The organism is Nocardia sp. NPDC059228 (assembly GCF_042754245.1).
In the GTDB taxonomy this organism is placed as follows: Bacteria; Actinomycetota; Actinomycetes; order Mycobacteriales; family Mycobacteriaceae; genus Nocardia.
On sequence record NZ_JBHZAL010000004.1, the window covers coordinates 216304 to 272783 of the forward strand.

Below are 56480 nucleotides of genomic sequence, written 5' to 3' on the forward strand. Positions count from 1 at the left end.
GCACCTGGGCAAGAACCTGCTGGCGACCTTGCGTGGCGGACGATCCGAACCCTACCGGCATCCGGATCTCGGCATGGTGGTCGACCTCGGCGGCCGCGACGCGCTGGCCCGCCCGCTCGGCATCGGATTGCGTGGTGTCCCAGCCCAATTCGTGGCACGCAGCTACCACCTGATGGCGCTGCGCACCGTCGTCGCCCGCGCCCGCGTGGCGTTCGACTGGACCGTGCACGGCCTCAGCGGCGACGACTTCCTGCGTATCGGCTACGGCGACTACCAGACCCACACCATCGGCGGATTCGAGCAGTCCGGCTGCTACCTGCGGACCGACGAGGTGCCGCGGGTGCTGAAGGGGCTCGGCGATCCCGGGTGACTCCGCAACCCGCATGAAAACTATTGTGGCGCAGTAAATCCACATCCCGGCCGACCGTGTGGTTTCGGGCGAAAGCCTGGCGCTCGGACGGTTTCGATGACAAGAATGGGTGCTGTGACCGCCAGGGGGACGGTCACGCGTGTGCAAATGCCAGGTTGCCCCTATCCGACGACCCACGAGGACACCCCTTGAGCGACAGCACCTTCGCCTTCGACGAGCAGCTGCCCCGCGTCCCGCTGCCCACCCTGGAGGAGAGCTGCACCCGCTTTCTGCACTGGTGCGCGCCCCTGCTGACCTCCGACGAGTACGCCGCCACCGCGGCCGCCGTCGAGGATCTGCTGCGCCCCGACAGTCCCGCCCGCATCCTGCACGCCGATCTGCAGCGGTTCGACGAGACCCCGGGCGTGGGCAGCTGGCTCGACGAGTTCTGGCCCTCCCGCTACCTGGGCCGCCGCGACCGGATCGCGTTGAATGCGAACTTCTTCTTCCTGTTCCGCGACGACACCGCCCTCGCCTCCTCGACCAGCGCCGACCAGAGCGAGCGCGCCGCCGCCCTCATCGCCGCGACCGTCGGCTACAAGCTGCGCCTGGACAAGGAGGAGATCCCGCCCGCCACCCAGCGCGGCACGCGACTCAATATGGCGCAGAACAAGTTCCTGTTCTCCGAGACGCGCATACCGGACGCGCCGCAGGACACCGTGCGGGCGCCCTACAGCGATGCCTGGCCCGGACCCTCGGACGCCCGCCACATCGTGGTCTTCTACCGCGGCACCATGTTCCGCATGGAGGTCATCGGCCCCGGCGGCGTCCCCTACACCCCCGAGGACCTCGCCGACGGCCTGCGCGCCGTCATGAAGGCCGGTGCGCGCCGCGCCGCCACCAACACCTCGCCCGGGCACCTCACCACGCTCGCCCGCGCCGACTGGGCGCCGGTCTACGCCGCCCTGCGGCCCGCCAATGCCGCCGCCTTCGACACCATCGAGACTGCGCTGTTCTGCGTCTGCCTCGAGGACTTCGCGCCGCGCGACACCCTGCACGCCTGCGACCAGCTGCTGCACGGCGACAGCGGCAACCGCTGGTTCGACAAGTCGGTGTCGTTCATCGTCTTCGCCGACGGCGAAGCGGGCATCAATGTCGAGCACTGCGGCCTGGACGGCACCACCATCCTGTCCTTCGTCGACACCCTGCTCGAGGCGCCGGTGAGCGACCACGCCGAACAGTCGGGCGCGCAGGCGCAGGGCCTGCCCGCCATCGAACCCGTCGAGTTCGTCCTCGGCCCGGAATCCAAGACCGAGATCGCCTCCGCCGCCGCGTCTTTCGCGCAGTACGCCGCCGACAACGCCACCACCACGGTGTCGTTCGACTTCGGCACCAACCGCGCCAAGCGGCTGGGCATCTCCCCGGACGCCTTCGCGCAGCTGAGCTATCAGCTCGCGCACCGCCGCAGCAAGGGGCTCAACGGCGCCACCTACGAATCCATCGCCACCCGCCAGTTCCGCAACGGCCGCACCGAGGCCATGCGCGTGATCACCCAGAAAATGCTCGATTTCGTTGCCGCCATGGAGGATCCGGCCGTGGACCGGGACCGCAAACTGGTGGCCCTGCGCACCGCTGCCGAGGCACACGTGCGCCGCGCCCAGGAATGCCAGCGCGGCGAGGCCCCCGAACAGCACCTGTGGGAACTGCAGTGGATCCAGCGCCGCCGCGGCGAACAGCTCGGCGCCACGGCCCCGATGGCCTTCTACGACAGCCCCGGCTGGACCATCACCCGCGACGACTACCTGAGCACCAGCTCCGCGCCGTCGGTGAACATCCAGTACTTCGGGTTCGGCTCCACCAGCCCCAAGTGCATCGGCATCGCCTACGTGCTGCTGCCCGACCGCTGGAACCTCTACCTGGCCACGCCCAAGCACGTCGCCCAGCAGATGCACGACTTCGCCGAGCAGCTGCGCGGGGCGGTCGCCGAACTCGCCGAACTGCTCACCGTATAACCGATTGCGGGGAGTGTGCGCCCGTCTGAAAGAATCACTCCCCGTGAAATCTTTCGAAGCCCTGTTCGCCGAGCTGCAGGATCGTGCCGCCAACCGCCCCGAGGGGTCGGGCACCGTCGCCGCCCTGGACGCCGGCGTGCATGCGCAGGGCAAGAAGGTGCTCGAGGAAGCCGGCGAGGTCTGGATCGCGGCCGAGTACCAGAGCGATGAGGAACTCTCCGAGGAGATCTCGCAGCTGCTCTACTGGGTGCAGGTGCTGATGGTGGGCCGCGGGCTGCGGCTCGAGGACGTGTACCGACATCTGTGATGCGCCGGTGCGCCGCACGAACGTGCGGCGCACCGTTCGCTCAGCCCCCTGTCGACACGTCTTCCCTCCCCGTTCCGAAAGGACCTCCCATGCTTCGCGTCGCAGTCCCCAACAAGGGCGCACTCTCCGAATCCGCCCTCGCCATCCTGTCCGAGGCGGGCTACCGCAAGCGCACCGACTCCCGTGAGCTGAGCGTGCTGGACCCGGTCAACCAGGTCGAGTTCTACTTCCTGCGGCCCAAGGACATCGCCATCTACGTCGGTTCCGGCGAGCTCGACCTGGGCATCACCGGCCGCGACCTGGCCCTGGATTCCGGTGCGCCCGTGCAGGAACGGCTCGCCCTCGGCTTCGGCCGCTCCACCTTCCGCTACGCCGCCCCGGCCGGGCGCGAATGGAAGGTCGAGGACCTCTACGACAAGCGCATCGCCACCTCCTACCCGAACCTGGTGCTGACGGACCTGGCGAAGCACGGCATCGAGGCCGAGGTCATCCGCCTCGACGGCGCGGTCGAGATCTCCATCCAGCTCGGCGTCGCCGACGCCATCGCCGACGTGGTCGGCTCCGGCCGCACCCTGCGCCAGCACAACCTGGTCGCCTTCGGCGAGTCGCTGTGCTCCTCGGAGGGCGTGCTCATCGAGGCCGAAGGCGCCGACCAGCACGACAAGGCCCGCAACCAGCTCGTCGCCCGCATCCAGGGCGTGGTCTTCGCCCAGCAGTACCTGATGCTGGACTACGACTGCCCCAAGGCGCTGCTCGAGGAGGCGGTCAAGATCACCCCCGGGCTGGAGTCGCCGACCGTGTCGCCGCTCACCGATCCCGAGTGGGTCGCGGTGCGCGCGCTGGTGCCGCGCAAGAACGGCAACGAGCTCATGGACCAGCTCGCGGACCTGGGCGCCAAGGCGATCCTGGCCACCGACATCCGGTCCTGCCGCGCCTTCTGATTCCGGCCGGGTCAGGACGGGCCGGATTCCGGCTCGTCCTCGCCGGACGGGAAAGGCGGTGGGGTGCCGCCGAATTCGGGGCATAGTCGCTTGAAATCGCAGTACTCGCAGAGCCAACTCGGGCTGGGCGGGAACTCCCCGGTCTCGGCGGCGGTCACGATGGCGGCCCACAGCGCCGACAGGATCCGCTCGAAGCGCAGCAGTTCCTCCGGGTCCGGCGCGTAGGTGAGGGTGACGCCGTCGGCGAGGTACATCAGCCGCAGTTCCGCCGGCGCCCGGCCCTGGGTGCGCAGCAGGACCAGGGCATAGAACTTCAGCTGGAACAGGGCCCGGGTCTCGTAGGTGAGGCCCGGGGCGCGGCCGGTCTTGTAGTCGATGACGTGCAGTTCCCCGTCGGCCGAGCGGTCGATGCGGTCCACGATGCCGCGCAATGGCGTGCCGTCGGGGAGGTCGGCCTCGATGAAGGTCTCGCACGACTCCGGATCGAAGCCCGATGGATCCTCCAGCCGGAAGTACACGCCCACCAGCTTGCGCACCTCGGCCAGGAACCCGGGCAGCTCCTCGGCCGGGATCAGCGACTCCACCTCGGGCTGCGACTCGCGCACCCCCGTCCACGCGGGTTCGACGAGAGCGGCCGCGGCCTCGGCATCCCGCTCGGTGGCGGGCAGCCCGAACAGTGCCTCCAGCACGGCGTGCACCACCGTGCCGCGCACCGCCGCTCGCGAGGGCGGTTCCGGAATCCGGTCGATGACCCGCAGCCGGTATTTCAACGGGCACTGCTTGAAATCGATTGCGCGCGAGGGGGATAGGGCGGGGCCACGCGGAGCGAACCGCGCTGTCTCCGGGGTACTGATCACGTCAACCGACATACCTGGCAGGCTAAACGCAGGCACCGACAAGGTGCGGACGAATCCGGCGCAGCACATTCGCGGCGACGCACGACTTCACCACAACCACGCAGAACGGAGATTCATGACGGCCAGACGGACCGGCCCATTCCAGATCGGTGACCGGGTACAGCTGACCGACGCCAAGGGGCGCAAGTTCACGGTGATCCTGGAGGCGGGCAAGGAATTCCACACCCACGCCGGCCACATCAACCACGACGACCTCATCGGCGCCGACGAGGGCTGCGTGGTGAACTCCGCCAAGGGCACCCCCTACCTGGCCCTGCGCCCGCTGCTGACCGACTACGTGCTGTCCATGCCGCGCGGCGCGGCGGTCATCTACCCCAAGGACTCCGCCCAGATCGTCCACGAGGGCGACATGTTCCCCGGCGCGAAGGTCCTGGAGGCCGGCGCCGGCTCGGGCGCGCTGACCTGCTCGCTGCTGCGCGCGGTCGGCCCCGAGGGCAAGGTCATCTCCTGGGAGATCCGCGACGACCACGCCGAGCACGCGGTCAAGAATGTCGAGCGCTTCTTCGGCGAACGCCCCGCCAACTGGGAACTCACCCTCGGCGACGTGGCGGACTACGCCGGCGAACAGGTCGACCGCGTCGTCCTCGACATGCTCAAGCCGTGGGACGCGCTCGAGGCCGTCTCCAAGGCACTGATCCCCGGCGGCGTCTTCCTCGCCTACGTGGCCACCACCACCCAGCTCTCCGAGGTGGTCGAGGCGCTGCGCCGCCAGGGCTGCTGGACCGAGCCCACCGCCTGGGAATCCATGGTGCGCCCCTGGCACGTGGTCGGCCTCGCGGTGCGCCCCGAACACCGCATGCAGGGCCACACCGCCTTTCTGGTCAAGGCCCGCCGCCTCGCCGACGGCGTCACCGCCCCCAAGCCGCAGCGCCGCCCGTCCAAGGGCTAGCGCGCCGGGAAGATATTTCTCGACGCCGGATCCGGCCTCGAAACGAACGCGCCCCCGCCACGGAACGGCGGGGGCGCGTCGTCGTGTTCAGCCGATCGCGAGGCGGTTTCGCGGCGTCAGCAGGGCGCCTTGCCCATGGCCAGGATGGTGCAGCCGGTGTTCTCCGACAACTGCCAGCCCGCGTCGGTGTGCTGCCAGCTCATGGGCACGCCGGGCATGGTGCCGTGCGGGGAGACGATGGCGACCGAGACATTGGCGGTGTCGCCGTTGGCCTGCACACCCGAGACCGTCCAGCCGATGCTGCCGTAGTTGGCCAGGCCCCGGTTCATCGTCTCGAGGTTCGAGGTGCGCGCACCGCCGTTGACCATCAGGTTCGCCTTGTCGGCGGCGGGCACGGCCGGGTCGGTGAAGCGGGTCAGCGTCGACTGCAACTCGTCGGCGGAGGGCGCGGGGGTGTCGGCGCCGGCGAGGCCCGCACCGGAGGTGAGGGCGACGGCGGCCGCGGCGACGGCCAGGGACAGGCGAACGGAACGAGCGAGCATGAACGAACGGGCCTTTCAGGACTCGAGGAGGTGGTTACTGGCAGGCCGCGCGGGCCATGCCGAGGATCGTGCAGGCGCCGGCGTCGGAGAGCTTCCACGCGCCGTCGCTGTACTGGAAGGTCATCGGGACGTCGGGCATGGTGCCGTGCGGGGAGGTCACCGACACCTTCGCGTCGGCCTTGGTCCCGTCCTGCTTGATCTCACCGACGGTGAACCCGACCTGGTAATGGGCCAGTCCCTGGTTCATGGTGTCGATATTTCCGAGACGTTTGTCGCCGTCGACGACTAGTTTGGCCTTGTCGGCAGCCGGCTTCGCCGGGTCGGCGAAGGCCGTGAGCACGCCCTGCAGGGCGTCCGCGGTCGGCGCGGGCGCGGCGGCGGTGGCCGATACGGTGGTGGTCGAGGACGAAGAACCCTTGTCGTCGGAGCCGCAGCCGGTCACAGTTGCCGTAACGGCCGCGAAGGCCGCGACGGTAGCCACGGAAACACGAAGCGTCCGCGTGACGTTGCGCATACCAGGAGTACGACTGGTGGGAAGGAGCATCAACGGCGCCTTTCGGCTCGGTCCGGCGATTAACTCACCGGAAACAGGTTAGGGCAGGCTAACATGCTCGTCCGGCCTGCAGGCCGCAGCCTAGATGTGATCACGACGAAACCATGTCGGAAAGCGGGAACGGTTAGAGCCCGGTAGCGTTGATAGACCGGGACTGGGAGGAGCAGCATCATGAGCCCCATCGAACATTCGGATTCGGCCGCCTGGAGGGAACTCGAGGCAGTACGTGCCGAGGCCGCTGCACTCCGGAGGCAACTCGCCGACACGCCGGATCGCACACGGGAATTGGAAGCGCGCGTCGATTCGCTGACGATTCGCAATACCAAACTGATGGACACCTTGAAGGAAGCGCGCCAGCAACTGGTCGCTCTCCGTGAGGAAGTGGACCGCCTCGGCCAGCCACCCTCGGGCTACGGCGTCCTCATCGGCGTGTACGACGATCAGACGGTCGATGTGTTCACTTCCGGGCGCAAGATGCGGCTGACGTGTTCGCCGAATATCGACACCACCACCCTCCACTACGGGCAGACCGTGCGTCTCAACGAGGCGCTGACCGTGGTCGAGGCGGGCGGTTTCGACACCATCGGTGAGATCGGCACGCTGCGAGAGGTTCTCGACGACGGGCGCCGCGCGCTGGTCGTCGGGCATGCCGACGAGGAGCGGGTGGTCTGGTTGTCCGGGCCGCTGACCGCCCTGGTCGACGTGGACGACCTCGAGGATCCGGATCGTCCGATTCGCAAACTGCGGCCGGGTGATTCGCTGCTGGTCGACACCAAGGCCGGATTCGCCTTCGAGCGCATCCCCAAGGCCGAGGTCGAGGACCTGGTGCTCGAAGAGGTGCCGGATGTCGGCTACGAGGACATCGGCGGTCTCTCGCGCCAGATCGAGCAGATCCGCGACGCGGTCGAATTGCCGTTCCTGCACAAGGATCTGTTCCGCGAGTACGCGCTGCGCCCGCCCAAGGGCGTGCTGCTCTACGGTCCGCCCGGTTGCGGTAAGACGTTGATCGCCAAGGCCGTTGCCAACTCGCTCGCCAAGAAGATCGCCGAGGCGCGCGGTGAGGATGCCAAGGAAGCCAAGTCGTTCTTCCTGAACATCAAGGGCCCCGAGCTGCTCAACAAGTTCGTGGGTGAGACCGAGCGCCACATCCGGATCATCTTCCAGCGGGCCCGCGAGAAGGCGTCCGAGGGCACCCCGGTGATCGTGTTCTTCGACGAGATGGATTCGATCTTCCGCACCCGCGGTTCCGGCGTCTCCTCCGATGTGGAAACCACCGTTGTGCCGCAGCTGCTCTCGGAGATCGACGGTGTCGAGGGCCTGGAGAACGTGATCGTGATCGGCGCCTCCAACCGTGAGGACATGATCGATCCCGCGATCCTGCGGCCCGGCCGCCTGGACGTGAAGATCAAGATCGAGCGCCCGGATGCCGAAGCCGCGCAGGACATCTTCTCCAAGTACCTGACGGAGACGCTGCCGCTGCACAGCGAGGATCTGCAGGAGTTCGACGGTGATCGCGGCAAGTGCGTGCAGGCCACCATCGAACGCGTGGTGGACCGCATGTACGCCGAGTCCGAGGACAACCGCTTCCTGGAGGTCACCTATGCCAACGGTGACAAGGAGGTGCTGTACTTCAAGGACTTCAACTCCGGCGCCATGATCCAGAACATCGTGGACCGGGCCAAGAAGTACGCCATCAAGTCCGTCCTGGAAACCGGCAATCCGGGTCTGCGTATCCAGCATCTCTACGATTCGATCGTGGACGAGTTCTCCGAGAACGAGGACCTGCCCAACACCACGAATCCCGATGACTGGGCCCGCATCTCGGGTAAGAAGGGCGAGCGCATCGTCTACATCCGCACCTTGGTGACGGGGAAGAACGCCAGCGCCAGCCGCGCCATCGACACCGAGTCGAACACCGGCCAGTACCTGTAAGCCGGAAAAGCCAAGGGGCTCGCATCCTTTCGGATGCGAGCCCCTTCGCACGCGTGGAGGCGGTGCGAGTCAGCTGATCCCGGGGATGAAGCCGGGGTAGACCCAATGCGAGACACCGCCGCCCGGGGCGCCGGAGCCGCTCACGTTCGGGAAGTTGAACGGCAGCCGCTTCAGGGCGTGCGGGTTGCCGTCGGCGTCGGCCTGGACGCAGTTGGTGGTGACGCCGTGGAAGCCCGAGCACACGATGCGGGTCGAGGTGCCGAACGGCGAGGTGAGGCGGGCACGGTTGACCAGCGGGTTCCAGAAGTCGGGGTCGCCGGGGGTGAGGAAGTCGTGGGTCTCGAAAACGTAGATGGGGCTGCGGTCCTGCTGGACCGGCCAGTCGTCGGCGGCCGCGGGGCCGGCGCCGAGGACGAGGGCGGCACCGGTGAGGGCGGCCGCGGCGGCCAGGCCGGTGACGCTACGGGTGATCGTGTTCATGTACCCCTCCATGGAACGTCGATTGACTGTGCGCATCGATGAGAGCATCGGTTCGTGCCGGGTGACTGTAACGGACGGCATGGTCGCGGTGGGGGCAATCACCCGCCGGAGACGGTGATCACCGGGTGCTGCGCAGCCGCCGATCCTCGGTCCAGTCGACGATGAGCCGGCGCTGCCGGAACCGCCACGCGCCGCCGTCGCGGGCGAAGGTGTCGTCGTAGCGGATGTACATGACGAAGACCCGGGAGCCGTCGGCATCATCGTAGACATGGGAAGCGGTGCAATAGGTTTCGCCCCGCACCTCGTCACCGGAGAAGTCCAGCAGCTGGTTGGCGATCACGTGCCGGGTGATGCGGTAGCGGTCGAGGGGCCGCATGGCCGCTTCGATCTGGGTGCGGCCGCGCACCGTCGTCGTGGGCTGCTCGCCACCCCACTCGATGACCAATGTGCCGTCCGCGGTGAAGAGTTCGGCGATCGCCGCATCGCGGCGGCGGTCGGCGTGGGAGGCGTAGCGCTCGGTCAGTTCGCGCAGGGCGAGTCGGGTTTCCAGCTGGTCCATGGGGTCTCCTCGATAGGGTCAAGATCGTTTCTACTGGTCCGGGGCAGGCGTGACCCGCGATTGCCCGCTGGGTGGATGCGGTGTCAGGCCCGCCGGACCCGACGGTAGGTCGGCACGGCCACCGCGGCGGTCGCGAGATGCCGTGCCACCTCGGGGATTACGGAGTCGGCGAGGGCGGCGACGGTGAGGCGCAGGTGGTCGGTGTGGGGGTGGTCGGTCACCTCGAACGGGCCGCCCGGGGCCGCTTTGATGCCGGCGGCGGCCAGGGAGATCATGGCGGCGTTCTCGTCCGTGACGGGGAACCAGAGGTTGATCCCGTCGCCGCGGGGGAGACGGATGTCGTGGTGCGACAAGGATTTTCGCAGGGCGTCGGCGCGAGCGCGATAGATGCCGCGGGCCGTGGTGACGGTGGTGCGGGCGGCGTCGTCGGTGAGCATGTGCAGCAGCACCCGCTGGAGCAGCCGGCTGGTCCAGCCCGGTCCCAGCATGCGCCGTTCGAGGAGCGGGTCGAGCAGGTCGGCGGGGCCGCCGACGGCGGCCAGGCGCAGGTCCGCGCCGTGGGATTTGGAGTAGGAGCGAATGTGCACGGTGCGGGTCGGCAGGCGGGCCGCGAGGGAGCGCAGGGGCGCGTGGGTGATGCCCGAACTGTGGTCGTCCTCGACGATGACCGGCGTGCCGCCCGCGACGACCGCGGCATCGGCCAGCACGTCGGCCAGTTCGCGCACCCGCCGCGCCGACAGCGAGGCGCCGGTGGGGTTCTGAGCGCGCGGCTGGAGCAGCACGAGGACCGGGGAGCGGGCAGCCAGGGCGGCGGCCAGCCGATCCGGGCGCATACCGGATTCGTCGAGATCGATGGGAACCGCTCGCGCCCCGAGCCGGGCCAGCAGGTCCAGAAACGGCGGGAAGCACGGGTTTTCGACCGCCACCGCGTCACCCAGCCGGACGTGGGCGGCCAGCAGGCGGTCGACGGCGTCGAGCGCGCCGTCGAGGATGGTGAACCGTTCGGCGCGGGCCGGCCAGTCCGCGCGAATGGCGGCTTCGAGCTCGGGGAGCACGGCCTCGCCGAGGTAGGTGGCCGACAGGTCGTCGATGCGGCCGTCGTCGCCGAGACCGCGTAATGCGGCGGTGAGGTCGGGCAGCAGCGCCGGATCGGGGGTGCCGCGTGAGAGGTCGATGCGGAAGACGCTGTCGGAGTGGGGGTGGAGGCGTTGATAGCGTCCGGCGGCGGGCGCGCGGGGGGCGTGCGGCGCGTCCTGGACGAAGGTGCCCGCCCGGCCGCGCGCCACGATCGCCCCGGCGGCCGCCAGCGCCCGCCACGCCTGATTGACCGTCACGGGGGAGACCTTCAGCTCCCGGGCCACCTCGCGCACGGTGGGCAGCCGGGTGCCGGGTGCCAGCGCGCCGGACCGGATCCGCTGGCCGATTCCGGCCGCGATCCCGGCCGCGGTGCGGTCGTGTGCGGCGGCGGCCAGGTCGGCGGCGGATTCGGCGGTCACAGACTCAGTGTGCGAGGGGGACGGGGGTGGCTCCGACGGGTGGGCCGGAGGTTTTACGGTCACGAAATCGTTTCCTTCATCTTGTAACACAAGCGAATTCGTTTCCGGTGCAGTATCACAAACTATGGCGATTGTTCGAGCGGCGCTGGTGCAGACGAGCTGGACCGGCGACAAAGAGTCAATGATCAAAGCGCACGAGGACTACGCGCGGCAGGCTGCTGCGGCGGGGGCGAAGGTGATCTGCTTCCAGGAGTTGTTCTACGGGCCGTACTTCTGCCAGGTCCAGGACACCAAGTTCTACGACTACGCCGAATCGGTGCCGGGTCCCACCGTGGAGCGGTTCGCGGCGCTGGCCCGCGAGCTCGGCCTGGTGATGGTGCTGCCCGTCTACGAGCAGGAGCAGCCGGGACTGCTGTACAACACGGCGGCGGTGGTGGACGCCGACGGGAGCTACCTCGGCAAGTACCGCAAACACCACATTCCGCAGGTCAACGGGTTCTGGGAGAAGTTCTACTTCCGCCCCGGCAATCTGGGTTGGCCGGTCTTCGACACCGCCGTCGGCAGAATCGGGGTCTATATCTGCTACGACCGGCACTTCCCCGAGGGCTGGCGGGCGCTGGGCCTGGCCGGAGCGGAGATCGTGTTCAATCCCTCGGCTACCTCGCGCGGACTGTCGAGCTACCTGTGGAAGCTGGAGCAACCCGCCTCGGCGGTGGCCAACGAGTACTTCATCGGGGCCATCAACCGGGTGGGCATCGAGGAGTACGGCGACGACGACTTCTACGGCACCAGCTACTTCGTCGACCCCGAGGGGCAGTTCGTGGGCGAGGTCGCCTCCGACACCGCCCCCGAGCTGGTGGTCCGCGACCTGGACATGGAACTGATCACTGTGGTGCGCGACCGCTGGGCCTTCTATCGGGACCGGCGTCCGGATGCCTACGGAAAGCTGGTGGAGCCGTGAGCACGACGTTCATCCACGGCGGAATCGTGGTGTCCGCCACCGGATCCCAGCCCCTCGACGTCCTCATCGACGGCGAGACCATCGCCGCGGTGGTGCAGCCGGGATCCACCGCGCTCGGCGCCGACCTGGCCGCCACCGCCGACACCGTCATCGACGCCACCGGCAAGTACGTGATCCCCGGCGGCGTCGACGGCCACACCCACATGCAGCTGCCCTTCGGCGGCACCGAGGCGTCGGACACCTTCGAGACCGGCACCCGCGCCGCCGCGTGGGGCGGTACCACCACCATCGTCGACTTCGCGGTGCAGAAGCCGGGCGAGCGGGTCCAGGACAGCCTGGCGCTGTGGCACGAGAAGGCGGCCGGAAACTGCGCCGTCGACTACGGATTCCATCAGATCGTCGGCTCGGTGGACGCCGAATCCCTCGAGGGCATGAGCGAATTGGTGTCCGAGGGTGTCACCAGTTTCAAGCTGTTCATGGCCTACCCGGGCGTCTTCTACTCCGACGACGGCCAGATCCTGCGCGCCATGCAGACCGCGGGTGAGCTCGGCGCCCTGCTCATGATGCACGCCGAGAACGGGATCGCCATCGATGTGCTGGTGGAACAGGCGCTTTCGCGGGGCGAGACCGCGCCGTACCACCACGGCGTCACGCGCCCGTGGCAGATGGAGGAGGAGGCCACCCACCGCGCGATCATGCTGGCGCAGGTGACGGGCGCCCCGCTCTACGTCGTCCACGTCTCCGCCAAACAGGCCCTGGAACAGATCGCGGAGGCACGGGGCAAGGGCCAGAACGTCTTCGGCGAGACGTGTCCGCAGTACCTGTACCTCTCGCTCGAGGAGAACCTGGGCGCACCGGGTTTCGAGGGCGCGAAATGGGTGTGCTCGACACCGCTGCGCGCCCGCGCCGAAGGCCATCAGGACGAGCTGTGGCGCTACATCCGCACCGGCGACGTCAGCACCGTGGCCACCGATCACTGCCCCTTCTGCATGAAGGATCAGAAGGAGCTCGGCCTCGGCGATTTCAGCAAGATTCCCAACGGGATCGGCGGCGTCGAGCACCGCATGGACCTGATGTTCCAGGGCGTCAAGGACGGCCGCATCTCCCTGGAGAAATGGGTGGAGGTGTGCTGCACCGCCCCGGCCCGCATGTTCGGGCTCTACCCGCGCAAGGGCGTCATCAGCCCCGGCGCGGATGCGGACGTGGTGATCTACGACCCCCACGGGCACACCAGCATCGGCCTGGGCAAGACCCACCACATGAACATGGACCATTCGGCCTACGAGGGCTTCGAGATCGACGGGCACGTGGACACCGTGCTCTCGCGCGGCCGGGTGATCGTCGACGCGGGGCAGTACCTGGGCAGCGCCGGCCACGGCCGGTACGTCAAACGCGGCCTGTCCCAGAACCTCATCTGACGAACCCGAGCTACGAGGGGAGAGTGCCGCATGGACATCGGTGTGGTGCTGCAGTGCACGCCGCCCGCGTCACGGGTGGTGGAACTGGCGAGAATCGCGGAGACACACGGGTTCTCGCACGTGTGGACCTTCGATTCGCACCTGCTGTGGCAGGAGCCCTACGTCATCTACAGCCAGATTCTCGCCGCGACCCGCAAGATCATGGTGGGCCCGATGGTGACCAACCCGTCCACTCGTGACTGGACCGTCACCGCCTCCACCTTCGCCACCCTCAACGACATGTTCGGCAACCGCACCATCTGCGGTATCGGCCGCGGCGATTCGGCCGTCCGCACCCTGGGCGGGCGGCCCGCCACCCTGGCGACCCTGCGCGAATCCATCGAGGTCATCAGGGAATTGGGCAACGGCCGCAGCGTGCACATCGGCGACACCACCGTTCGCTTCCCGTGGGCGCGGGACTCCCGCCTGCCGGTGTGGGTCGCCGGATACGGTCCGCGCGCCCTGGATCTCACCGGTGAGGTGGCCGACGGGTTCATTCTCCAGCTCGCCGACCCGGACATCACCGCCTGGACCATCGCCCGCGTCCGGGCCGCCGCCGAACGCGCGGGCCGGGACCCGGGGGCGGTGACCATCTGCGTGGCGGCACCCGCCTACGTCACCGACGGCACCGTCGGATCGCTGAAACACGCACGGGAGCAATGCCGTTGGTTCGGCGGCATGGTCGGCAACCACGTCGCGGACATCGTCGCCCGCTACGGTTCCGACTCCGAGGTGCCCAAGGCGCTGACCGACTACATCGCCGGGCGGCGCGGTTACGACTACAACGTGCACGGCCGGGCGGGAAACGTGCACGCCGAGTTCGTTCCCGACGACATCGTGGACCGCTTCTGCATTCTCGGCACCCCGGACGAGCACCTGACCCGGCTGCGCGAGCTCGAGGCCCTGGGCGTCGACCAGTTCGCGGTCTACCTGCAACACGACGCCAAGACCTCCACCCTCGAGGCCTACGGCGAATCCGTCCTGCCGCGCCTGGCACATCCGATCGAGGCGACGGTGACCGGATCGTGAGAGTGACGACGACCGACCTATCATCCCCGGCCAGTACCGAGCCACAGGAATTCTCGTTCACCCGTACCGCCCTCGCGGGCCGCGGGCGCGGATGGCGGCTGCTGTACCCGATCATGGCCTTCGCTCTGCTCATCGCGATCTGGGAGCTGGTGAAGGCGCTGGTTCCGGCCAATGGCGTGAGCATCGGGAACCAGCGCGTCCTGCCCCGCACCTCCGACGGCGCGCTGCCGCATTCCTGGGCGGTGCTGACCGTGCTGGGGGAGCGGGACGGGAAGACCACCGTCGGTGCGACCCTGCTGCGCACGGCGGGCTTCACGCTCGAACTCGCGCTGCTGGCGCTGGTGCTGGGCACGGTGGTCGGCGTCGCGCTGGCGGTGCTCATGCAGCGGTTCTCGTGGGTCGAGCGCGGGCTGCTGCCGTATGTGATCGTTTCGCAGACCGTGCCGCTGATCGCGCTGGCCCCGCTGGTGGCGGGGTGGGGCGGCAAGATCGTCATCGCGGGCCGGCCGTGGCAGCCGTGGATGAGCATCGTGGTGATCGCGTCGTACCTGGTGTTCTTCCCGGTCGCCATCGGCACGCTGCGCGGATTGCAGTCTCCGGCACGGGCTTCGGTGGAGCTGCTGCACAGCTGCGCGGCGGGATGGTGGGCCACCCTGATACATCTGCGGCTGCCCGCGGCGGTGCCGCACATCCTGCCCGCCCTGCGGCTGGGCGCCGCCGCCGCGGTGATCGGCTGTGTGGTGGCCGAGATCTCGACCGGCACCGCGGGCGGGATCGGCCGTCAGATCATCGTCTTCTCCCAGCAGTCGACCGGCAATGCGGCGCGGTTGTACGCCGCGGTGATCGCGGCGGCCCTGCTGGGCGTGGTGCTCACCGGATTGGTCTCGCTCGCCGAGGTGCTGCTGCGCCGCTATGCCCGGCCCGGCCACACCGCGGGAGCAGCCCGGTGACCATCGCTCTACCCGTTCGTTCGTTCGGAGGTACCCCGTGACCGTCGAGACATCCGCGGCCGCATCGGAACCGGCGGTGGCCGCGGCCATACCCGCCGTCGAGTTGCGTGGCGTCGGCAAGATATTCGCCGCCGGCGCGGTGACCGCGCTCGAGGACGTGAGCCTGCGCGTCGCGGCGGGTGAGTTCGTCTCCCTGATCGGCCCGTCCGGGTGCGGCAAGTCGACGCTGCTGCGCATCGTGGCCGACCTGGAACAGCCGAGCTCGGGAACCGTTGTGGTGCACGGGAAGACGGCCAGGCAGGCCCGGCTCGATCAGGAGTACGGCATCGCCTTCCAGCAGGCCGGACTGCTGGATTGGCGGACCGTGCAGGAGAACATCGAACTGCCGTTGCAGCTGCACGGGGTGCGCAAGGCCGAAAGGCGCGCCCGCAGTGCCGAACTGCTCGAGATCACCGGCCTGACCGAATTCGCGCGGCGCTTCCCGGCCGAACTGTCCGGCGGCATGCAGCAGCGCGTCGCCATCGCCCGCGCGCTGGCACGCAAACCACCGCTGCTGCTGATGGACGAGCCGTTCGGCGCGCTCGACGAGATGACCCGCGAGCGCATGCAGGGCGAACTGCTGCGCATCGCCGAAGAGACCGGCGCCGCAGTGGTTTTCGTCACGCACTCGATCCCGGAGGCGGTCTTCCTCTCCGACCGCGTGGTGGTCATGACCCCGCGTCCCGGGCGCATCACCGAGGTGCTGGCCACCGGCGGCCGGGACCGCCACAGCGACGACGAGGTCCGGTCCAGCGAGGAATTCTTCACCGCTGTGGCCGCGGTCCGCGCCGCCCTGCATGAGGGGCACGGCGGCGCAGGCACGCCGAAAAGCGCCGCCGGACGGGACATGCGATGACCCGCGTGCTCCGATCCTGGTTGCCGCCAGTGCTTTTCGGCGTCGCCCTGCTGGTGCTGTGGCAGGTGCTCACCGTCGCGGCGGGCGTCCCGTCGTTCCTGCTGCCCGCGCCCAGCGCCATCGGACAGGCGTTCGCCGACAATCACCACGCCATCCTGGAGGCCGCCCTGGCCACCGGGAAGAACGCGCTGGCCGGCCTGCTCGCCGGTGCGGCGCTCGGCATGGCCGCCGCCACGGTGGCCGTGCGCTTCCGGGTGGTCGACGGGGTGCTCGGCGCGCTGGCGGCCGGCGCGGCGGCGGTGCCCATCGTGGCGCTGGCTCCGCTGCTGAACTCCATGTACTCCACCACCACCGACCTGCCGCGCCGGCTGGTGGCCACCATCGTCGTGTTCTTTCCCGTCTTCGTCAGCACCACACGGGGATTGCGTCAGGTCCCGCGGGTGCACGAAGACCTCATGACCGCCTACGCCGCCACCGGCTGGCAGATCACCCGCACCGTGCGCCTGCCCGCCGCGCTGCCGCACCTGTTCACCGGTCTGCGCATCGCGGCGCCCGGTGCGGTGATCGCGGCGATCATCGCCGAATACTTCGGCGGTCTGCAGCACGGTCTGGGCAGCCGCATCACCTCCGCGGCGGCCAATACCGCCTATCCGCGCGCCTGGGCCTACGTGGTGGCCGCCATGATCCTCGGCCTGGTGTTCCTGGCCGCCGTGCTGCTGCTCGAACAGCTCACCCGCAGACCCCGCACCATCCCTGGGAGATCGAAATGAGAAGTGCCACCCGCAGATTCCGCATCCGGGCCGTGCTGGCCGCCGCCACCCTGGCGGTGGCCGCACTGTCCGGATGCGGCACCACCGACAATTCCCCGACCACCGCCGATGGGCTCACCAAGGTCAAGCTGCAACTGCAATGGTTCAAGCAGGGCCAGTTCGCGGGCTATCTGGCCGCGCAGGCCCAGGGCTACTACAAGGAGCAGGGCCTCGACGTCCAGATCCTCGACGGCGGAACCGATATCGTGCCCCAGACCGTCCTGGCCCAGGGACAGGCCGACTACGCGATCGCCTGGGTGCCCAAGGCCCTGGCCTCCCGGGAGGCCGGTGCGGGCATCACCGATGTCGCCCAGATCTTCCAGCGTTCGGGCACCAAGCAGGTGTCGTTCAAGAGCGCGGGCATCAACGGTCCCGCCGACCTGAAGGGCAAGAAGGTCGGAAACTGGGGCTACGGCAACGAATTCGAACTCTTCGCCGGCATGACCAAGGCGGGCCTGGACCCCGCCAGGGACGTCACCCTGGTCCAGCAGCAGTTCGACATGAACGCCTTCCTCGCCCACGACATCGACGCCGCCCAGGCCATGTCCTACAACGAGTACGCGCAGCTGCTCGAGGTGAAGAACCCCGCTACCGGAAAGCTGTACACGGCAGACGATTTCGCCACCATCGACTGGAACGATCAGGGTGTGGCCATGCTCCAGGACGCCATCTGGGCCAACACCGACAAGCTGAAGGACGCCAAGTACGCCGATCAGACGGTGAAGTTCATCGCCGCCTCGCTGAAGGGCTGGGCCTTCTGCCGCGACAACGTGGACAAATGCCGCGATCTGACCGTGGCCGCCGGGTCGACCCTGGGCGCCAGTCATCAGCAGTGGCAGATCACCGAGGTGAACAAGCTGATCTGGCCGTCTCCGAGCGGAATCGGGATGATCGACCAGGCGGCGTGGGACCGCACCGTCTCGATCGCGAAGACCACCCGCAACCAGGAGGGCAAGACCGTCCTCACCAAGGACCCCGACGCCGCCGCGTACAGCGTCGAGTACGTCACGAAGGCTCTGGACCAGTTGAAGTCGCAGGGCGTCGATGTCACCGGGAGTTCCTACGCCGCACAGCCGGTCACCCTCGCCGAGGGCGGGAAGTAGCGCGTTCCGGCCATTGTGTGATATAAGTCACAATTTTATCAAACCGATATAAACCCTGGTGGAACGCGTTCTACAGTGTAGCTCTCGTCGGGTCGGGGAAGTGTTTCCCCGGGAAATGGCTTCCCCTCGAATGTGAACCGTGCATGATTCACATGCCCGACATGTCATTTGAAAGATGAGGAGTACCCCGTGTCCGGATCCGCTTCGGATTTCCTGGCTTCGGTTCTGATCAAGACCATCCAGGGTCTGTTCAGCGGCAGTGCCGGCGGCACCACGCCGACCGCCTGAAACCGCAGTAGCACGACGGCCCATCGAATCGCGCGGGATTCGGTGGGCCGTCGGCGTTGGTCGGCTCAGCGCAGCAGGTCCGGGATGAGCACCCGGGTGTCGGGCACGAACGGCCACGCCGGGTTCTCCAGGTGCGACCGCAGCTCCTCGTCGGACCACCACCAGCCGTCCGCGATCTCCTCCGGCTGATGCCGGATCGGCCCGTCGTAGCGCAGCTCGTAGGCGAACAGGTGGCAGCGCATCGGCCGCCCCGCCCACTCGCCGTCCCAGGACGCGCTCGCCAGTGGCAGCGGCCGATCGTCGTGCGGGCCCAGTTCGATGCCCAGTTCCTCGCCCAGCTCCCGGACCGCCGCCGCGGCCGGTTCCTCGCCCGGATCCAGCACCCCGCCCGCCAGGCAATCGTGCATACCGGCGAAAACGGCCTTGGTATCGGTCCGCTTGTGCACGTATACCTTCGACCCGTCGCCCGAGCGGACCAGCACGCCCGCACTGGCGTGCCACAGGCCCTCCGCATACACCACCGCGCGCTCCTGCGCGCCGATCTCACGACCGGCGGCGTCGTACACCGCGATCATCTCCGGCATGGACCGGGCTCTCCTTCCTGCCGCGCCGCGGGACCCGGCGCCCTGCTGTGCACAGTAGCGATGCCGCGCGGGCTCCCGGCTCCCGGCGTAGCCTCAGGGGCGCAACCGTTTTCGTCAGGGAGGACGAGATCATGCCGCTGCCGCAGGTACTCGCGAGGATCAATCGGCGGGTCAGCAACCCGGTACTGGGGGTCGGGGCCCGGGTGGCGCCGTTCTTCGGGGTCGTGATCCACCGCGGTCGTCGGTCCGGGCGTGTCTACCGGTCCCCGGTCATGGTCTTCGAGCGCGACGGCGGCTACCGCATCGCCCTGACCTACGGGCGGGACGTGGACTGGCTGAAGAACATTCGGGCGGCGGGGACCTTCGAGTTCGAGACCCGCGGGCACACGGTGACCCTCACCGATCCGGTGGTCGGCCACGACGCCTCCGCCTCGTGGGCGCCGCCGCTGGTGCGTCAGGTGCTGGTGGGCCTGAACGCCGAGGACTACGTCCAGGCCCGGCGCGCCGACTGACGCCCGGCGGGCGGCTCAGCGCCCGGTGAGTCGGGGCTCGGCGCGTAGTCGGCCTGGAGATCAGCGCACCGTGAGCCGGACGATCACACAACCCTGCTGCCAGCTCTGGTAGGCATCGGCGAGGTTGGGGTTGCCCGCCGCGTCGACGCCCATGCCGTTGAACTTGGCCCACTGCTTGTTGTCGCGGGCGATGGCCTCCGACAGCCGCACCACCGATTCGGCATCGGTGACCACCTCGGCGTCGGCGGTGTGCCTGTGCCCGCCGAAGGACACCTCGATGGGCACTCCCTTGCGGATATTGCTGACCCACGGACGCTTGGCGGTGCCGACCAGGATGTCGCCGTCGTGGCGGGTGTAGGCGACGGGCACGTCGTAGTGCCTGCCCGATTTGCGGCCGACCACGTGCAGCACGCACAGCCGCTGGCCGACCCGGGCGGACAGCACCGGCACCCGCAGCAGGCCGCGAATGAAGGTATTGAGCAGGTTCTGATAGGACCGGATCGGCTCCGGCCCGGTGGTGGTCGGGGTCCCGTACGGATTGGTCTCGGGGGTTCGGTCGGTCATGCCGTCCTCCTTCGCTGAAACGCGTTGTGCGGCAGTCACACCGGCATCGAGTATAGATCTCGTGTCGCCGTGTCCGGAATTTGCTGGAAATAAGCTGTAGATTCCGGAGTGTTCGCATCATGGACCCGCCGGCGAGGAGTGCGCGTTGACCGATGTGATGAATCGCCCAGCTCGGCCGCTCGGTGCCGGACGGCACGCCAAGGCCGAGGAACGCCCGCCCATGGCGTGGTGGACCGTCGCGGCTGTCGCGGTGCCGGCGGCAGTGGTGCTGCTGTTGTCGGCGAGCCGGTACGGATATTTCGGGGACGAGCTGTACTTCCTGGCCGCGGGCCGGCGGCCGGGGTTCGGGTACGCCGATCAGGGGCCGGTGCTGCCACTGCTGGCGTGGCTGATGGACAGCCTCGCGCCCGGATCGTTCTTCGTGCTGCGGCTGCCGTCGGTCGCGTTGACGGTGACCGCGATCGTGCTCTGCGCCATGCTCGCGCGGGAATTCGATGGCGGCCGGTGGGCGCAGCTGCTCGCCGCGATCGGGTACGCCAGCTCGCCGTTCCTGCTGTTGCAGGGGACCATGCTCACCACCAATGCCCTCGACACCGCGCTGTGGGTGATCATCACCTGGCTGGTGGTGCGGTGGGTGCGGACCCGCGACGACCGGCTGCTGCTGGCCGCCGCCCTGGTCACCGCGCTGGATATGCAGGTGAAGTGGCTGATCCCGTTCTTCTGGATCGCGGTCGCGGCGAGCAGCCTGCTGTGCGGGCCGCGCGAGCTGGCGCGGCGGCCGCTGCTGTGGGTGGGCGGGGCGATCGTGGTGGCCGCCACGGTGCCCGAGCTGATCTGGCAGGCCCGGCACTCCTGGCCGCAGCTGAAGATGGGCGGGGTGATCGGATCCGAGCAGGGGATCCTGGGCGGGCGGCTGCTGTTCGTGCCGATGTCGGTGAGCCTGGCGGGATATCTGGGCGCCCTGCTGCTGTTGTGGGGACTGTGGGTGCTGCTGCGCTGGGACGTGCTGCGGCCCTACCGGTTTCTGGGTGTCACCCTGCTGCTGTTGTACGCGGCGTTCCTGATCACCGGCGGGCGGATCTACTACGCGGCGGGCATGTACGCGGTACTGATCGCGGCGGGCGCGGTCGGCGTGGTCGGCACGGCCGAGCGGATCGGCTCGGTGTGGCGCCGCGCGATCACCGTGTGTGTGGCCGTATTGGCGCTGGGCGCAACGGTTTTCACGCTGTACTCGACCCCGTGGCGGCCCGCCGATCAGGTGCATCCGCCCCGTGACGACGCCGAGGCCGCCATCAGTATCGGCGTGTACGGCTCCTTCGGGTGGCACGAACTCACCGACGAGGTGACCCGCGCCTACCGGGCGCTCACCCCGGCCGAGCGCGCACACGCGGTCATCCTCACCGACACCTACTGGCAGGCGAGCGCGCTCGACGAGCTCGGCCGCGACCGGCTACCGCCGCTGTACAGCCCCAGTCGCGGCTTCGGCTACTTCGGCGCGCCCGACGATGCCACCGCGGTGCTGGCCGTCGGCAATTCCGAGGCGGCGCTGCGCAGCCAGTTCGGGCACGTCGAACCCGTCGGCAAGGTGGACACCAGGCTGGGCTTCAAGGGCAATACCCAGGACGTCACCATCTGGAAGTGCTCGGGCCCGAAGCAGCCGTGGTCACAGGTGTGGCCGAACTGGATGCACCTGTAGCGGCGCGCAGCGGGACGACCGTGGGCGCGGGCCCCTCGCCGAGCTGCAAGCGCCCCACCGCGGCCGCCAATTCCGGTAGCGGCGCGGTCGGCTGTCCGGCTCAGTGCGTGAACGAGTCCGCCGGTCCGAGTGGAACCACCAGCGCCGACGGATACACCGCGTTCTTCTGGATCTGCTGCGAGGTGCCCAGCAGCCGGCCCAGATCCGCCGGATTGGGGATCGTCGAGGGGAACGTGCCGCTGCTGATCCGCAGCCGCAGCGCGTGGCCGGGCTCGAGCCGGTGGAAGGCGGGCCGGATCTTGATCTCCATCTTCACCACGTCGCCCGGCGTGAGCAGCTGCTCGTTCTCCTTCAGCACGGTGTGCTCGGGCGCGTAGACGGTGCCGTCGGCGGTCGTCCAGGTCTTGCCGTCGTCGAGGGTGCGCTGGCTGGCCAATTGTGAACCGCCCGTAATGTTCACGGTCGTCCCGTCCGGCGCGACATCGTCGAGCCACACCTGGAAGGCCGCGTCGGCGCCGGTGGAGGAGGCGTACAGGGTGACGCTCGACGGCCCGGCCAGCACGGTCGGCTCGGTCACCGCGTCCATGGTGTAGCGCAGGCCCGCCGTCGGATTCTGCACCCATTCGGTGCACGGATTGGAGACGGTGAAGATCCGGAACACGAAATCGAGCAGGCCCGCCGTGTACTGGCCCAGCGACTCGCGATTGCAGATGTTGTCGATGCCGGTGTAATTCAGGCGATCGGAGGCGTCGGCAGCCGTTGGCTGGTCCGCGACGAGACGGTCACCGTCGAAATAGCGCTGCCGGACGGCCGCCTGCTCGAACGGATAGCGCGCGGTGTCGGCGGCATTGTTGCCGGCGTCGATGACGTGCAGCGGGGTGCCGGTCTCGTCGACGCCATTGTGAATGTCGTAGAGCCACCGGTCGAACCAGGCCAGGGTGATCCGACCGGTGTCCATGCGCGAGCCCGGGCCCAGCCCCAGGCCGACGTGATACCAAGGGCCCATGAGCAATTGGTAGCGCCCGTCGGCCCGCTGGCCGGGAGCCATGGGCGCGAACTGGTCGCGGCCGGCCGCCAGGTTCTGCAGCTGCGCGTAATTGCGCACCGCGCCTTCCTGATACAGATCCCACCAGCCGTCCACCTGGTACATGGCGATGCCGTTGTCGACCAGGTTGTGCAGGCCGGTCTCGAAACGCCGGTCCTGCCACCAGGAGTTGTCGTAAGCGGTGGAGCCGCCGGTGTAGGCGTCGAACAGCAGCTTCACGGTGCTGGTGTCCGGGCCGACCAGCACCAGCAGGTGATCGCCGAGGGACTCGAGGAACATCTGGGGTGAGACCGCGGCGGTCAGGAACGGCCCGATCAGGCTGAGGTAGGGGACCATCAGCGAGATGACCGTGAGCAACAGCGGGCTCATCATGCCGTCGTGGTCGAGCACCTCGTCGAAGATGTTGTTGGGCACCGCGAACGGCACGATCGCCCGCAATGGCGAACCGGGGCCCACGGTTTCGGCGGTCCGCATGGCCGACAGGCCCGGGAACGAATAGCCGTACATGCCGACCTTGCCATTGGAGCCGGGCAGCCGCGCGGCCCAGTCCACCAGTTCCGCGCCGTCCTTGCCGTCCTGCTCGGAGGCCGGACTCCACGCGCCCGTCGAACCGCCGGTGCCGCGCACGTCCGCGGTCACCTCGATATAGCCGTGCCGCACCAGCATGTCCTGCATGGAGGTGGCCTGATTGATGATGCGGCGGGCGTCCTTCAGCTGGTCGGGGAGCTGGATGTGCAGGTCGTCGATGACGCCGGTGATGGCGGCGGTGAGCGCGCTGGTCACCGCGCCGTAGGTGGTGAAGTTGACGACGACCGGGAACTCGCCCGCCGCCCGCTGCCCGGTCGCCGGATCGGTCGGGTAGCGCACCTCGGCCTGCAGCTGGGTGCCATCGGAGAGCGGAACGACCTGTCCCAGTTGATAACCCACCCCATACCGCTCGGGAGTCGGCTGATAGCCGGTCGGGAGTCCGAAGTTCACGGGCGCGTCGGGCACCGGCCCGAACACCGGCGCGGCCCCGGCGGGGGTGGTGGACGTGACGGTCATGGCCAGCACCGAGAAACCGGCCACGGCCCACGGGGCCAGACGGCAGCGGCGCGGCCGGAAGGAGCTACTCAACGATCTACCTCTGCGGATGGTCGGGAGGCCGCGGCCGGGTTCGCCGGATCTCCGGCGCCCCGCACGACCTCATCGTCGGAGTTCAGCAGACCGCACAGCGCCCGCGCGCCGCTACCGGCAATCGCCAAGACTGTGGCGCAGGCCATTGTGCACAAGTCCAAGCAGTGGGGGCCGGTGAATCATGAAGGCCCGCAACGCGGATGCGTCGGGGGCCGGTTCGGGAGCGGATTACGGTGCGAAGCAGGCGATTTCGAGCCGCCGGGCGATGCGGGCGGCCGACAGCGTCATGGCGTCGGTCGGGCGGTGCGGATCCAGGCCCGTCAGTTCGTGTACCCGGGCCAGCCGGTAGGTGACGGTATTGCGGTGGATGGTGAGCAGCCGGGCGGTGGCCAGCTGATTGAAGCCGGTGTCCACGAAGACCTCCAGGGTCTCCGCCAGCAGCGGCTGGGAATCCAGCGGCGCGAGCACGGCGGCCAGCCCCGCGCGGGCGGAACCACCTGCGGCAACGGTGTATTCGAACATGAGGTCCGGGCGGCGGCAGACCGGCTGGGGCCGGTCCAGGCAGCGGCCGAGCTCGGCCAGCAGGCGCGCCTCGGCGAAGACCGCGGGGACCTCCGCGTGCGACGCGGCGGTGGCGACGCCCACCCAGAACGGTGCGGGCGGGCCCATCCGGGACAGCGGCGCCTCGGGCTGGGGTGTGGGCCGCGCGGGACCGGGCAGCCGGCTGGTCAGCGCGGTCAGAGTGGCGGTGCCGTCGTCGCCGGGTTGCAGCGGCAGCAGCGCGGTCCAGCCACCGCTGTCCAGCCGCAGGAACACACCCGGAATGGACTCGATGCGATGCCGCAGCTCGCCGGTGTCGGCGCTGCGGGTCGTGCCCAGCCGGAACGCCGCGACCAGGAACGCGTCCGGCACCGTGATGGCCGGTTCGTCCGCCCACTCGATGGGGTCGCGGCCGGCGAGCAGCGCGTCCGCGATGGCGCGGCGGCGTTCCAGCAACTCCCAGCGCGGATCGTGCGCGCGCTGCACGCACGCGACGGCGATGCGGGTGGTGAGCAGGGTGATGTACCGCAGCAGCGACACCGCGGCGTCCTCGAGCAGTTCCCGCTCCGGCTCGGAGGCGGTGTCCTTCAGGCGAGACCACAGGTACTCCGCGCCCATGCTGTAGCGGCCCAGCACGTCTTCGAGGGATTCGCCGTCGCGGACCCGGCTCAGCGCGATCTGCACGACCTCCTGGGTGTCCTCCGGCGAGGGCGCGCGGCCGGAGCGCATGAACTCGAAGAACAGGTCCACATTCAGGCTGATGCCGCGTTCGAAACCGCCGGCCACCAGGGGTTCGGGCAGGGTGCGGTAGCGCGGCATCGCGGCCGGTACCTCCGTGCGCGCCACGACCGCACGCCGGTACAGCTCCTCGAGCGTTCGGTCCCGCAATCGCGCCTGCATCACTCTCCTACTACCCGTACAGCGAGTCGATAGTAGCGGCGTATGTGGTAGCTATCGGTTTGCGTCTGAGTTTCCCGGTAGCCGTGAGGTGATCACTGCCAGGGCCCACACCTCGGGCAGCACCGCGAACTTCTTGATCTGCTCGACTCGCGAGAGCTTGCTGTTCGCCGCGTCGATGCCCTCTTGCAGGGATTTCAGCACCTGCGGGTGCGCGGCCAGGGCCGGCAGGCGCCGATCGGTCAGCTGATGGCGTTCGGCGAAGGCGGCGGCCAGCTCGGGGTCCAGGCAGATGAGCGCGGTGTTGTAGGCGCGGCCCTCGCCGATGGCCACCACCGTGCCCGCGAGCGGGGTGTTCTCGGTGACCGTGTTCTCGATATTGGTCGGCGACATGTTCTTGCCGCCGCGTTGATGATGAGTTCCTTCTTGCGACCCGTTCCTCCAGCGCCGCTTTGACTTTCACCCACGCCCGGGGCACGCCCAGGAACACCGTCGGACGCACCCCGGTGAGCGTGTCCGTCACCTGCCGCAGATTCGGGCAGGTGGTGATCTCGCCACCGGTCAGCATGGACAGGTAGTGCGCGAACCAGCGATTGGCGGCGTGCGCGTCGGGTAGATAGGAGACCACCTTGTCGGCGGGGGAGCCGGCGCCGAATTCGTCCACCACGCGGGCGTTCTCGAGGAAATTGGTGTGGGTGAGCTCCACCCCCTTGGGTTGGCCGGTGGTGCCGGAGGTGTAGACGATGGTCAGCAGATTCTCCGGATCGACCGCCCGCCAGGCGGATTCGACGTCGAACCCGCCGTCCCCGGTGGCCTCGACCTCCGCCAGCGACACGCACCCCGCGCTCGCGTCGTCGACACAGATCACGTGCTCGACCGCGATGCCCTGCGCGGCCGCCTTCGCCACCGCCTCGAGGACCTGCGGCGCGAACTGCGCATCACAGACGACCGCGCGGTTGCCCGCGTTCGCGAACTGGTAGACCAGCAGATCCACCGGATTGGTGTTGTACACCGAGAACGGTGTCGCGCCGGTGTGCAGGATCGCGGTGTCGCACAGGTGTAATTCGGGCCGGTTGGTCAGCATCAGCGCCACCGTGTCGCCGCGGCCGATACCGCGCGCCGCCAGCCCGGCGGCGATGGCGCGGACCCGATCACCGTATTCGCGCCAGGTGAGGACGACCGCGCCGCCGAGCGTGCGCAGCGCGATCGCGTCCGGGTACCGGGCCACAGTGGCCTGGAACGCCTCGACCATGGTGCGCGGGGCCGTCCCCGCACGCGGTGCTGAACTCACGACCTACCTCTGGATCGACCCATCGCCGGGGTGGCCACGGCCCCGGGCTGTTCCAGCAGACCGCACAACGGTCCGGGCGGACCAGTGGCAATGGCGAAGATCTGCGGGGGCGGATTTGTGCACAGTGACAGGCTGTTCGACGGCTCTCCGCGGTGCGCTGAAGTCTCGGGGAGGCGGTAGTGCTCTTGTAACGCAGTCTCATTCGCGTCCATCCCCGGATGCCTGCGACGTATCGTGTTAGCACGAGCAGGACCGCCGGACCCCGACCGGGCCGTCCGATCGGGTAGGCGTGCGCGGCCACGAGGAGCGAGCGGTGATCACCCCTACCATCAACGGAGTTCAGAGCTACATCGACGTCGAGGAAGTCGAATACGTCGACATCCGATTCTGCGACGTCCCGGGCATCCAGCAGCATTTCTCGATCCCGGCGAGCATGTTCGGCGCGGATCTGGTCGAGAACGGCATCGCCTTCGACGGTTCGTCGGTGCGCGGCTTCCAGGCCATCCACGAGTCCGACATGCTGCTCCTACCGGATCTGCGCACCGCGCAACCGGATTCGTTCCGCGCCGCCAAGACCCTCAATATCAGCTGCTTCGTCCACGACCCGCACACCCGTGCCGCCTACAGCCGCGATCCCCGCAATGTGGCCCGCAAGGCCGAGGAATACCTGCGCTCCACCGGTATCGCCGACACCGCCTACTTCGGGCCCGAGGCCGAGTTCTACATCTTCGATTCGGTGCGTTACGACACTTCCATGAACGGGGCCTTCTACGAGGTGGATTCGTCGTCGGCCGACTGGAACACCGGCCGGCGCACGAATCCGGACGGCACCCCCAACCGCGGCTACAAGGTCCGGCCCAAGGGCGGCTATTTCCCGGTCGCTCCGTATGACGCGGACGTGGACCTGCGCGACCGCATGTGCACCCATCTGCAGCACGCCGGATTCGAATTGGAGAAGGGGCACCACGAGGTCGGCACCGCCGGGCAGGCGGAGATCAACTACCGGTTCAACACCCTGCTCGCCGCCGCCGACGACCTGATGCTCTACAAGTACATCGTCAAGAACACCGCCTGGGAGTCCGGCAAGACCGTCACCTTCATGCCCAAACCGCTGTTCGGCGACAACGGATCCGGCATGCACGTGCACCAATCCCTGTGGAAGGACGGCTCGCCGCTGTTCTACGACGAGGCCGGCTACGCGGGCCTGTCGGATCTGGCCCGCCACTACATCGGCGGCCTGCTGCACCACGCGCCGTCCCTGCTGGCCTTCACCAACCCGACGGTGAACTCCTACAAGCGCCTGGTGCCCGGATTCGAGGCGCCGGTGAATCTGGTCTACAGCCAGCGCAATCGCTCCGCCGCCGTGCGCATTCCGGTGACCGGCACCAGTGCCGGCGCCAAGCGCCTCGAATTCCGCTGCCCCGACTCCTCCGGCAACCCGTACCTGTCCTTCGCCGCCATGATGATGGCCGGGATCGACGGCATCACCAACAAGATCGAGCCCGCCCTGCCGGTCGACAAGGACCTCTACGATCTCACCCCCGAGGAGAGCGCCGAGGTCACCCAGACCCCCGGCAGCCTCGAACAGGTCATCGACCGGCTCGAGGCCGACCACGACTACCTCACGCAGGGCGGGGTTTTCACCGACGACCTGATCGACACCTGGATCCGCCTCAAGCGCGACTCCGAGATCGCCGAGGTCAACGTCCGGCCCCACCCGTACGAGTTCGAGCTCTACTTCGACGTGTAAACCTGAACTGCGCGAACACAACTGATTCCCGGGTTCGGTACGCAGTCGATACGCAGTGGTCGGAAACGGAGTGGCGGTGGCCATCAGTGAACGATGGCCACCGCCGCTGCGTTTCCTGCATGCCTCCTTCGGCAACCGCGCTTGTCTCCTTGCCCGGCAGTAAGGAGACAGCCGTCACTGCGCGTGATGGGTGGGAGACGCCGATAGTGTCGCAAGCTCGCACACAACCCTCTGTCCGTCATGTTCAGGAGGGTTCGGGTTGTGGTTGCGGGGCGGCGGCGACGACGAGGTAGTGGCGGCCCGGGATTATCTGGGGCCGATACCGTACGGCGGGGTCGCAGACGACGGCACGGTCAGCTGGGCCGGCGATGATGGTGATGGGGCTCGATTTCGGGGTCTGCATGCGTTTCTCCGTGGGCAGGTTATTCGCCGAGGTGGGTGATCGGGCCGAATTGGCGTTCGTAGTTGCTCATGCTGTCGTTGAGGGTTTGCATGAGCCGGAAGATCAGCGCGGGTGGGAACTTCACCCGGGAGGTGACCTGCACCGGTTGTCGCATCATGGGCTGACCGGTCGGGGTGACAGCGCCCGGTTCGGTGGGCAGGTAGACAAGGCAATCGAGGGTGAAGTCGGTGCGGTTGTACCAGCAGGTGAACCCGTTGGCGTACACCCCGGCACTGACGGTCTCCGGCACGATGACCTCGACGTCGACATCGGATTCGTCCGCGGGCGGCGGAACCGGTCCGCTCACCGCGAACCTCCTTGGTAGCAGGGCCGGCGAACCGGCCACACCGGGTGCCCGGTGTGGCCGGCCGCCAGAACTGTGGTCACTGCGTCATCCTCGCCGGGTCAGCGGCCCTGCTGGAGGCGGGCCTGCTGGCGGATCTGCTGGAGCTGTATCTCCCACTGACCGGCGCGGTCCTGTGCCCGGTTGGCCTGGTCCTCGGCCTGCTGCGCCAACTGGCTGGCCTGGTCGGCCTGGTCCTGGGCGGTGCTGGCCCGTTGCTGGGATTGATTGGCCTCGCCCTGGGCCTGCTGGGCCTGGCTCTGAGCCCGGTCGGCCTCGCTCTGGGCCTGCTGGGCCTGGTTGGTGGCCAGGATCGCCTGCTGGCGGGCCTGCTGCGCCTGCTGGTTGGCCTGGTTGGCGTCCTGCTGCGCGTGCTGGGCCTGATGCTGTACCTGCCGTGCCTGCGCCTGCGCCTGGCGCGCGAGACCCGAGGCCTGCATCGCGTACTGGCGGGCGTTCTGTGCCTCCTGCCGGGCTTCGTCCATTCGCAGCCGCAGCAATTCCACTTCCGCCTGGACGTCGATGTCCCCGCGTCGAGATTCCGCCGTCGCAGTACCGCTGCTTTCCTGTGCCATGTTCGAGCTCCCTTCCAACGATGTGTGGATTCGGACACTGAGGTTGTTGCGGGAAGAACTCGTGTGACCGGTGCCATTCTGCCCAATACATCACCGCGCGGTAGTAACTTTTCAGCAACCAGTACGCAAAGCCGACGAAACACAGTTCGACATGCCACGGCGGAGCGGGTCTTGCCCTCCCCGTTCGCGACCATGTACTCATGCGGCTACCGCTCTTTCGGCGCCTGACAACAGAGTCGGCTCACGCGGAATCGGGATCGGTGTCTCGCTGGTCGCCGACTTCAGCGGCTCATCGGGCCATTGCCGCTCCGGGTGAATCGCCCCCAGGTGTGAAATCGACATCGGCCATCGGCACCGCCGGCATCCGCGGCCCCGCGAACACGCCCAGCAGCACAGCCACCCGCAGCGGGGCCGGAAACCGCGTCGGGGGTGCGCTGCACCTGGGCGCGGAACTGCGTGCTCAGGGTCTCGACCGGGGCCAGCTTGGGGTCGAGGACGTCGGAGGCGGCCAGCACGGCGTCGTCGGCCAGCGCCTCCAACGCCGCGGTGCATCGCACACCGCCCAGATCTGTTCGGTAGTGGCCACACCAGGGCTTCGGCTCGCTCATCGGCGGAGATATCTTGCGCGAGTGTTGATTTCGCGCCAGCAGGCCCTCGTGCGCGGCATCATTCATGATCTGCGGCAGCCGCCTGTGCCAGGCAGGGAGAAGGGCGGGCTCCGGGTGTTCGAGCCCGCGCGCAATTCGGCACGGGCAAGTGCGGAGTCGGCCCCAGTCAGCGTGGCGGCAGCGCTGTAGCCACCGTCGTCAAACGTACGGTTGGCGCTTCCGCATCAGTAGTTGCGGGAACTCAGTGGCGGGTGGTTTGCGAGCGGTGGGAAAAGTGTGCTTTCTCGGCCTGTTCCATCAGGCGCATGAACTGGTCGGTCTGCAGGTGGACGAGTGTCTCATGATCACCGGCCTCGAAGTAGATATCCGGCTGCGTGGTGAGACTCTCGTCCATCAGCGTCGTCATGCCGTAGGCGGTGCACATGGGCGGGATTGCGCCGACCTCGCAGTCCGTGAAGGTTTCGCGGAAGTTCGATTCCTTGGCGAGCACCAGCCGTCGACCCGTTTGCGACCAGAGCTTCGCGAGTCGTAGGTGGTAGGTGGATGGCAGCACGGCGGCGACGTAGCCTTGCTCGTCTTCCAGGAGGACCGTCTTTGCGAGGCGGTCGCCCGGGATATGGGCGGTTTCGGCGGTTTCTGAGCTGTTGTGGCTATGCGGATGCGGTACGAGTTCGTACTCGGCGCCCGCATCCGTCAGGCACTGCTGCACGGTTAGCGATATGGACATGACGGACCTCCAATGACTGGTTGGCACCACCATTAACCCCAGCGGACCTGGGATTTCAGCATAGGTCATCGTGAATTTCTCGCGCCGGGACGAGGGCCTCGTCCTGCTCAACGGCTCCGGTAGCGGCGAGGGTTCGAACAGATCGGCCGCGGGCTGTCCGGCCGAGGCTCGGGTGCCGCGTGGCCGGTCTCCTCCTCGTAGACCCGCAAACCCTCTTCGATCTTGCCCGCCGCATTTTCCAGCTGCTCGGGCGTGAGGAACCGCCCGCGGGAGGCCGCGGCGAGCAGCTGGGCACGCACCTGATCGAGATTCATGCGTGCCCATTCCAGGCGAGGAAGTTCCGGCATGATCACAAGGCTACCTCGAGTCGAACAAACTTTCGATAGTAGGCGTCCGGTCCGACAGGTGCGCTGATCGCCTTTCGATCCGGCACAGATGCGGGAGGCGGCACCGAGCTGGGCCCGGGGCCGCCACCGTCCATGCAGGTAGGCAGCAGATACCGCGCTACCAACTACCGCGAACGCCCAGTGTGGAGGCCGGGCTCTACTTCGACGTGTAGAGGCCGGCGAGGGCCGGTGGGAGCGGGCCCTCGTGCAGGACGCCCAGGCGCTGGGTGGCGCGGGTGAGGGCGACGTAGAGTTCGGCCGCGCCGCGGGGGCCGTCGGCGAGGATGTGCTCGGGCTCGACCACCAGGACCGCGTCGAATTCGAGGCCCTTGGTTTCGGAGGCGGGGACCGTGCCCGGCATGCCGGGCGGGCCGATCACAATGCTGGTGCCCTCGCGGACCGCCTCGTCACGGGTGAATTCCTCGATGGCCGAAGGCATCTCGCCGAGGGTGAGCTGTCGCGCCCACGGCTGCACGCCGCAGGAGCGTACCGACTCCGGCGGCGTGACCTCGGGCGCGAAGCCGGTCAGGACGGCGGCGGCCACGGCCATGATCTCCGCCGGGGTGCGGTAGTTCACCGTGAGCGAACGGTAGGCCCAGCGGCCGGGAACGTACGGTTCCAGCATGGCGTCCCAGGAGGTCGCGCCCGCCGCGGACCGGCGCTGCGCGAGATCGCCCACCACGGTGAAGGAATGGCTCGGGCAGCGGCGCATCAGCATCCGCCAGTCCATTGCCGACAGCTCCTGCGCCTCGTCGACCACGATGTGCCGGTAGGTCCAATCCCGGTCCGCGGCAGCACGTTCGGCGAGTTCCCGGGTGTCGCGTTCCAGGAAGCGCTCGGCCAGGTCGTCGCCGTAGAGCAGGTCGGTGGCGAACAGGTGATCCTCGTCGTCCATGTGGTCGGCGCGGCCGACCAGCAGGTCGAGCACGCCTTCGGCGTACGCGGCCTGTGCCTTCCGTTCCCGTTCGGCCGCCGCGTCCGCTGCGGAGGTGTCACGGCCCAGCAGATCGACCAGCTCGTCGAGCAGCGGGACATCGGACACCGTCCACGCCGCACCGTCCGCGCGCCACAGTCTCTCGTCGGCGCCGGCCGCACGCAGCCGGTCGGTGGACGAAAGCAGTTCCGCCAGCAGCGTTTCCGGTGTCAGCGTGGGCCATAGCTCGTCCATCAGCGCCGTGAATCCGTCGTGCTCGGCGAGTTCGGTGCGCAGATCGGTGCGCATGTTCTCCCAGGCCTCACGGTCGTCGCGGGTCAGCCAGCCCTCGCCGATCCGCTTGATGGCCCGCTCGGTGAGCGCCCAGGTGAGCACCTCGAGGAAGGTCGAGCGAGCCTGGTTGTGCGGCAACCCGCTACCGCGCGCCTCCTCCCGCGCCCAGCCGGCGATATCCGCGCCGATGCGCACCGTCACATCCGACAGCTCGATCGACACCGGCTCCTGCGGCACCCGCTGACGGTCGGCGATCGCGGCCTTCAGCACGTCGAGGATCCGCAGGGATCCCTTGAGCCGCACCGCTTCCGGTCCGTCCTCGGCCGTGATGCTCAGCCCGGGCATGAGATCACCGGTGGTGGTGAACACCACGTTCGTCTCGCCCAGCGACGGCAGCACCCGCCCGATGTGCCTGAGGAAGGCCGTGTTCGGGCCCACCACCAGCACGCCGTTGCGTTCCATCTGCGCACGCTGGGTGTACAGCAGATACGCGACCCGGTGCAGCGCCACCACGGTCTTGCCGGTGCCCGGCCCGCCCTCGATCACCAGCACACCCGGGTGATCGAGCCGGATGATCCGGTCCTGCTCGGCCTGAATGGTGGCCACGATGTCGCGCATACCCTCGCCGCGCGGCGCGTTCACCGCTGCCAGCAGGGCCGCGTCACCGCGCTCGCCGTCACCGGGATGGCCGAACACCTCGTCGGTGAAATCGGCCACCAGCCGCCCGCGCGTGTGGAATTGGCGACGACGCCGCATGTTCTCCGGGCTCGCGGCGGTCGCGATATAGAACGCCTGCGACGCCGGCGCCCGCCAATCCAGCAGCAGCGGTTCGAATTCGTTCGCCTCGTCGAAGATCCCGAGGCGCCCGATGTACGAGTGCTCGCCGGTCACGCTGTCCAGCCGCCCGAAGCACAGCCCGTTGTCGGCCACCTCGAGGCGCTTGACCTCCTTGCCCAGCGCCCGCACCTCCGCATCCCGCTCCACCAGGGTGGTGCCGCGCGAGCGCAGCGTCTCGCCGTAGCGGCCCTTCACCCGGGCCCGCTCGGCGTCCAGCCGCGCGTACAGCCCGGTCACATACTCCTGCTCCGCGAGCAGTTCCTTCTCGTACCCCTGGTCCGACACCAGCACCACACCTTCCCGCCTGGCCATTCCCCGCTGCCCACCCGCGCGCCCATTCGCGCAGGTTGCAGCCCTCGGCCAGCGATTGTGCGCCAACACCGGGGCCTTGCCGCAAGTCCCCCACTGTGTTATATGGTTGAAGGGGTAAGGACGACGATCCTTTCCATTCCTTCCTCTTCCTCCCTCCCCATTCCGCTACGCCACATTGGGTTTTCCCAGGCCGCGGCAGGGCGCTGTCCGCCCGAGGCCAGGGTCAGGATGCGCGGAACCGAGGTGCGCCTCCAGCTGCGGGCGGGTGTCCCCGAGCGCGATGAGCGCACCCAGGAGGTGAGGCGGCGCGGTCGCAGCGTTCGCTGCAGGGCACGGTTGTGCTCGACTGCGAGGGGCTGTCGGGCCTGCTGTCCGACGATCCGGCGATGGTCGCCCTGGTCGCAGAGGCGCGTGGGCGTCGGATGGAGATGGTGAACAGCGCCCTGACGATCATCGAAGCGCGCATCGAAAGACTGACCGGTCGCGATTGTCCGGGTTGCTGTTCATCATTCGCCGCGCGGCATCCGTGTTGCTCGCGGCGGGGCTGCATGGTCACAAATACGCCTTCGACGCCGCCGTGGCCGAAATGGCAGTGCGGCAGCCGCCGCCCGTGATCGTCATGACCTCGGATCCGCAGGATATGCACACTCTGTGCGGTGATGCGGTGCGAATCATCTCCCTGTGAGGTGAGCCTCGACGCGCCGAGCGCGGTTGCGGGGCGGGTTGGCGTGTTGTCGTTAGATTGTGGGTCAGGACGGATCGGCCGCGACGCGAGAATGGCCCGCAGGGAGGCGGGTTCGCGTCGGGGTGCGGGAATATCGTTGTGACACAACGTGCCACGCGAATGACAACGCGTGGTCATGTGGGGTGGAGTCGAACTATGACCTTGACCTCACTGGCCACGCACTGTGGTGGCACGGTCATACGATCCGGGGCTGACATATGCGGGAAGGCGAGTAGGCCATGGATCGAAATGCGTTCGTCGAGGTGATGAACGAGGCGAGCGGCATGCTGGACAGCGGCCGGGCCGACGAGGCGCTGGCCCGTTTGTCGGCGTTCGACGACGGGCTCGACGCGGCGCCCGATCCCAAGGAGTACGGCTGGATCGTCTCCTACCGCTTCCGATCGGCCTTCGCCGCGGGCGATTACGCGCAGGCCCTGCGCCTGGCCGAACACGGCCCGGCCCGCTACCCGGCCGACATCCCGCCCGCCACGCTGGCCACCATGTACTCGATGGCCGTCGAGGCCGCCACCCAGCAGAGCCTGCCCGACAGCGCCGTCGTCATGGCCGACCGCTGTATCGACCTGCGGCGCGCCCACGGCGAACACGCCGAGGTGCTGATGGCCGCCATGACCGCGTGCACGCTGCTCGGCGATATCGAAAGACACGATCTGGCAGGCAGATATGCGCAGCTGCTGATCACCGAGGGCGTCGGCCACGACGACTACCGCGGCTACGGCTACTACGCGCTGTGCGCCGCCATCGAACAGGGCGTCGGCGGCCATCTCGTCGACACCCTGCGCGCCGGGCGCGAATGGCTGGAGAGTCAGGACAACGAATTCGCCCGGGTGGCACTGGAATACCTGCAAACCGCGCCCAGCCTGCAGGAACCCCTCGCCGTCAACCTGGATCTGGACGACCCGCTGGGCAACGGTGTGCCGCTGTCGGATCCGATTACCCCCGACGCCATGCAGACCCAGTTCCTGCAGGTCGGCGACGGCGCGCCGCAGGCGGTCTCCGGTCAGTCCCAGCCGCCGGCCGCGCAGCTCGCCGGCGGCGAGACCGCCGACGCCCTCATGGACGCCAACCGGCCCGGCATCGCCGCGGCCGCCTACCGGGCGCTCATCGACGACGCCCTCTCCAGCGGCAGTCCCGATCCGCTCATCATGGGCAAGTCCACGCTGGGCCTGCTCACCGCGCTCATCTTCGACAACCGGGTCGGCGAGGCGCACGCGGTGTGGATCGACGAGCAGGGGCCGACCTACCTGGGCATCTGGTCGCTGGAGAACGGCCAGACCTCGGTCCACGACGCCATCGCCTACAACCTGGTCGCGGCTTTCCTGCACTCGCTGAGCAGCGGTGACCCCAATGCCGCCAACCACGCCGTGGACAGCCTCATGATGCGAAACGTGGAGTGGGCCTACGAGAACGACCAGCAGGCCGTCCCCGCCATGATCAACACCTGGCGGCGTCACCTCTACGAGATCCACGGCGGCGAGCCCGCTCCCGAATACCGCTGGCAGCTCACCCAGGCCGAACAGCGCTGGGGCGCGCCCGTTCCCGAGGGCGGCCTGTACTGGATGCGCCCCTACCGCTGGGTCGTCGACTGGGTCTGATGTGCCGGTGAGCGGTGGCCCGGTCTTCGCCGCCTAGGCTGAACCCATGGCAGCGACCGAAATCTGGCACAACCCGAAGTGCTCCAAGAGCCGTTCCGCCAAGGCGGTGCTCGACGACACCGGCACCGACTATGTCGAGCGCCGCTATCTCGACAATCCGCCCTCGGCCACCGAGATCCGCGCCGCCCTGACCAAACTCGGCCTCGAACCGTGGGATATCACCCGCACCGCCGAACCCGAGGCCAAGGAACTGGGCGTCTCGGCGTGGGGCCGGACCCCCGCCGACCGCGACCGATGGATCGAGGCCCTGGCCACGTATCCGCGACTGATCCAGCGCCCCATCGTCTTCACCGCGGACGGCCGCGCCTATCTGGCCCGCGACGAGGAAACCCTCGACGAACTCCGCTGAGCCTCAGGCCAGCGCGAAAACGGGGAAACCCGGGGCGATGTCGGCCAATTCGGCGTCGGTGGCGTGCTTGGTGACGCCCTCGAAGAAGCGGCCGACCTCCCAGCCCCAGCGGTCGAGGTAGGCGCGCAGTACCGGGATCTTGTCGGCGTCGGGGAGTTCGGTGGCGGTGAAGGTCTGGACCTTGCGGCCCAGGCGCAGTTCGCCGGATCCCGCGACGCGCAGGTTGCGGACCCACTGGGTGTGCCCGCGCGGCGCGACCAGGTAGCGGGCGCCGTCGTCGGTGGTGAGGACATTGACCAGGGTGGTGCGCCACTCGCCGGACTTGCGGCCGCGCACGGCCAGCAGCCGGGAGCCGGCGATGCTGATGCCGAGTTTGGGCAGCAGGTTGAAGAAGCGGTTCATGTAGGGGTCCAGGCCCTTCGGGCCGAGGTAGCGGGTGGCGGCGGTGTGGGCGTCCATGGGGCACTTCCTTCGATTTGCGAGAGCGGTGCTCTCTGATGTGATCAGTGTGCGCGCAAGGCGCTGGGTTGTCAAGAGCAGTGCTCTCGAAACTTGTCGGTGATCCGATTCGTGGCACACTGTCGGAATGAGCGTGCCCCGTACCGCCCGCGCCCGCGCCCGCGCCGAGATCACCCGCGAGATCACCGACGCCGCGCGCCGGCAGCTCGCCGAATCCGGCGCACCCGCGCTCTCACTGCGGGCCATCGCCCGTGAACTGGGCATGGTGTCCTCGGCGCTGTACCGGTATTTCCCCAGTCGCGACGAGCTGCTGACCACGCTGATCATCGAGGCCTACAACGCCCTCGGCGATGCTGTCGAGCACGCGGTCGCGACCGAGACCGCCCCCCGCGCTCAGTGGCGGGCCCTGTCGAATGCCGTGCGGGACTGGGCGATCGCGCACCCCCACGAGTACGCGCTGGTGTACGGATCACCGGTGCCGGGCTATCGCGCCCCGCAGACCACCGTCGCACCCGCGTCGCGCGGACCCCTCGCCGCCCTCGGCATCGTCCACCGGGCCTGGCAGTCCGGCACCCTGGCCACGCCCGCGGAAACCCTCACCCCCGAACTCGAGACCCAATCCGCCCTGATCGCGGCATTCCTGAACTCCGGCATGCCCGAACCGGCGGTGGCGCGCGCCATGGTGGGCCTGACCCAGCTGTTCGGCGTGGTCACCTTCGAGCTGTTCGGGCAGCTGGACAACACGATGGACCCGGCCGGGCCGTTCTTCGCCTACTCGGTCGAGACCATGGCCGACCTCATCGGGCTCACCGAGTAGCACTCGAACCTCGGTGCGCTACAGCGGGAACGGTGGCGCGCCGACCCCGGCGATCCGCAGATTCCCCCACGGGTCCCGCTCCTCGAGCACGCCGGGCGCGGGCGCACTACCCGGCACGGTCAGGAACACCTGCCCGCGGCCGGGATCGGGCAATTCGCTCCCATTGACCGCGGAAATCCGCCCGTGCCAGTGGAATTGGCCATCGATCGGATCGAGATGCCCGGTCAATGCCACGCGCACCGCCACCTCGGTACCGGGGGTGTCCAGCAGTGCGGGCCCCGAATAGTCCGGTGCCGCTTCGGGTTCGGTGAAGCCGGCGTGCGGGTCGGCCGCTGCGGGGGAGTCGCGCCGGGTTCGCCGGAACCTCACAGCAGCCCTCGCCGCCGCCAGAGACGTTTGCCGATCGGCCCCATCAGCCCCTGTGCGTCCAGGAACGCACCGAGATTCGCGGCGCCGAGCCCCAGCGCCCGCCGCGAATGCGGGTTGGCGCGGGCCAGCTTCCGGGCCGCCCGCCCGTCCTCGATGCCCGCGCGGACGTACATGTGCCAGTTGGTCATCAGGTAGACGAACAGGGGAGCGGCGACCGCGACACACAGTCGCGTGTAGTGCACTTCGGTCTTCGACAGGGTCGGCACCCGGTCTGCCAGGGCCGCGCGCGCGAACCCGATGTGGCGCGCCTCCTCGGTGACGTGAATCCGCATGGCCCGCGCCACCAGCGGCTGCAGCTGTGGATCGTCGAGGGTGCGACGCTGCAGTGCGTCGAAGATCTCCTCGCCCACCAGCGCACCCACCCAGACCATCGAGCCTCGCAGGAAGAGCTGCAGGGCGCTGATCGTCCAGCGCTCGAGCCGGTTCGGCCAGTAGGGCCGCGTGCCGATGCGCTCGATCAGCTTGCCGAACATCATCATGTGCCGGCATTCGTCGCCCATCTCGGTGAGCGTGTAGTGCGCATGCCGGGAGGTCGGATCGCCTGCCATGAGCTCGCGCAGCAGGAGCCGGTTGAGCAGGTTCTCGAACCAGATGCCGACCGACAGCACATTGGCGAGCTCCTCGCGGGAGAGCTCGCGGCGCTGCGCGGGCGTCATGCCCTCCCACAACGGGGTGCCGTAGAGCGAGACGACCTCGGGCGGCAGGAACAGTTTGTCCGGATCCAGCGGGGCGTCCCAGTCCATGTCGACGACCGGGTCGTAGGACTTCTTGACCGATCCGGTCAGCAAGCGCTGAGCGAAGGACTCACGCCCGGGCAGTGCGGCGGCCGTGGGGGCGGAGACAGCGTGATCGCCCATGACAGCTCCTGATTCGTTACTGATACAGGCTGTTACACTCAGATTAGTGCTACATACTGTCTCGGTCAACGGTGAGGTGAGTATCGTGAGGCCCGTGACCGGCACCCGACGCAGACCCGCGCAGCCCTCCCTCCGGGACCGAGAGCGGGCGGCCGACGGTCGCAGCACCCGCTGGAACGGCCACAAGGCCCAGCGCCGTGCCGACATGCTCGATGCGGCGCTGGCCGTCATCGAGGAGAACGGCACCGAGATCTCGGTCCAGCAGATCGCCGACCGCCTGCAGGTCCCGCGCCCGGTCGTCTACCGGCACTTCGACGGTCGCGCCGACCTCGACGACGCCATCCGCCGCCACATCCTGGAATCCCTGACCGCTGAACTGCTGCCGCGCCTGCATCCCGACGGCACCGTCCGCGACCTGGTGCGCGGCGCGGTCGGCAGCTACGTCGGCTGGGTCGAACGCCACCCGGAACTGCACCGCTTCCTGGCCGTCGGCGACCCGCACGGCGAGGCCTCGACCGCTCTGGCCGGCGCTCGCGACCGCATCGGCGGCCGGCTCGCCGACCTGTTCGCCGACGCCCTCGAGCGCTTCGGCATCGACCGGAATCGGGCCCGCCCCATGGCCTTCGGCACCGTCGGCTTCGTCGACGGCGTGGTCAACAGCTGGCGCGCCGCCCCCACCTTGTCCTCCGAGCAAGTCGAGGGCATCCTCGCCGAATCGGTCCTGGCGCTGCTCGAGGGCAACGCCCGCAGCCTGGATGTCCCCCTCACCCGCGACACCGTGGTGAGTGAACTGCTGTCCCGAGCGGAGGCCGCGCGGGTGGTGTAACCAGCACAACCGAATCCGCCTCGCCTGCCTCAGCGACGAGCTCGGGCTGAGTGACTCGGACGGCCGCTGAGTGATCAGCGGCTTCCGCGACCGGTGAGCGCGCGGTAGCTGCGATTCCACAGCCACTCGACCGGCCCGCGGTCGAAGCGGCGCAGCCAGACATGGGCGAACACCAGCATGAGCGCGCAGACCAGCACATAGATCCCGGCGGTGAACGGCACCCGCGCATTCGCCGACACCAGGCTCGCCAGCCCCAGACCCCAGCCGTAGCACAGGAATCCCGACACCAGGTTCTGAACGATGTAGCAGCTCAACGCCATTCGGCCCACCTCGGCGAAGCGGCGCGCGACGAAGCCGGGGTCCGGGCGGTGCGCGTAGCACTCCGCGACCACGGCCAGGATGCCGAGCGAGACCAGCGGCGCGGTGCCGTAGCGGGTCACCAGAATCAGGTCGCCGCCGGTCAGGCCGAGGATCAGATCGACCGGTGCGGCGACCGCGAACCCGATCACCATGAGGCGCTTGCGGATTCGCGCGCCCTCGGGCCGGAACACCCCGGCCCGGAACAGCCGCGCGCCGACCAGGAACAGCGCGATCGACATCGGGAAGATGAAGATCGGCTCGAGCCGGAACAGCAGCACGTGATCCCAGCGGAAGGCCACCAGATCCCAGAACGAGCCGTCCGCATACGGATTCGGGTCCAGCGGCCGGTGCCCGCCGTCCCCGCCCCCGGGGCCCAGCACGATCGCCACGGCGATCAGCGACAGCATGGTCAGGTGGATGCCCGCCGCCACCATCAGCCAGCGCCGTTGTGCCTGCGGGCTCGTCGCCAGGATGAACGCCACCACCAGCCCGGTGACCGCGTACCCCATCAGCACGTCGAACTCGGCGACGAAGAAGAAGTTGACCAGCCCGTCGAGCAGCAGCAGCCCGGCCCGGACCGGATATCCGCCCGGCCAGGCCCGGCCGCCACGCACCGCCGATCGCTGCTGGATAGCCAGCCCGATGCCGAACATGATGGTCAGCAATCCCAGGAACTTCCCCTGCACCAGTTGCTGCAGCAGCCGCTCGGTCCACAACCAGGCTCCGTGCGGTTCGTCACCGCGCGAGAGGTAGCCGAGCAGCCCTTCGGCATTGGTGAAGATCCAGATATTGGTGCCCAGCGTCCCCAGAATGGCGATGCCGCGCAGCACGTCCAGTGCCGCCAGCCGCCCCGAACGTGGCTGCGCGGAAACGGGATTCGGGTCCTCGCCGGGGGTGGGCGCGAGCGCCGGGCGCGGGGCGGAAGCCGATTCGACCATGCCGGTCATTGTGCCGTCGCCGCAGCTCGGCGCGGATCGCCCGGGAGAACGACCCCGGCTACGACCAGCGAATGACCCCAACCCGGACAGTCCAGCCGCGTCCGGGCGTGCCTTTCGCCTAGGCTCGATCGCATGCAGCGCATCATCGGAATCGAGGTCGAGTACGGCATTTCGACGCCTACCGAGCCGTCGGCCAACCCGATTCTCACATCCACCCAGGCGGTGCTCGCCTACGCCGCGGCCGAGGGCGTGCCGCGCGCCAAGCGCACACGCTGGGACTATGAGGTGGAATCGCCGTTGCGCGACGCGCGCGGTTTCGATCTCGGCCGGCTCAACGGGCCCGCGCCGGTGATCGACGCCGACGAGGTCGGCGCGGCCAATATGATCCTCACCAACGGAGCCCGCCTCTACGTCGACCACGCCCATCCGGAGTACTCCGCCCCCGAGGTCACCGACCCGCTGGACGCGGTCATCTGGGACAAGGCCGGTGAGCGCGTCATGGAGGCCGCCGCCCGCTTCGCCTCCAGCGTCCCCGGCGCCCCGCGCATGCAGCTGTACAAGAACAACGTCGACGGCAAGGGCGCCTCCTACGGCACCCACGAGAACTACCTCATGAGCCGCGAGACCCCGTTCAACCAGATCATCCTGGGCCTGACCCCGTTCTTCGCGTCCCGTCAGGTGATCTGCGGCTCCGGCCGGGTCGGCATCGGCCAGTCCGGTGACCAGCCCGGTTTCCAGCTGTCGCAGCGTGCGGACTATATCGAGGTCGAGGTCGGCCTGGAGACCACCCTCAAGCGCGGCATCATCAACACCCGCGACGAGCCGCACGCCGACGCCGACAAGTACCGCCGCCTGCACGTCATCATCGGCGACGCCAACCTCGCCGAATGGTCCACCTACCTCAAGGTCGGCACCACCGCCCTGGTGCTGGACCTGATCGAGGCCGGCGAGGACCTCTCGGATCTGCAGCTGGCCCGCCCGGTCACCGCCGTGCACACCATCAGCCACGACCCGACTCTGCGTGCCACCGTTGCGCTTTCGGACGGCCGCGAACTGACCGGCCTTGCGCTGCAACGCATCTACCTCGACCGGGTCGAGAAGTTCATGGACCGCACCGGAAACGACGACGAGCGCACCAAGGACGTCATCGAGAAGTGGGCCCACGTGCTGGACCTGCTCGAGCGTGACCCCCTCGAAACCGCGGACCTGCTCGACTGGACCGCCAAACTGCGCCTGCTCGAGGGCATGCGCAACCGTGAGGGCCTGTCCTGGGCCGCGCCCAAGCTGCACCTGGTCGACCTGCAGTACTCGGATGTGCGCCTGGACAAGGGCCTCTACAACCGCCTGGTGGCCCGCGGCTCCATGCAGCGCCTGGTGACCGAGCAGGATGTCACCGACGCCATGACCAACCCGCCCACCGACACCCGCGCCTACTTCCGCGGCGAGTGCCTGCGCCGCTTCGGCGCGGATATCGCGGCCGCGAGCTGGGATTCGGTCATCTTCGACCTGGGCGGCGACTCCCTGGTCCGCATCCCCACCCTGGAGCCCCGTCGCGGCACCAAGTCCCACGTGGGCAAACTCCTGGACGGCGTGCACACCGCCTCGGAACTGGTCCAGCAGCTGACCCACTAGGCCATGCGGAAGGGGTACGGGAACTGAATCCCGTACCCCTTTTTCGTGTCCGCGACATGGCGGCGGGGAGATCGCGGCAACAGCACAATGACGCTTAATCCGGCATGTTGTCCCCGCTGGTGGGTAGTGTTGGGGGACGAGCATCGGATCTTCTCCGGTGCTCGCCGATGATCACAGAGGAGGTCGGCTGCTATGGCACAAGAGCAGACCAAGCGCGCCGGTGGCGGCGACGAGGACGAGGGCCCGGTCGGCGACGGCGGGGCGGGACAGGAGCGTCGCGAGAAGCTGGCGGAGGAAACCGACGACCTGCTCGACGAGATCGACGACGTGCTCGAGGAGAACGCGGAGGACTTCGTCCGCGCATACGTGCAGAAGGGCGGCCAGTGACCCAAGGTGACCCCCTGCGGCTCCAGTTGGGGTTCGCCCAATCCTCTTTCTCCGAGTACCTGCGTTTGCACGCTCCGGAATTGTTGCCCGGCAACGGAATCCGACCCGACGGCACGCACCCCAATCCGGGCGTGCCGTCGGACATAGCGCCACACGGCACCACCATCGTCGCGGTCAGCTACCGCGGCGGTGTGCTGATCGCGGGCGATCGCCGGGCCACCCAGGGCAACCTGCTGGCCAGCCGTGACATCGAGAAGGTGTACATCACCGACACCTACTCCGCGGCCGGCATCGCCGGCACCGCGGGCATGGCGATCGAGATGATCCGCCTGTTCGCGGTGGAACTCGAGTACTACGAGAAGATCGAGGGCGTGCCCCTCACCTTCGACGGCAAGTCCAACAAGCTGTCGAAGATGGTGCGCGACAACCTCCCCGCGGCCCTGCAGGGTCTCGCGGTGGTGCCGCTGCTGGTCGGCTTCGACCCGGACGCGCAGGACCCGGACAAGTCCGGGCGCATCGTGTCCTACGACGTGGTCGGCGGCCGCAGCGAAGAGCGCTTCGGGTACACCGCGGTGGGGTCGGGTTCACTGTTCGCCAAGTCGTCGCTGAAGAAGACCTACGCGCGCGGGATCGATCAGGACCGGGCGCTGCGGATCGCGATCGAATCGCTCTTCGACGCCGCTGACGACGACACCGCCACCGGTGGGCCCGACACGATGCGGAACATCTACCCGACCGCGATCGTGATCGACGCCGAGGGCTCCGAGGAAGTGACCGAGGAGCGCCTGAAGGAGATCACGCGGGCGATGGTGGAGGAGCGGGCCGCGCTGGCGGCAGAGGGGATCGGCGAAGCATGACACTGCCGTATTACGCGTCGGCCGAACAGATCATGCGCGACAAGACCGAACTTGCGCGCAAGGGCATCGCACGGGGCCGCAGTGTCGTGGTGCTGGTGTACGACAAGGGTGTGGTGTTCGTGGCCGAGAACCCCTCGGCCACCCTCCACAAGATCAGTGAGCTCTACGACCGGGTCGCGTTCGCCGCGGTCGGCAAGTACAACGAGTTCGAGGCGCTGCGCCGCGGGGGCATCCTGCAGGCGGATCTGCGCGGCTACCAGTTCGACCGCCGCGATGTCACCGGCCGCTTCCTGGCCAACCTCTACGCGCAGAGCCTCGGCACCATCTTCACCGACCAGCTCAAGCCCTACGAGGTGGAGATCTGCGTCGCGGAGGTGGGCTATCCGGAGCAGTCCTCGAACTCGGTGCTCTACCGCATCAACTTCGACGGATCCATCGTCGACGAGCGGGAATTCGTGGTGATGGGCGGCAACACCGACCCCATCACCACCGCCCTCAAGGCCTCCTACCAGCCGGGCATGGATCTGCATTCGGCCATCGCCACGGCGGTGGCCGCGCTGCAGAAGGCCGTCCCCGAGGGCGACAAGGACAAACAGCGCACCCTGGGTTCCGCCTCGCTCGAGGTGGCAACCCTGGAGCAGTCCCGGCCGCGGCGGGCGTTCCGCCGCATCCAGGGCGCCGCGCTGCAGGAGTTGGTGACCGGCACGGCGCCGACCGCGAACGCGGCGGCCGAGGCCGAGAAGCCGTCGAGCGGGGACCCGTCATAGGGCCCGCGCCGGCGTAGGCAAATCCCGCTATTCGGGATAAGGCTCCTTTGCACTCTCAATAGCAGAGTGCAAAGGAGCCTTGCTTTTTCGCAGGGTAGAGCGCGTGCCACGTTGCATCCCGTGCTAAATCGTTGTGAATACGTTTGCATCAGCTGTCCGACAAGCCCGTTACCGGCGACAACTCCGCTGTAATGTCGATAGGGTGCAGCGACGAATCATGGGGATCGAGACCGAATTCGGGGTGACGTGCACGTTCCACGGTCACCGTCGGTTGAGTCCTGACGAGGTGGCCCGGTATCTCTTCCGCCGGGTAGTTTCCTGGGGCCGTAGCTCGAACGTGTTCCTTCGTAATGGTGCCCGGCTCTACCTCGATGTCGGTTCCCATCCGGAGTACGCCACGGCCGAATGTGACAGCCTGGTGCAGTTGGTCACCCACGACCGCGCCGGCGAGCGGGTCCTGGAGGATCTGCTCATAGACGCCGAGCAGCGGCTCGCGGAGGAGGGTATCGGCGGTGATATCTACCTGTTCAAGAACAACACCGACTCCGCGGGCAACTCCTACGGCTGCCACGAGAACTTCCTCGTGGTCCGCGCCGGCGAGTTCTCCCGGATCTCCGACGTGCTGCTGCCGTTCCTGGTGACCCGCCAGCTGATCTGCGGTGCGGGCAAGGTGCTCCAGACGCCGAAGGCGGCCACCTTCTGCCTGTCGCAGCGGGCCGAGCACATCTGGGAGGGCGTCTCCTCGGCGACCACCCGTTCCCGGCCGATCATCAACACCCGCGACGAGCCGCACGCCGATGCCGAGAAGTACCGGCGTCTGCACGTGATCGTGGGCGACTCGAACATGGCCGAGACCACCACCATGCTCAAGGTGGGCACGGCCTCGCTGGTGCTCGAGATGATCGAGGCGGGTGTCGCGTTCCGAGACTTCGCTCTGGACAACCCGATTCGCGCCATCCGCGAGGTGTCGCACGACCTGACCGGCCGTCGCCCGGTGCGGCTGGCCGGTGGCCGGCAGGCCTCGGCGCTCGACATCCAGCGTGAGTACTACGCCCGCGCCGTCGAGCACCTGCGCAACCGCGACCGCGACCCGCAGGTCGACGCCGTGGTGGATCTGTGGGGCCGCACCCTGGACGCCGTCGAGGCGCAGGACTTCGCCAAGGTGGACACCGAGATCGACTGGATCATCAAGCGCAAGCTGTTCCAGCGCTACCAGGACCGCTACAACATGGAGCTGTCCGATCCCAAGATCGCCCAGCTGGATCTGGCCTACCACGACATCAAGCGCGGCCGCGGCGTCTTCGACCTGCTCGCCCGCAAGGGTCTGGCCAAGCGGATCACCGAGGACGAGGCGGTCGACGCGGCGGTGACCACGCCGCCGCAGACCACCCGCGCCAAGCTGCGCGGCGATTTCATCACCGCCGCTCAGGAGGCGGGCCGCGACTTCACCGTCGACTGGGTCCACCTCAAGCTCAACGATCAGGCCCAGCGCACGGTGCTCTGCAAGGACCCGTTCCGCTCGGTCGACGAGCGCGTGGATCGCCTCATCGCCTCCATGTGAGCAGTGTGAACCGGCCGCGAACCCTCCGGTTCGCGGCCCGTTCCGCGTTTGTCTCCGGCGGTTCGGGGGCAGAGAGAGGGGAAACGCGACCGCCCGTGCTCCACATCGCCTACACGCCCATTACTCTCTACGGGGTGGCGATATCCAAGGTCGAGCGGTTGATGAATCTGGTTATCGCGCTGCTGTCCACCCGGCAGTTCCTGACCGCGGAGCGTATCCGGGAGTCGGTCGCCGGGTACGAGGAGTCCGCGAGCGACGAGGCGTTCAGCCGGATGTTCGAGCGCGACAAGAACGAGCTGCGCGATCTGGGCATACCCCTGGAAATCGGTCCGGTGAGCCGGTATTCGGGTGTCGAGGGCTACCGCATCAACCGGGATGCGTACGAACTGCCCGATATCGATCTGACCAGCGAGGAGTCCGCCGCGGTCGCGGTGGCGGTGCAGCTGTGGGAGTCCCCGGAGCTGGCCGCGGCCGCCGAGGGCGGACTGCTCAAGCTGCGCGCGGCCGGTATCCACGTGGAGCCCGACGCCGGGGTGTCGGCGGTGCCCGCGGTCCCGGCCCGCACCCGCGGCTCGGAACCGGTGCTCGGCAAACTGCTCGCGGCCATCGACGCCGGACGGGCGGTGACGTTCAAACACCGTCAGTCCCACGGAGATCCGGTGGAACGGGACGTACAGCCCTGGGGTGTGGTCACCCACCACGGCCGCTGGTATCTGGTCGCGCACGACAATGTCCGTGACGCGCAGCGCGTGTTCCGCATCTCCCGCATCGACGAGGACGTCACCGAGTACGGCCCGGCCAATGCGGTGCACAAACCCGAGGACCTGGACCTGCGGGCCGTGGTCGCCGAGGTCACCGCGCAGACCCCGATCAGCGGCTCGGCCACGGTGTGGGTGGCCGAGGGCCGCGGGCAGGAGATCCGCCGGCTCGGACCGGTCATGGAGGAGCGCACGCTCGGCGGACGTTCCGGCTCGATCGTGGAGGTGCCCATCCGATCCCGGGACTGGCTGGCCCGGCTCATCACCGGACTCGGCGCGGACGCCCTGGTGCTCGCCCCGGAAGACCTGCGCGAGAATGTGATCGCGCGCCTGAAGTCGGTGCTGGAGCGGACGGAGGTGTCGGCATGAGCGAGGCTGCGTCGCGGAAACGCCGGGGAGACAATGTGATCGACGCCGGCGGCGCGCGCCGGGGTGGAACCGGTGAGGGCGCACGGGCTTCCGATGGTGCGAAGGACCGGCGGGGGAGCGCGGCGGCCAGCACCAGCCGGCTCTCGACCCGGCTGGCCCGGCTGCTCAACATGATTCCGTACTTCCAGGCCAATCCGGGCATCAGTGCGGCGGAGGCGGCGGCCGAACTCGGCGTGTCCTCCAAGCAGCTGATGACCGACCTCAACCAGCTGTGGATGTGCGGCCTGCCCGGATATGGTCCGGGCGATCTCATCGACCTGTCGTTCTCCGAGGAGAGCATCGAGGTCACCTTCTCCGCGGGCATCGACCGACCGCTGCGGCTCACCTCCCTGGAGGCGACCGCGCTGCTGGTGGCGCTGCGCTCCATCGCGGACCTGCCCGGCATGGTGGATCCGAGCGCGGCGCACGCGGCCATCGCGAAGATCGAATCCGCCATCACCGGACGGGAATTCGCCGGACCGCCGCTCCCCGTGCCGGTCGAGGCGCCCGCCGTGGCGACCGTCCGGTCCGCGCTGGAGCACGATCACGCGCTATGCCTGGTCTATTACTCGGCCAGCCGCGACGTGGTCTCCGAGCGCATCGTGGACCCGATCCGAATCGTGCTGGTGGACAACAACAGCTACCTGCAGGCGTGGTGCCGGCAGGCCGAGGGCGTGCGCCTGTTCCGCCTCGACCGCATCGAGGAGGCCACCGAGCTCGACGAGCCGGCTCGCCCGCCCGCCGAGGCCGCCGCGGACGAGACCGCCGCGCTGGACCTGTTCGTCGACGATCCCGCGGTCCCGCTGGCGCGCTTGCTGATTCGCCCCGACTACGCCTGGGTGCTCGAGCAGTACCCGATGCACCGGGTCACCGCCCACCCGGACGGCAGCGTCGAGGCCACCATGCGCTTCGCCACCCTGGACTGGATGGCGCGGCTGCTGCTCGGCTTCGGCGCCGGCGTCACCGTGCTGGGCCCGGTCGAACTGGTGACCGCGGTGCGCGAGCGGTCCAGCTCGGCGCTGGCCGCCTACGCCGGGCTCGAGGGGGTCGGTCCCGCTTGAGTTTCCGTGTGACGGTGCTGGGGGCGGGCAGCATCGGCTGCTACGTCGGCGGCCGGCTCGCCGCGGCCGGGGCCGAGGTCACCTTCGTCGGACGGCCGCGCGTGGTGGAGGAACTGCGCACCTTCGGGTTGCGGCTCACCGATCTGGACGGCAATGACGCGCGAGTCGAACCGGATGCCTTCCGCGCGGTCACCGAGCCCGCCGGCGATGCCGATCTGGTGCTGATCACCGTGAAATCCGCGGCCACCGCCACCGCCGCCGCCGAACTGGCCGGCCTGCTGCGGCCCGGCACCGTGGTGATCAGCCTGCAGAACGGCATCGGCAACGACGCGGTCATCCGCGAGCTCCTGCCCACCTGTGTGGTGCTGGCCGGGATGGTCATGTTCAATGTCGTTCATCACGGTCAGGGCCGCTTCCACCGGGGCACCGCGGGCACGGTCGACGTCGCCGACGACCCCGTGCTCAACCGGTTCGCCCCGGTCTTCGCCCAGTCCGGTCTGGGCTTCGAACGGTATGCCGATCTGCTGCCCATCCAGTGGGCGAAGCTGCTGCTGAACCTGAACAATCCCATCAACGCGCTGTCGGGCCGCCCGCTGCGCGAGGAACTCGGTGCCCGCGACTACCGCCGCTGCCTGGCGCTGGCCCAGCGGGAGGCCCTGGACGTGATGGCGGCCGCCCGCATCCGCCCGGCCCGGCTGACGCCGCTGCCGCCGGAGCTGATGGCCCGGCTGTTGACCGTGCCCGATGGCCTCTTCCGCCGGGTTGCCGGAAAGGTGCTGGCAGTCGATCCGGTGGCCCGCTCGTCCATGGCCGACGACCTGGCTGCCGGACGCAAAACCGAAATCCCTTGGCTGTGCGGTGAAATCGTGAGTCTCGGGGCCATGGTAGGAATACCCACGCCGGTGAACCAGAAGCTGATCGAACTCGTGTCAGCTGCGGAGAACGGCGACCGGCGCACCTGGTCGGGCCCGGAATTGCTGGAACAGCTCACCGACGCCGCCCGTGACGGCGCGGCGAACAAGGGTTGACAACAAGCTTCGCGATATGCGGGTCCGGTAGCATCGGACTCACCAGAGTCTTTGGAGGTAATGGAATGACAGGCGCCATCAGCCCGTGGCACTTGCTGATCGTCGTGCTGATCTTCTTGCTGTTCTTCGGTTCGAAGCGCATGCCCGACGCGGCCCGTAGCCTGGGTCGCTCGATGCGCATCTTCAAGACCGAGGTCAGCCAGATGCAGAACGAGGGCAAGACGGGCGAGGCCGCTCCCGAGGCCCAGGCCCAGCCGGTGCAGCCGCCGGCCCAGCTGCCGCCCGCCCAGCCGGTGCAGCCCACGCCGCAGCCGAACGACCAGCAGAAGGCCTGAGGCCACGACCAGCCGGGATGAGCGCCGCTCATCCCGGATGAGGCGTTGTCCGGGTCCGGTTTCTCCGGATCGTCAGGGGCGGGCAGTAGCGCCCGCGTCTTCTTTGGCCGCAAGGCGGAGGCAGTCACACACACATGCGCATCCCGTTCGATCCCCGGCGCAGCAAGCGCCGCACGAACCCCGACGGCACCATGTCCTTGGTGGAGCACCTCTCGGAGCTCCGCAGGCGCTTGCTCATCGCGCTGGCGTGGGTCGCGATCGGCACCCTGTTCGGGTTCTTCTGGTACTCGCATTCGATCTTCGGGATCGAGAGTCTCGGCGAGATCCTGCGTGGTCCCTACTGTGATCTGCCCGCCTCCTCGCGGGCCAATCTGAGCACCGACGGCGCCTGCCGATTGCTGGCGACCGCGCCCTTCGAGCAGTTCACGCTGCGCCTGAAGGTCGGCACCACCGCGGGTGTGGTGGTGGCCAGCCCGTTCTGGCTGTATCAGCTGTGGGCGTTCATCACGCCCGGTCTGTACGCCAAGGAACGCAAGTACGCGATCTCGTTCGTGGCGGCGGGCGCGGCGCTGTTCGTCACCGGCGCGGTGCTGGCGTACTGGGTGGTCGCCCACGCGCTCAGCTTCCTGATGACCATCGGCAACAATGTGCAGATCACCGCGCTGAGCGGTGCGCAGTACTTCAGCTTCATCATCAAGCTGCTGGTCATCTTCGGTGTCAGCTTCGAAACCCCTTTGCTCATCGTGGGTTTGAACTTCCTCGGGGTGCTGACCTATCAGCGGCTCACCAAGTGGCGGCGCGGACTGATCTTCGGCCTGTTCGTGTTCGCGGCCATCGTGACCCCGCAGGACCCGATCTCCATGCTGTCGCTGGCGCTCGCGCTGACGCTGCTGTTCGAGATCGCGGTGCAGTTCGCGCGCCTCAACGACAAGCGCCGGGCCCGCAATGCGGAGGCCTGGGACAAGCTGGCCGACGACGAGGCGTCCCCGCTGGACACCACGCCCGGCGGTGTCGACGCCCCGACTCCGGTGCCGACCGCGGAACCGGTGGCCGCGACACCGCTCGAGAAAACAACGCGAGGCGTGTCGGATTACTCCGATACTCTCTGAAAAGTGACATCAAGGTCGCTTACTGGCGAACTGGCGGCATTCGCCGCCGAACTGAAATTCGAGCTCGATCCGTTCCAGCGGCAGTCGTGTGAGGCGCTCGAGGGCGGGCACAGTGTGCTCGTCTGCGCGCCCACCGGCGCCGGCAAAACCGTGGTCGGCGAGTTCGCGGTGCATCTGGCGCTGGCCGCGGGCGGGAAGTGTTTCTACACCACGCCCATCAAGGCGCTGTCGAACCAGAAGTTCGCCGATCTCACCGAACGTTACGGTCGCGACGAGGTCGGCTTGCTGACCGGCGACCAGTCCATCAATCCCGACGCCTCGGTGGTGGTGATGACCACCGAGGTGCTGCGCAACATGCTGTACGCGAGTTCGGATGCGCTGCGCGGGCTTTCGTACGTCGTCATGGACGAGGTGCACTACCTGGCCGACCGCTTCCGCGGCGCGGTGTGGGAGGAGGTCATCCTGCACCTGCCGCCGGAGGTGCGCCTGGTCAGCCTGTCCGCGACGGTCTCCAATGCCGAGGAGTTCGGCGCGTGGATGGAGACCGTGCGCGGTGACACCGCGGTGGTCGTGGACGAGACCCGGCCGGTGCCGCTGTGGCAGCACGTCATGGTCGGCAAGCGCATGTTCGACCTGTTCGACCCGAAGTCCAGCGACGCCAAGGTGATCGTGGACGGGGACCTGCAGCGCTACATCAAGCATCGCGAAGCCGTTGACCGGATGGACAATTGGGCGGTGCCGGGGCGCGGTCGCGGCGGGCCGCGGCGCTCGTTCCGGCCCATGCCGCGGCCGGAGGTGATCGCCCGGCTCGACGACGAGGGGCTGCTGCCGGCGATCACGTTCATCTTCAGCCGCGCCGGATGCGATGGCGCGCTGGCACAGTGCGTGCGCTCGCGGCTGGATCTCTCGCGCGAGGACGATCGCGCGGAGATCGACGCGATCATCGAGAAGCACACCGGGGACCTGCCGCGCAGTGACCTCGAGGTGCTCGGGTACTGGGAGTGGCGCGAGGCGCTGCACCGCGGCTTCGCCGCCCACCACGCGGGCATGCTGCCCGCCTTCCGGCACACGGTCGAGGAACTGTTCGTGCGCGGGCTGGTGCGGGCCGTGTTCGCCACGGAGACACTGGCTCTCGGCATCAATATGCCGGCGCGGACCGTGGTGCTCGAGCGGCTGGTGAAGTTCAACGGTGAGAGCCACGCCGAGCTGACGCCGGGGGAGTACACGCAGCTCACCGGGCGGGCCGGGCGGCGCGGGATCGACGTCGAGGGCCACGCGGTGGTGCTGTGGCAGCCGGAGGTGGACACCAGCGCGGTGGCGGGTCTGGCCTCGACGCGGACCTATCCGCTGCGGTCGTCGTTCCGGCCGGGCTACAACATGTCGATCAATCTGGTCGATCGCATGGGCGCGGTGGAGTCGCGGGCGCTGCTGGAGCGGTCCTTCGCCCAGTTCCAGGCCGACCGGTCGGTCGTGGGCCTGGTGCGGGGCATCGAACGCAACGAGGCCCAGCTCCGCAAGCTGCGCTCGCAGCTCGGCGACGAGAGCTTCTTCGAATACATCCAGCTGCGCGAACGAGTCCGGGACCGGGAGCGGCACCTGGAACGGCAAGGCCGCACCGACCGGCGGCAGGCCGCGGTGTCCGCGCTCACCACGCTGCGGCGCGGTGATGTGGTGGTGATTCCGTCCGGACGCCGCCAGGGTCTGGCCGTGATCCTGGAACCCGATGCGACACCGGGTGATCCGCGTCCGCTGGTGCTCACCGAGGACAAGTGGGCGGGCCGGGTCTCGGCCGCCGACTTCCCGACGCCGGCCGAATCACTGGGCCGGCTGCGGCTGCCCAAGCATGTCGACCATCGCACCGCGCGGGTGCGCCGTGACCTGGCGTCCGCGCTGCGCAGCACCGGCATCACCGTGCCCCGGCGCGGGCGGCAGGGCGGCGGCAAGTCCAAGGCCGCCGACGACCGCGAGCTGCAGACCTTGCGGCGGGCATTGCGCAATCATCCGGCGCACTCGCGGCCGGATCGGGAACAGCTCGCGCGCATCGGCGAACGCTACAACCGGGTCGAGCGCGAGACCGAGCACCTGCGCCAGCAGGTGGCGGCCACCACCAACTCCCTGGCACGCACCTTCGACCGCATCCTCGGGCTGCTCGAGGAGCGCGGCTATGTCGAGCACGGCGAGGTCACCCAGGACGGCCGCCGCCTGGCCCGCATCTACGCCGAGGCGGATCTGGTTGTGGCGGAAAGCCTTCGGCAGGGACTGTGGCGCGGGCTCGGCCCGGCCGAGCTGGCCGCGGTGGTGTCCATCCTGGTGTACGAATCCCGGCAGGAGGGCGGTTACCTGGGCGCTTCGGGCCCGACCGCGCCGATTCGCCGGGCCGTGGACGCCACCATCGGGGTGTGGTCGCAGTTGCGCGCCGACGAGTCCCGGCACCGGGTGCAGCCCACCCGCGAACCCGACCTCGGTTTCGTCACGGGTGTCTACACCTGGGCCCGCGGCGACGATCTCGCCGATGCGCTGCTCGCCAGCGGCGATCGCGGAAACCCGCTCTCCGCGGGCGATTTCGTGCGCTGGTGCCGCCAGGTCATCGATCTGCTGGACCAGATTCACAGCACCGCCGACGACCTCGAGGTGGCGGCCACGGCGAGCAAGGCGGTGCGGGCGATCCGCCGGGGTGTCGTAGCCGTGGACGCGGCGTAGTAGATACGACTGTGCTTTGATTCTTGGATGTACCGACCGCAGTGGGGACACGAGCGTGTGCCCGCTCGGGGGGCTAGCGTGAGTACAACGGATTGCTATTGGAGGCAAGCAGATGAGCGGCCCGTACGGACCGAATGACGCCCCTGGTCAAGGGGGAGGCAACGATCCGACGCAGCAGTGGGGCGGTCAGCAGCCCGCGCCCGGCGCCGGACCGACTCAGCAGTGGGGTGGCCAGCAGCCCGCCCAGCCGACCACGCAGTGGGGCGACCCGTCGCAACAGCAGCAGCCGGCCCAGCAGTGGGGGCAGGGCCAGCCGCAGCAGCCGTGGGGCCAGTCGCAGCCGCAGCAGCCGGTGCAGCAGCCGTGGGGGCAGAGCCAGCCGCAGTGGCAGCAGCCGCAGGGTGACCAGCAGTGGGGACAGTCGCAGCCGCAGTGGCCGCAGCAGGGTCAGCCCGGACAGCCGGGTCAGCCGGACTGGAACCAGCAGGCGGGCCAGCAGTGGCCGCAGCCGCAGCAGCCGCCCGCCGGCAAGAAGAAGACCGGTCTGATCATCGGGATCGTGGTCGCCGTGGTGGTGGTGCTGGCCGCGGCCGGCGGCGGTCTGGCCTGGCTGCTGAGCAAGGACCAGCTGGACAACAAGGCGGTGCAGTCCGGGGTGCAGAAGGTGCTCAAGGACTCCTACGGCATCGACGACGTCCAGGACGTGAGCTGCCCGTCGGGTCAGAAGGTCGAGGTCGACAAGACCTTCGACTGCACCCTCAAGGTGGGTGGCGAGAGCAAGAAGGTGACCATCAAGATCACCAAGGATGACGGCACCTACGAGGTCGGCCGCCCCAGCTGATTTTTTTCCGGGCGGGGGAACTGGGCAATTGTGTTGGGCCCGGGCGTGATCGGATGATCGCGGCCGGGCCCTCGCGTTTGCCAGGGGTTGGCTGGTCGTCGCTGACGAGTACAGTGGGCCGAAATCTTCTCGTTGATCGTGATCGGGGGCAAGATGAGTTCGACTGTTCGTATCGTGGGCTGGACCGCGACCGTGGTGGCCGTGGCGAGCGCCGGGCTGGCGTCCGCGCCGTTCGCGGGCGCCAAGGCAACCGGCCCCGTGGTCAACGACTGCATTACCAACAAGACCGATGTGCAGCCTGCCGGCATGGTGTTGGCGTGTGGCGACGGCGGGCTCAGCGTCCGCGACATCACCTGGGGCAGTTGGGGTCCCGACACCGCCGAGGGCGACGGCACCGAGTACCGGCGCGTGTGCCAGCCGAGCTGCGCCGCCGGGAAGACCGCCTCCGGTACCACCCACATCACCCTGCGCAATCTGCAGGACGGTTATTTCACCGAGGCCGCCATCACCGATCTCGACGGCAAGCCCGAGACCTGGCCGGTGGGTCCGCTACGGCACTGATCAGCGCTTGGCCATGGCGGTGATGAGCCGCTTGACCGGATTCTCGGCGTTGTAGGCGGTGGCCAGTTCCGCGAGGCGATCCGGGTCCGCCGGAGTGACGGGCAGCAGGTCCGGGCCCGAGTGCGCGACGTCGGCATCCCGGACGACCCGGACGACGGGGGCCGCGGCCTTCAGATAGTCGTCGGCGGCAACGAGTTTCGCGCGCACACCCTTGGCGAGATCGGAGTCCGGATCGGCGGCCGCGGCGCGCAGGGCCTCCACCGAGCCGAAACGGGAGATGAGCTGGGCGGCGGACTTGTCGCCGATGCCCGCGACGCCGGGCAGACCGTCGGAGGCGTCGCCGCGCAGGGTGGCCATATCGGCGTAGGCGGGGCCCGCATTCTCTTCCGGCACACCGTATTTGGCGGAGACCTCGGCCGGGCCCCAGAGCTCCGCCTTGGCCAGGCCGCGGCCGACGTAGAAGACGCGCACCGGAGGTGCCGGGGTGTCGCGGACCAGCTGCAGCAGGTCCCGATCGCCGCTGACGACGATCACCTCGTCGGTGCCTTCCCGGGTGGCCAGGGTGCCGATCACGTCATCGGCCTCGAGGCCCTCGGCGCCGGCGGTCGCGATGCCGGCGGCCTCGAGCACCTCCATGATCATGTCGACCTGCGGGGTGAGGGTGTCCGGGACTTCCTCGGCCACGACCCCGGCGACCGGCTCGCCGGCGTCCTCGGCCACCCGGTGGGCCTTGTACGACGGCAGCAGATCCACCCGGAACTGCGGCCGCCAGTCCAGGTCCAGGCACACCACCAACCGGCTCGGCGCATGCTGCTTGACCAGCGCGGCGACCATGTCGGTGAACCCGCGTAGCGCATTGACCGGACGCCCGTCGGGTGCGGTGATCTTCTCCGGGATCGCATAGAACGCCCGGAACCACAGACTGGCCCCATCGAGCAGCAGCAGCGGACCGGCGGCAGGGGTGCTCATAGCGGTCGACCCTACCGGGACCGGCCGACAGGTCCGCGCAGCGCGGTTGGGTAGTCGGGCGCGTGGAATTCGTCTCCGCGATCGTCGGACGCCGATACCTCGGCGCATCGCGGCCGCGGAGTTCGCTGCGCTGTCCGGACAGGTGCGCCACATGGGTGGTCGGTGGCAGGCTG

56 protein-coding genes and 1 pseudogene (1 of these 57 running past the window's edge) are annotated in these 56480 nt (G+C 68.6%); 34 read left to right on the plus strand and 23 right to left on the minus strand.

Features of this window, described 5'->3' with window-relative positions; genetic code table 11:
• The 4 genes from ACFXKA_RS09225 to hisG form a co-directional block, all read left to right on the plus strand.
• Window positions 1-370, plus strand: the end of a protein-coding gene (locus ACFXKA_RS09225) for an NAD(P)/FAD-dependent oxidoreductase (protein WP_379426766.1). It extends 992 nt beyond the left edge of the window; 370 of the gene's 1362 nt are visible here — the last part of the coding sequence; the start codon falls outside the window, past its left edge; its stop codon occupies window positions 368-370.
• Window positions 371-558: 188 nt separating this feature from the next.
• Window positions 559-2361 (plus strand): choline/carnitine O-acyltransferase, encoded by a 1803-nt coding sequence (locus ACFXKA_RS09230; protein WP_379426767.1) that lies wholly within the window; start codon window positions 559-561, stop codon window positions 2359-2361.
• Window positions 2362-2404: 43 nt separating this feature from the next.
• Window positions 2405-2668: a phosphoribosyl-ATP diphosphatase gene (locus tag ACFXKA_RS09235; protein WP_033085388.1), complete on the plus strand. Its 264-nt coding sequence runs from the start codon at window positions 2405-2407 to the stop codon at window positions 2666-2668.
• A gap of 89 nt (window positions 2669-2757) precedes the next feature.
• Complete coding sequence (gene hisG, locus ACFXKA_RS09240; protein ID WP_354832094.1) at window positions 2758-3609, plus strand: ATP phosphoribosyltransferase; 852 nt, start codon at window positions 2758-2760, stop codon at window positions 3607-3609.
• A gap of 11 nt (window positions 3610-3620) precedes the next feature.
• On the opposite strand, the gene ACFXKA_RS09245 is transcribed toward hisG, so the two are convergent.
• Window positions 3621-4478: a RecB family exonuclease gene (locus ACFXKA_RS09245; protein ID WP_354832096.1), complete on the minus strand. Its 858-nt coding sequence runs from the start codon at window positions 4476-4478 to the stop codon at window positions 3621-3623.
• Window positions 4479-4581: 103 nt separating this feature from the next.
• Between ACFXKA_RS09245 and ACFXKA_RS09250 the strand changes: the two genes are divergently transcribed.
• Window positions 4582-5415, plus strand: a complete 834-nt coding sequence (locus ACFXKA_RS09250) for a tRNA (adenine-N1)-methyltransferase (protein WP_354832098.1) — start codon at window positions 4582-4584, stop codon at window positions 5413-5415.
• 116 nt (window positions 5416-5531) lie between these two features.
• On the opposite strand, the gene ACFXKA_RS09255 is transcribed toward ACFXKA_RS09250, so the two are convergent.
• Together ACFXKA_RS09255 and ACFXKA_RS09260 are read right to left on the minus strand one after the other, a co-directional pair.
• A complete protein-coding gene (locus tag ACFXKA_RS09255; RefSeq protein ID WP_379426768.1) occupies window positions 5532-5957 on the minus strand; it encodes a hypothetical protein in 426 nt (141 codons plus the stop codon).
• Between the two features lie 34 nt (window positions 5958-5991).
• A complete protein-coding gene (locus ACFXKA_RS09260) occupies window positions 5992-6438 on the minus strand; it encodes a hypothetical protein (RefSeq protein ID WP_354832102.1) in 447 nt (148 codons plus the stop codon).
• 243 nt (window positions 6439-6681) lie between these two features.
• Here ACFXKA_RS09260 and arc point away from each other — a divergent pair, with 243 nt between their 5' ends.
• The gene (arc, locus tag ACFXKA_RS09265; protein WP_354832104.1) at window positions 6682-8442 is read left to right on the plus strand and encodes a proteasome ATPase; all 1761 of its coding nucleotides are present in this window, start codon (window positions 6682-6684) and stop codon (window positions 8440-8442) included.
• A gap of 69 nt (window positions 8443-8511) precedes the next feature.
• Here arc and ACFXKA_RS09270 read toward each other — a convergent pair whose 3' ends face one another.
• The 3 genes from ACFXKA_RS09270 to ACFXKA_RS09280 all read right to left on the minus strand — a co-directional run bounded on the left by ACFXKA_RS09270 (window position 8512) and on the right by ACFXKA_RS09280 (window position 10977).
• Window positions 8512-8922, minus strand: coding sequence for a hypothetical protein (locus ACFXKA_RS09270; RefSeq protein WP_379426769.1), 411 nt, complete (start codon window positions 8920-8922; stop codon window positions 8512-8514).
• 118 nt (window positions 8923-9040) lie between these two features.
• A complete protein-coding gene (locus ACFXKA_RS09275) occupies window positions 9041-9481 on the minus strand; it encodes a nuclear transport factor 2 family protein (protein WP_379426770.1) in 441 nt (146 codons plus the stop codon).
• A gap of 83 nt (window positions 9482-9564) precedes the next feature.
• Window positions 9565-10977, minus strand: coding sequence for a PLP-dependent aminotransferase family protein (locus ACFXKA_RS09280; protein WP_379426771.1), 1413 nt, complete (start codon window positions 10975-10977; stop codon window positions 9565-9567).
• 124 nt (window positions 10978-11101) lie between these two features.
• Between ACFXKA_RS09280 and ACFXKA_RS09285 the strand changes: the two genes are divergently transcribed.
• From ACFXKA_RS09285 to ACFXKA_RS09315, 7 genes are read left to right on the plus strand one after another with little or no spacing between them, the layout of a single operon-like run.
• Window positions 11102-11938 carry a nitrilase-related carbon-nitrogen hydrolase gene (locus tag ACFXKA_RS09285; protein WP_379426772.1) on the plus strand — a complete coding sequence of 279 codons (837 nt, stop codon included), beginning with the start codon at window positions 11102-11104 and terminating at the stop codon, window positions 11936-11938.
• Window positions 11935-13356 (plus strand): dihydropyrimidinase, encoded by a 1422-nt coding sequence (gene hydA / locus ACFXKA_RS09290; protein WP_379426773.1) that lies wholly within the window; start codon window positions 11935-11937, stop codon window positions 13354-13356. Before ACFXKA_RS09285 ends, hydA begins: the two co-directional genes overlap by 4 nt.
• Window positions 13357-13386: 30 nt before the next feature.
• A complete protein-coding gene (locus tag ACFXKA_RS09295) occupies window positions 13387-14424 on the plus strand; it encodes a TIGR03842 family LLM class F420-dependent oxidoreductase (protein ID WP_379426774.1) in 1038 nt (345 codons plus the stop codon).
• Complete coding sequence (locus ACFXKA_RS09300) at window positions 14421-15374, plus strand: ABC transporter permease (protein WP_379426775.1); 954 nt, start codon at window positions 14421-14423, stop codon at window positions 15372-15374. Before ACFXKA_RS09295 ends, ACFXKA_RS09300 begins: the two co-directional genes overlap by 4 nt.
• Before the next feature lie 37 nt (window positions 15375-15411).
• Entirely contained in the window at window positions 15412-16269 is an 858-nt protein-coding gene (locus tag ACFXKA_RS09305) for an ABC transporter ATP-binding protein (RefSeq protein WP_379426776.1), read from the plus strand.
• Window positions 16266-17039 (plus strand): ABC transporter permease, encoded by a 774-nt coding sequence (locus ACFXKA_RS09310; protein WP_379426777.1) that lies wholly within the window; start codon window positions 16266-16268, stop codon window positions 17037-17039. Before ACFXKA_RS09305 ends, ACFXKA_RS09310 begins: the two co-directional genes overlap by 4 nt.
• Window positions 17036-18181 carry an ABC transporter substrate-binding protein gene (locus tag ACFXKA_RS09315; protein ID WP_379426778.1) on the plus strand — a complete coding sequence of 382 codons (1146 nt, stop codon included), beginning with the start codon at window positions 17036-17038 and terminating at the stop codon, window positions 18179-18181. The genes ACFXKA_RS09310 and ACFXKA_RS09315 overlap by 4 nt, the downstream gene beginning before the upstream one ends.
• A 353-nt stretch (window positions 18182-18534) precedes the next feature.
• Here ACFXKA_RS09315 and ACFXKA_RS09320 read toward each other — a convergent pair whose 3' ends face one another.
• A complete protein-coding gene (locus ACFXKA_RS09320; RefSeq protein ID WP_354832126.1) occupies window positions 18535-19053 on the minus strand; it encodes an NUDIX domain-containing protein in 519 nt (172 codons plus the stop codon).
• A 131-nt stretch (window positions 19054-19184) separates the two neighbouring features.
• On the opposite strand from ACFXKA_RS09320, the gene ACFXKA_RS09325 reads away from it, so the two are divergent.
• Entirely contained in the window at window positions 19185-19565 is a 381-nt protein-coding gene (locus tag ACFXKA_RS09325; protein ID WP_379426779.1) for a nitroreductase family deazaflavin-dependent oxidoreductase, read from the plus strand.
• A 60-nt stretch (window positions 19566-19625) separates the two neighbouring features.
• On the opposite strand, the gene ACFXKA_RS09330 is transcribed toward ACFXKA_RS09325, so the two are convergent.
• The gene (locus ACFXKA_RS09330; protein ID WP_379426780.1) at window positions 19626-20129 is read right to left on the minus strand and encodes a nitroreductase family deazaflavin-dependent oxidoreductase; all 504 of its coding nucleotides are present in this window, start codon (window positions 20127-20129) and stop codon (window positions 19626-19628) included.
• A gap of 154 nt (window positions 20130-20283) precedes the next feature.
• On the opposite strand from ACFXKA_RS09330, the gene ACFXKA_RS09335 reads away from it, so the two are divergent.
• Window positions 20284-21825: a glycosyltransferase family 39 protein gene (locus tag ACFXKA_RS09335; protein ID WP_379426921.1), complete on the plus strand. Its 1542-nt coding sequence runs from the start codon at window positions 20284-20286 to the stop codon at window positions 21823-21825.
• A gap of 100 nt (window positions 21826-21925) precedes the next feature.
• On the opposite strand, the gene ACFXKA_RS09340 is transcribed toward ACFXKA_RS09335, so the two are convergent.
• The 3 genes and pseudogenes from ACFXKA_RS09340 to ACFXKA_RS09350 form a co-directional block, all read right to left on the minus strand.
• On the minus strand, window positions 21926-23986 hold the full coding sequence (locus ACFXKA_RS09340) for a CocE/NonD family hydrolase (RefSeq protein ID WP_379426781.1): 2061 nt from the start codon (window positions 23984-23986) through the stop codon (window positions 21926-21928).
• A 228-nt stretch (window positions 23987-24214) separates the two neighbouring features.
• On the minus strand, window positions 24215-25426 hold the full coding sequence (locus tag ACFXKA_RS09345; RefSeq protein WP_379426782.1) for a PucR family transcriptional regulator: 1212 nt from the start codon (window positions 25424-25426) through the stop codon (window positions 24215-24217).
• Window positions 25427-25436: 10 nt separating this feature from the next.
• Window positions 25437-26675, minus strand: a pseudogene (locus ACFXKA_RS09350) (AMP-binding protein).
• 352 nt (window positions 26676-27027) lie between these two features.
• On the opposite strand from ACFXKA_RS09350, the gene glnA reads away from it, so the two are divergent.
• Window positions 27028-28464, plus strand: coding sequence for a type I glutamate--ammonia ligase (glnA, locus tag ACFXKA_RS09355; protein WP_379426783.1), 1437 nt, complete (start codon window positions 27028-27030; stop codon window positions 28462-28464).
• Window positions 28465-28708: 244 nt separating this feature from the next.
• Here glnA and ACFXKA_RS09360 read toward each other — a convergent pair whose 3' ends face one another.
• The 7 genes from ACFXKA_RS09360 to helR form a co-directional block, all read right to left on the minus strand.
• Window positions 28709-28867: a hypothetical protein gene (locus tag ACFXKA_RS09360; protein WP_379426784.1), complete on the minus strand. Its 159-nt coding sequence runs from the start codon at window positions 28865-28867 to the stop codon at window positions 28709-28711.
• A gap of 19 nt (window positions 28868-28886) precedes the next feature.
• Window positions 28887-29213 carry a DUF3467 domain-containing protein gene (locus ACFXKA_RS09365; protein WP_379426785.1) on the minus strand — a complete coding sequence of 109 codons (327 nt, stop codon included), beginning with the start codon at window positions 29211-29213 and terminating at the stop codon, window positions 28887-28889.
• Window positions 29214-29311: 98 nt separating this feature from the next.
• Window positions 29312-29824: a hypothetical protein gene (locus ACFXKA_RS09370; RefSeq protein ID WP_379426786.1), complete on the minus strand. Its 513-nt coding sequence runs from the start codon at window positions 29822-29824 to the stop codon at window positions 29312-29314.
• A gap of 281 nt (window positions 29825-30105) precedes the next feature.
• Complete coding sequence (locus tag ACFXKA_RS09375) at window positions 30106-30432, minus strand: hypothetical protein (protein WP_379426787.1); 327 nt, start codon at window positions 30430-30432, stop codon at window positions 30106-30108.
• A 241-nt stretch (window positions 30433-30673) separates the two neighbouring features.
• The gene (locus ACFXKA_RS09380) at window positions 30674-31159 is read right to left on the minus strand and encodes a YbaK/EbsC family protein (protein WP_354832144.1); all 486 of its coding nucleotides are present in this window, start codon (window positions 31157-31159) and stop codon (window positions 30674-30676) included.
• A 107-nt stretch (window positions 31160-31266) separates the two neighbouring features.
• Window positions 31267-31506: a DUF6374 family protein gene (locus ACFXKA_RS09385; protein WP_379426788.1), complete on the minus strand. Its 240-nt coding sequence runs from the start codon at window positions 31504-31506 to the stop codon at window positions 31267-31269.
• 196 nt (window positions 31507-31702) lie between these two features.
• The gene (gene helR / locus ACFXKA_RS09390; RefSeq protein ID WP_379426789.1) at window positions 31703-33901 is read right to left on the minus strand and encodes an RNA polymerase recycling motor ATPase HelR; all 2199 of its coding nucleotides are present in this window, start codon (window positions 33899-33901) and stop codon (window positions 31703-31705) included.
• A gap of 496 nt (window positions 33902-34397) precedes the next feature.
• On the opposite strand from helR, the gene ACFXKA_RS09395 reads away from it, so the two are divergent.
• From ACFXKA_RS09395 to ACFXKA_RS09405, 3 genes are all read left to right on the plus strand, one after another.
• Window positions 34398-34586, plus strand: a complete 189-nt coding sequence (locus tag ACFXKA_RS09395) for a hypothetical protein (RefSeq protein ID WP_379426790.1) — start codon at window positions 34398-34400, stop codon at window positions 34584-34586.
• A gap of 278 nt (window positions 34587-34864) precedes the next feature.
• Complete coding sequence (locus tag ACFXKA_RS09400) at window positions 34865-36238, plus strand: hypothetical protein (protein ID WP_354832151.1); 1374 nt, start codon at window positions 34865-34867, stop codon at window positions 36236-36238.
• Window positions 36239-36284: 46 nt separating this feature from the next.
• Window positions 36285-36647: an ArsC/Spx/MgsR family protein gene (locus tag ACFXKA_RS09405; protein WP_379426791.1), complete on the plus strand. Its 363-nt coding sequence runs from the start codon at window positions 36285-36287 to the stop codon at window positions 36645-36647.
• A gap of 3 nt (window positions 36648-36650) precedes the next feature.
• Here ACFXKA_RS09405 and ACFXKA_RS09410 read toward each other — a convergent pair whose 3' ends face one another.
• A complete protein-coding gene (locus ACFXKA_RS09410; RefSeq protein ID WP_354832155.1) occupies window positions 36651-37106 on the minus strand; it encodes a nitroreductase family deazaflavin-dependent oxidoreductase in 456 nt (151 codons plus the stop codon).
• Between the two features lie 127 nt (window positions 37107-37233).
• Here ACFXKA_RS09410 and ACFXKA_RS09415 point away from each other — a divergent pair, with 127 nt between their 5' ends.
• The gene (locus tag ACFXKA_RS09415; protein ID WP_354832157.1) at window positions 37234-37923 is read left to right on the plus strand and encodes a TetR/AcrR family transcriptional regulator; all 690 of its coding nucleotides are present in this window, start codon (window positions 37234-37236) and stop codon (window positions 37921-37923) included.
• Window positions 37924-37941: 18 nt separating this feature from the next.
• Here ACFXKA_RS09415 and ACFXKA_RS09420 read toward each other — a convergent pair whose 3' ends face one another.
• Window positions 37942-38292 carry a DUF4873 domain-containing protein gene (locus tag ACFXKA_RS09420; protein WP_379426792.1) on the minus strand — a complete coding sequence of 117 codons (351 nt, stop codon included), beginning with the start codon at window positions 38290-38292 and terminating at the stop codon, window positions 37942-37944.
• Complete coding sequence (locus ACFXKA_RS09425) at window positions 38289-39209, minus strand: diiron oxygenase (protein WP_379426793.1); 921 nt, start codon at window positions 39207-39209, stop codon at window positions 38289-38291. The genes ACFXKA_RS09420 and ACFXKA_RS09425 overlap by 4 nt, the downstream gene beginning before the upstream one ends.
• A gap of 94 nt (window positions 39210-39303) precedes the next feature.
• Here ACFXKA_RS09425 and ACFXKA_RS09430 point away from each other — a divergent pair, with 94 nt between their 5' ends.
• Entirely contained in the window at window positions 39304-40035 is a 732-nt protein-coding gene (locus ACFXKA_RS09430; protein ID WP_379426794.1) for a TetR/AcrR family transcriptional regulator, read from the plus strand.
• Between the two features lie 74 nt (window positions 40036-40109).
• Here ACFXKA_RS09430 and ACFXKA_RS09435 read toward each other — a convergent pair whose 3' ends face one another.
• Window positions 40110-41333 carry a DUF418 domain-containing protein gene (locus ACFXKA_RS09435; protein WP_379426795.1) on the minus strand — a complete coding sequence of 408 codons (1224 nt, stop codon included), beginning with the start codon at window positions 41331-41333 and terminating at the stop codon, window positions 40110-40112.
• A gap of 132 nt (window positions 41334-41465) precedes the next feature.
• Here ACFXKA_RS09435 and dop point away from each other — a divergent pair, with 132 nt between their 5' ends.
• The 13 genes from dop (at window position 41466) to ACFXKA_RS09500 (ending at window position 55338) form a co-directional block, all read left to right on the plus strand.
• Window positions 41466-42965 (plus strand): depupylase/deamidase Dop, encoded by a 1500-nt coding sequence (gene dop, locus ACFXKA_RS09440; protein WP_354832167.1) that lies wholly within the window; start codon window positions 41466-41468, stop codon window positions 42963-42965.
• A gap of 192 nt (window positions 42966-43157) precedes the next feature.
• Window positions 43158-43352: a ubiquitin-like protein Pup gene (locus ACFXKA_RS09445; protein ID WP_033089305.1), complete on the plus strand. Its 195-nt coding sequence runs from the start codon at window positions 43158-43160 to the stop codon at window positions 43350-43352.
• Entirely contained in the window at window positions 43349-44209 is an 861-nt protein-coding gene (gene prcB / locus ACFXKA_RS09450) for a proteasome subunit beta (RefSeq protein WP_354832170.1), read from the plus strand. The genes ACFXKA_RS09445 and prcB overlap by 4 nt, the downstream gene beginning before the upstream one ends.
• Window positions 44206-44976 (plus strand): proteasome subunit alpha, encoded by a 771-nt coding sequence (prcA, locus tag ACFXKA_RS09455; RefSeq protein WP_354832172.1) that lies wholly within the window; start codon window positions 44206-44208, stop codon window positions 44974-44976. Before prcB ends, prcA begins: the two co-directional genes overlap by 4 nt.
• Before the next feature lie 202 nt (window positions 44977-45178).
• Entirely contained in the window at window positions 45179-46537 is a 1359-nt protein-coding gene (pafA, locus tag ACFXKA_RS09460) for a Pup--protein ligase (RefSeq protein ID WP_354832174.1), read from the plus strand.
• Between the two features lie 134 nt (window positions 46538-46671).
• Entirely contained in the window at window positions 46672-47664 is a 993-nt protein-coding gene (locus tag ACFXKA_RS09465) for a YafY family protein (protein WP_354832176.1), read from the plus strand.
• Window positions 47661-48764: a YafY family protein gene (locus ACFXKA_RS09470; protein ID WP_354832178.1), complete on the plus strand. Its 1104-nt coding sequence runs from the start codon at window positions 47661-47663 to the stop codon at window positions 48762-48764. Before ACFXKA_RS09465 ends, ACFXKA_RS09470 begins: the two co-directional genes overlap by 4 nt.
• Window positions 48761-49792, plus strand: a complete 1032-nt coding sequence (locus ACFXKA_RS09475; RefSeq protein ID WP_354832180.1) for a 2-dehydropantoate 2-reductase — start codon at window positions 48761-48763, stop codon at window positions 49790-49792. Before ACFXKA_RS09470 ends, ACFXKA_RS09475 begins: the two co-directional genes overlap by 4 nt.
• Window positions 49793-49857: 65 nt before the next feature.
• A complete protein-coding gene (gene tatA, locus ACFXKA_RS09480) occupies window positions 49858-50127 on the plus strand; it encodes a Sec-independent protein translocase subunit TatA (protein ID WP_354832182.1) in 270 nt (89 codons plus the stop codon).
• A 134-nt stretch (window positions 50128-50261) separates the two neighbouring features.
• Window positions 50262-51236 carry a twin-arginine translocase subunit TatC gene (gene tatC / locus ACFXKA_RS09485; protein ID WP_379426796.1) on the plus strand — a complete coding sequence of 325 codons (975 nt, stop codon included), beginning with the start codon at window positions 50262-50264 and terminating at the stop codon, window positions 51234-51236.
• 3 nt (window positions 51237-51239) lie between these two features.
• On the plus strand, window positions 51240-53936 hold the full coding sequence (locus ACFXKA_RS09490; protein WP_379426797.1) for a DEAD/DEAH box helicase: 2697 nt from the start codon (window positions 51240-51242) through the stop codon (window positions 53934-53936).
• A gap of 112 nt (window positions 53937-54048) precedes the next feature.
• The gene (locus tag ACFXKA_RS09495) at window positions 54049-54777 is read left to right on the plus strand and encodes a DUF4333 domain-containing protein (protein WP_354832188.1); all 729 of its coding nucleotides are present in this window, start codon (window positions 54049-54051) and stop codon (window positions 54775-54777) included.
• A gap of 153 nt (window positions 54778-54930) precedes the next feature.
• Entirely contained in the window at window positions 54931-55338 is a 408-nt protein-coding gene (locus tag ACFXKA_RS09500; protein WP_379426798.1) for a hypothetical protein, read from the plus strand.
• On the opposite strand, the gene ACFXKA_RS09505 is transcribed toward ACFXKA_RS09500, so the two are convergent.
• Window positions 55339-56307, minus strand: coding sequence for a 5'-3' exonuclease H3TH domain-containing protein (locus tag ACFXKA_RS09505; protein ID WP_379426799.1), 969 nt, complete (start codon window positions 56305-56307; stop codon window positions 55339-55341). It abuts the gene before it with no gap.
• Window positions 56308-56480 lie beyond the last annotated feature (173 nt).

Bases quoted from the DNA above. Each gene is read 5' to 3' on its own strand.
- hisG (WP_354832094.1), top strand. From the start codon at position 2,758: ATGCTTCGCGTCGCAGTCCCCAACAAGGGCGCACTCTCCGAATCCGCC.
- ACFXKA_RS09245 (WP_354832096.1), bottom strand. From the start codon at position 4,478: ATGTCGGTTGACGTGATCAGTACCCCGGAGACAGCGCGGTTCGCTCCG.
- ACFXKA_RS09250 (WP_354832098.1), top strand. From the start codon at position 4,582: ATGACGGCCAGACGGACCGGCCCATTCCAGATCGGTGACCGGGTACAG.
- ACFXKA_RS09255 (WP_379426768.1), bottom strand. From the start codon at position 5,957: ATGCTCGCTCGTTCCGTTCGCCTGTCCCTGGCCGTCGCCGCGGCCGCC.
- arc (WP_354832104.1), top strand. From the start codon at position 6,682: ATGAGCCCCATCGAACATTCGGATTCGGCCGCCTGGAGGGAACTCGAG.
- ACFXKA_RS09270 (WP_379426769.1), bottom strand. From the start codon at position 8,922: ATGAACACGATCACCCGTAGCGTCACCGGCCTGGCCGCCGCGGCCGCC.
- ACFXKA_RS09275 (WP_379426770.1), bottom strand. From the start codon at position 9,481: ATGGACCAGCTGGAAACCCGACTCGCCCTGCGCGAACTGACCGAGCGC.
- ACFXKA_RS09285 (WP_379426772.1), top strand. From the start codon at position 11,102: ATGGCGATTGTTCGAGCGGCGCTGGTGCAGACGAGCTGGACCGGCGAC.
- ACFXKA_RS09295 (WP_379426774.1), top strand. From the start codon at position 13,387: ATGGACATCGGTGTGGTGCTGCAGTGCACGCCGCCCGCGTCACGGGTG.
- ACFXKA_RS09310 (WP_379426777.1), top strand. From the start codon at position 16,266: ATGACCCGCGTGCTCCGATCCTGGTTGCCGCCAGTGCTTTTCGGCGTC.
- ACFXKA_RS09315 (WP_379426778.1), top strand. From the start codon at position 17,036: ATGAGAAGTGCCACCCGCAGATTCCGCATCCGGGCCGTGCTGGCCGCC.
- ACFXKA_RS09320 (WP_354832126.1), bottom strand. From the start codon at position 19,053: ATGCCGGAGATGATCGCGGTGTACGACGCCGCCGGTCGTGAGATCGGC.
- ACFXKA_RS09325 (WP_379426779.1), top strand. From the start codon at position 19,185: ATGCCGCTGCCGCAGGTACTCGCGAGGATCAATCGGCGGGTCAGCAAC.
- ACFXKA_RS09330 (WP_379426780.1), bottom strand. From the start codon at position 20,129: ATGACCGACCGAACCCCCGAGACCAATCCGTACGGGACCCCGACCACC.
- ACFXKA_RS09345 (WP_379426782.1), bottom strand. From the start codon at position 25,426: ATGCAGGCGCGATTGCGGGACCGAACGCTCGAGGAGCTGTACCGGCGT.
- ACFXKA_RS09360 (WP_379426784.1), bottom strand. From the start codon at position 28,867: ATGCAGACCCCGAAATCGAGCCCCATCACCATCATCGCCGGCCCAGCT.
- ACFXKA_RS09370 (WP_379426786.1), bottom strand. From the start codon at position 29,824: ATGGCACAGGAAAGCAGCGGTACTGCGACGGCGGAATCTCGACGCGGG.
- ACFXKA_RS09375 (WP_379426787.1), bottom strand. From the start codon at position 30,432: ATGAGCGAGCCGAAGCCCTGGTGTGGCCACTACCGAACAGATCTGGGC.
- ACFXKA_RS09380 (WP_354832144.1), bottom strand. From the start codon at position 31,159: ATGTCCATATCGCTAACCGTGCAGCAGTGCCTGACGGATGCGGGCGCC.
- ACFXKA_RS09385 (WP_379426788.1), bottom strand. From the start codon at position 31,506: ATGCCGGAACTTCCTCGCCTGGAATGGGCACGCATGAATCTCGATCAG.
- helR (WP_379426789.1), bottom strand. From the start codon at position 33,901: ATGGCCAGGCGGGAAGGTGTGGTGCTGGTGTCGGACCAGGGGTACGAG.
- ACFXKA_RS09400 (WP_354832151.1), top strand. From the start codon at position 34,865: ATGGATCGAAATGCGTTCGTCGAGGTGATGAACGAGGCGAGCGGCATG.
- ACFXKA_RS09405 (WP_379426791.1), top strand. From the start codon at position 36,285: ATGGCAGCGACCGAAATCTGGCACAACCCGAAGTGCTCCAAGAGCCGT.
- ACFXKA_RS09410 (WP_354832155.1), bottom strand. From the start codon at position 37,106: ATGGACGCCCACACCGCCGCCACCCGCTACCTCGGCCCGAAGGGCCTG.
- ACFXKA_RS09415 (WP_354832157.1), top strand. From the start codon at position 37,234: ATGAGCGTGCCCCGTACCGCCCGCGCCCGCGCCCGCGCCGAGATCACC.
- ACFXKA_RS09425 (WP_379426793.1), bottom strand. From the start codon at position 39,209: ATGGGCGATCACGCTGTCTCCGCCCCCACGGCCGCCGCACTGCCCGGG.
- ACFXKA_RS09435 (WP_379426795.1), bottom strand. From the start codon at position 41,333: ATGGTCGAATCGGCTTCCGCCCCGCGCCCGGCGCTCGCGCCCACCCCC.
- dop (WP_354832167.1), top strand. From the start codon at position 41,466: ATGCAGCGCATCATCGGAATCGAGGTCGAGTACGGCATTTCGACGCCT.
- ACFXKA_RS09445 (WP_033089305.1), top strand. From the start codon at position 43,158: ATGGCACAAGAGCAGACCAAGCGCGCCGGTGGCGGCGACGAGGACGAG.
- prcA (WP_354832172.1), top strand. From the start codon at position 44,206: ATGACACTGCCGTATTACGCGTCGGCCGAACAGATCATGCGCGACAAG.
- ACFXKA_RS09470 (WP_354832178.1), top strand. From the start codon at position 47,661: ATGAGCGAGGCTGCGTCGCGGAAACGCCGGGGAGACAATGTGATCGAC.
- tatA (WP_354832182.1), top strand. From the start codon at position 49,858: ATGACAGGCGCCATCAGCCCGTGGCACTTGCTGATCGTCGTGCTGATC.
- tatC (WP_379426796.1), top strand. From the start codon at position 50,262: ATGCGCATCCCGTTCGATCCCCGGCGCAGCAAGCGCCGCACGAACCCC.
- ACFXKA_RS09495 (WP_354832188.1), top strand. From the start codon at position 54,049: ATGAGCGGCCCGTACGGACCGAATGACGCCCCTGGTCAAGGGGGAGGC.
- ACFXKA_RS09500 (WP_379426798.1), top strand. From the start codon at position 54,931: ATGAGTTCGACTGTTCGTATCGTGGGCTGGACCGCGACCGTGGTGGCC.
- ACFXKA_RS09505 (WP_379426799.1), bottom strand. From the start codon at position 56,307: ATGAGCACCCCTGCCGCCGGTCCGCTGCTGCTGCTCGATGGGGCCAGT.